Origin of the sequence: Citrobacter sp. T1.2D-1 (assembly GCF_950098555.1) — a bacterium.
GTDB classification, from domain to species: Bacteria; Pseudomonadota; Gammaproteobacteria; order Enterobacterales; family Enterobacteriaceae; genus Citrobacter_A; species Citrobacter_A telavivensis.
Map to the genome: position 1 here is coordinate 55,342 of NZ_CATNHH010000002.1, position 56,439 is coordinate 111,780.

A 56,439-nucleotide genomic window follows, 5' to 3' on the forward strand; every position below is an offset into this window, starting at 1 on the left:
AGATGGTTGTGCGACGCCGCGCGGATCTGGCGCACCAGTTCACGTAACTGCGCCGGGTCGTGGTAATTGCGCGCAAACAGAATCAAACCGCCCACCAGCGGATGAGCCAGGATCTCCCGCTCTTCCGCATCCAGCTCAAACCCTTCGACATCCAACATTACTGGACCCACACTGCTCTCCTTAATTCTTCGTTGCCAGCTGCCGCCAGGTTGCATCAGCCAGACTGATAAATTGTCGTTCGCCGGTCTGTTGCCAGCGGTATTCAAACCAACCGGCCTTCAGCATCAGTATCCACGGATACCAGCGTCTGACCTGTTGCCATAATTGTTGCCCGTCCATGCGCGCGCGAACGGCATAGGCCTGCACCAGTTGCCGGTGTTGCTGAACATCCTCCACCCACACCGCCGCCAGTTCAAGGGCGACATCACCGTCTCCGGCGTATTCCCAGTCGATCAGCCGCAGTCCTGCTGAGCCGTGAACGATGTTCGCGGCATGGACATCCATATGCAGCGGCGCGAGGCGCAGCGGACGCGGCTCGCCCTGCTTGCGCAGACGTTTCAGCGCTCTCAGCCAGTTCGGGGTTCGTCGTGCCGGATCGCTCCCCTGCCAGTATTGCTCCAGCAACGGTAGCAGATGGATACGCCAGCCGAAGCGAGGCTGCTGATGAAGATAATACAGTAAGCCCGCCAGTTCGTCGGCATCCGGCAGCCCCGATTTTATCTCGCCAGGGACGTAGTCCACCGCCATCCAGCCGGGTATATAAAAACGCGGCTTCGGTGCAAGGTGTTCAGGTAACCGCGATAAGGCGTGATATTGGCGTAAAAAATGCGCTTGCGGCGCATCGGGATCGTGATGACGGCGAAGAACCAGCCGCTGGGTTGAGTTTTCAATAATCACGCACCCGCCGCTAAGACCACGCTGGCCTTCGGCGACGGGACGATAGTGCGGAAAGTAGCGCAACAGCACTGCGTCGCGCCCTGGTATGTTATTGCTGCTGAACGGCACCTTTACCTGACCAGATTATCTCGCCAGTTTGTACCAGCATTAATTGCATTTGCAGCGATGGCGCGTTGACGTTACCCGAAGCACTGGAATACAACACATAGTGCGCGCCGACATTACGGGCAATACCAATCGCCTTGCTGCGCGTTCCCAGACTGTCCTGCGGCGACAGCCCTAACTGCTGTTTTGCCAGCGACAGCTGTTGCGCGGAGACCAGGGTAAATTTGCCATTGTTCGCCAGCGCATTACGCAGCGTTTCTGTGGCTTCGCCTGCGTTTAGCGAACCGTTAGTGCGGTTATTGACGCTATCGACCAGCAGTACGCTCCCCGCCGTGACGCCATCAGCCTGCAGCATTTTGCCTACCATCGGCTGCATCGCGCTATTCCAGTCGTAATGACGTATGCGCGGTGCCGGTGCCGCGGTCTGATCTTCATGTTCAATAGGACCCGGCTGTCCCGGGATCGTGGGAACCGAAGGTACCCCCGGAGCGGGTTCTTGCGGCTGCGCGGGCTGTTCCGGTGTGGGTTTCACCTCATCAACCGGTGCAGGTTCACGTTGCACCACACAACCGGACAGGAACATCGCCAGCGCGGCTATCAATGCGTAGCGACTCATTTTTGTCTTCAAGATTCACCCCTTACAAATAAAGATAAAGTCTGACTTTGTGCGCCCCCAGATAATTGGCGCTGCCATACAACGTGACCGACGAATGCGCTGGTATCGTCACGCTGCGTGGCGCTTCCAGAGGGTGCATCTCCAGCCCTCTGGCGTCATACCAGTAAAAGCGATAATGAACGGTAACGGGTTCTTGCCTTTCGTTATACAGCGTTGAGGATGCAGAGGGCTGAATATCAGACGTGGTCAACGTCGGCTCTTGCGCGGTGATCCCCGCCGCCAGTAGCGTCGACTCCATCACCAGCGACTGCTCATCGCTTACCGGGATCTCAGGATGAGAACGGCACCCGGCAAGTAAGAGCAGACCCAGCGAAAGCGCAATGCATCCTCTGATCATCATTACAGCCCTTTGTGCGCGAGCATAGGACCGAGCGCGCGACCGCCCAACAGATGCATATGGATGTGATACACCTCCTGGCCGCCATGACGATTGGTGTTCATGATCAAGCGGTAGCCATCTTCGGCAATGCCTTCCTGTTCGGCAATTTTTGCCGCAACGGTAATCATCCGTCCCAGCGCTTGCTCATGCTCAGCGGTAACATCATTAACCGTCGGGATCAGAACGTTGGGGATGATCAGAATGTGTGTAGGCGCCTGCGGTGAAATATCCCGGAATGCCGTCACCAGGTCATCCTGGTAAACGATATCGGAAGGGATTTCACGACGAATAATCTTGCTGAATATAGTCTCTTCTGCCACGACGTTTTCCTTTTCTAAAAATAGCCATGCGTGATGTCATGCTACGCTGAGCCACACTGCGAGTATAGAGTATTAGCGACTTAACCCCGCTCTTTCAACCTTAACCCACGATTTCTTAAGCAAAAAATCGCCTCAGTGATGCGCTTATCGCCATTTGTCCCCTCTCCTGCGCAAAAAAGTAGTGAAACAAGATTTCAGAAAGCAAGTTACATCTGTTTACAGAGATAATATGAATGCGTATATTTCGCATTTGCATTTTCATGCGCATTTAACGGTTAGAAAAATAAAAAGGGGCTCATCGCCACCTCTTACGGCCTGAGCCAGGACTCGTTCACGATTAAGGGCTTTCTGATGTCTTTCACAACACACAACAGGGATGAACAATGTCAGGCTGCTGCAACACCATCGTTGCTGGCAGCCTGTATCGCTATGGCACTGATGCCATCCATGAGTTTCGCGGCGGCCACGCCAGAAGAGACCGTCATTGTCGACGGTTCTGCGCCAGCGACCACCTCGGACAGTGACGAACGGGATTACAGCGTCAAATCCACTACCGCCGGAACCAAAATGATGATGACCCAACGCGATATTCCGCAGTCGGTCAGCATCATCAGCGAGCAACGCATGGATGACCAGCAGTTGCAAACGCTGGGCGACGTGATGGACAGCACGCTCGGGATCAGCAAAAGCCAGGCGGACTCTGACCGCGTCAGCTACTTCTCCCGTGGTTTCCAGATTGATAACTATATGGTCGATGGTATTCCGACCTATTTCGAATCCCGCTGGAATCTGGGTGATGCCCTCACCGATATGGCACTCTACGAGCGCGTGGAAGTGGTGCGCGGCTCAAACGGCCTGATGACCGGTACGGGCAACCCGTCGGCCTCCATCAATATGATCCGTAAACATGCGACCAGTCGTGAGTTCAAAGGCAACGTATCGGCGGAATATGGCAGCTGGAACAAACAGCGCTACGTGATGGATCTGCAAAGTCCGCTCACCGATGACGGTAATGTGCGCGCACGCGTTGTGGCGGGTTATCAGGACAACGACTCCTGGCTCGATCGCTATCACAGCGAGAAAAACTTCTTCTCGGGCATTATTGATGCTGACCTGGGTGAAACCACCAGCCTTGCCGCCGGCTATGAATATCAGAAAATCAAAGTGGACAGCCCTACCTGGGGTGGTCTGCCACGCTGGAATACCGACGGCAGCAAAAACAGCTACGACCGCGCCCGCAGCACCGCGCCAGACTGGGCGTATAACGATAAAGAGATCAACAAAGTCTTTGTCACACTCAAACAGCGTTTTGCCGACACCTGGCAGGCGACGATGAATGCGACCCACTCGGAAATCAAATTCGACAGTAAAACGATGTATGTCGATGCGTACGTGAATAAGGCAGATGGCATGCTGGTCGGTCCTTACGGCAGCTACGGACCGGGCTATGACTACGTTGGCGGCACGGGCTGGAACAGCGGCAAGCGTAAGGTTGATGCGCTGGATCTCTTTGCCGACGGCGGTTATGACCTGTTCGGTCGTCAGCACAACCTGATGTTTGGCGGCAGCTACAGCAAACAGAACAACCGCTATTTCAGCTCCTGGGCAAACGTCTTCCCGGCTGAGATTGGCAGTTTCAATAACTTCAATGGCAACTTCCCGCAAACCGACTGGGCACCCCAGTCGCTGGCCCAGGACGACACCACGCACATGAAGTCGCTGTACGCTGCGACGCGTATTTCGCTGGCTGACCCGCTGCACCTGATCCTCGGCGCGCGCTACACCAACTGGCGTGTCGATACCCTGAGCTACAGCATGGAGAAAAACCACACCACGCCATATGCCGGTCTGGTTTACGACATCAATGATAACTGGTCAACTTACGCCAGCTACACCTCCATCTTCCAGCCGCAGAACAAACGCGACAGCAGCGGGAAATACCTCACGCCGGTCACCGGCAACAACTATGAGGTAGGTCTGAAGTCCGACTGGATGAACAGCCGACTGACCACCACCCTCGCCGTGTTCCGCATTGAGCAAGATAACGTTGCCCAATCGACAGGTGCCCCAATTCCGGGTACCAATGGCGATATCGCGTATAAAACGGCGAACGGAACCGTCAGCAAAGGGGTTGAATTCGAAGTTAACGGGGCGATCACCGATAACTGGCAGATGACCTTTGGCGCAACGCGGTACGTTGCGGAAGATAATGAAGGCAACGCCGTCAATCCGAATCTGCCGCGTACCAGCGTCAAGCTGTTCACCAGCTACCGTCTGCCGGTAATGCCCGACCTGACCGTGGGCGGCGGCGTGAACTGGCAGAACCGCGTGTACACCGACACCGCGACGCCATACGGCACCTTCCGCGCAGAACAAGGCAGTTACGCACTGGTGGATCTGTTCACCCGCTACCAGGTGACCAAAAACTTCTCTGTGCAGGGTAACGTCAACAACCTGTTCGATAAAACCTACGACACCAACGTCGAAGGATCGATTGTTTATGGTGAGCCGCGCAACGTGAGCATCACCGCAAACTATCAGTTCTGATCGCCCTGTCGATGACGGCGTTGGCGCTTTACCCGGTTATCAGCGCGTCATCAGGTGTTCCAGAATGTAAAAAAGGCAGCCATTTGGCTGCCTTAGTTCTCCCCAACTTATTTGGTCTTAGCTGTTACGGATGTATTCATCCATCTCAGTTTTCAGGTTATCGGACTTCGTACCGAAAATAGCCTGAACACCGGAACCGGCAACCACCACACCTGCCGCACCCAGTTTCTTCAGGCCAGCCTGATCCACTTTCGCCACGTCAGCCACGCTGACGCGCAGACGGGTAATGCACGCATCCAGGTTAGTGATGTTTTCTTTACCACCAAACGCCGCAATCAGCGCCGGTGCCATTTCACTGGTCGCGCCCGCTTTCGCGTCGTCGGTATTATCTTCACGACCCGGAGTCTTCAGATCCAGCGCTTTAATCAGCACGCGGAAGATGGTGTAGTAAACAATCGCATAGCCCGCACCAACAATCGGGAACAACCACAGCTTGCTGCTGTTACCGGACAGCACGATAAAGTCGATCAGACCGTGTGAGAACGACGTACCGTCACGCATACCCAGCAGGATACAGATCGGGAACGCCAGCCCAGCCAGAATCGCATGGATAACGTACAGGATCGGCGCAACGAACATGAAGGAGAACTCGATCGGCTCGGTGATACCGGTCAGGAACGAGGTCAGCGCTGCGGAGATCATGATGCCGCCCACTTTGGCGCGGTTTTCTGGTTTAGCGGAGTGCCAGATAGCAATGGCAGCAGCCGGCAGACCATACATTTTGAACAGGAAGCCGCCAGACAACATACCCGCAGTCGGGTCGCCCGCCATGTAGCGAGGAATATCGCCGTGGAAGACCTGACCTGCCGCGTTGGTGTACTCGCCAATCTGCATCTGGAAAGGAACGTTCCAGATATGGTGCAGACCAAACGGTACCAGGCAGCGTTCAATGAAGCCGTAAATACCGAACGCCACGACCGGGTTCTGGTAAGCAGCCCACTGAGAGAACGTCTGGATAGCAGTACCGATCGGCGGCCAAATGAAGGACAGGACCACACCGGTAAAGATCGCCGCCAGACCAGAAATGATCGGCACGAAGCGCTTACCAGCAAAGAAGCCCAGATACTCAGGCAGCTTGATACGGTAGAAGCGGTTAAACATGTACGCTGCAATCGCACCGGAGATAATCCCCCCGAGTACACCCGTATCCGCAAGGTGTTTTGCTGCGATCTCTTCAGCAGGTAAATGCAGAACCAGCGGCGCGACCACAGCCATGGTTTTCACCATGATGCCATAAGCGACAACCGAAGCCAGAGCCGAAACGCCATCATTGTTGGTAAAGCCAAGCGCGACACCAATAGCGAAAATCAGCGGCATGTTTGCAAAAACAGAACCGCCGGCTTCTGCCATCACGTGCGATACAACGGCTGGCAGCCAGCTGAAGTTTGCGGAACCGACGCCCAGCAGGATACCTGCGATAGGCAATACGGATACCGGCAGCATCAGCGATTTACCGACCTTTTGCAGGTTAGCAAATGCATTCTTAAACATAATTGAGAGTGCTCCTGAGTATTTGTGCTTTCTACGTTCACACGCATTGGCGAGGGGGGAGAACCCCGCCGTGGACAGGGCATCTAAGTGCCCTTTATTTATTACACAGAGTAAAATAAATCGGCGAAATATAGTTTGACGGCTATCACGTTTCAACTCTGGAGAGCGCATCAAGTTGCACATTTTGCCAAAAAGGGTATCAGAATGTGTCAGATTGCTCATTCACCGCCCACTTTGTGGCGGTGAACTTTACTCGCTTTAATTATTAATTACGAGCTTTAAAAAAACTCAACTACGAGGCTGACTGCAGACGGGAAGCGTTGATATGGAACAGGCGGGCAAAGTTGTCGGTGGTTATCTGCGCCAGTTCTTCAACCGCCACACCTTTCAATACGGCCATGTATTCTGCCACGTCGCGAACCATCGCAGGCTGGTTCTCTTTCCCCCGATGCGGCACCGGCGCGAGATACGGGGAATCCGTCTCCACCAGCAGTCGATCCAGCGGCACATACCGCGCGGCGTCACGTAACTGTTCAGCATTACGGAAGGTCACAATGCCGGAAAAGGAGATATAAAAGCCCAGATCCAGTAGTTTACCCGCCGTTTCTCTGTCTTCTGTAAAACAGTGTAGTACGCCGCCACAATCCGTCACGTTTTCATGGCGAAGAATCGCCAGCGTATCAACGCGGGCATCGCGCGTGTGGACGATAACCGGCTTGTTCAGTTCACGACCGATCTGGATATGCTGAATGAACGACTCCTGCTGGCGCACTTTTGTCTCAGGGGTATAAAAATAGTCCAGCCCCGTCTCTCCCATCGCCACAACGCCCTCGTCAGCCGCCAGATGACGCAGTTCTTCCAGATCATAGGGTTCGTCCTGATTTAGCGGATGCACGCCGCAGGAGAAAACGACGTTATCGCGCTGACCAACCAGTTCCCGCATGCCGCGGTATCCCGGCAGCGTCGTTGCCACCGCCAGACAGAATTTCACATCGCGCGCGGCCGCCTTCGCCAGCACGTCATCCACATCCTTATGCAGAGATTGATAATCCAGGCCATCAAGATGGCAGTGCGAGTCGACTAAAAACATAATGTTTCTCTTACAGGTGGGGAACAGGCAACACGGTGCCTGGTTGCAGATAATGTTCGATTTGCAGAAGAAGATCGGTTAACACCAGTTCACGGTTTATTCCGGTCACGTTAAGCAGCTGTTCGCGACAGTGGCAAATGGCGTTAAGGATTGCCTGAATACGCATCTGAGACAACTGGCCGGCAATCGTGGCGATAAGTTGCCCGGCATCCGCGTTGGTCATCGCGGTGGCCCCGTGCTGACGTTTAAGCGCATCCATCATTAATGTCGCCTGCCAGTGTAGTCTGGCAGGCGCCTGTTCGTGATTCAGCACCGTCAATAATGAATACCAGTCACCCGCAGGGATGCTGCTTGCCAGCGCCTGACACAGCGCGTCGCGCTGGGACCAACTTTCGGCGTCCAGTAATGTCAGCGCCGCGCCCGGAGAACCGGCGCTCAGGCGCAACGCGGTCAATAACGCGTCTTGTGACGCTGTCACTTCTCGCGCAAGCCACGATACCGCGTACTGTTCCGCCGGTGGCGCGAGATGGTGTAAACGGCATCGGCTGCGCAGTGTCGCCAGTAATCGCGCGGGTTCACGACTGGCGAGAAAAAACCAGGTTTGCGCGGGCGGTTCTTCCAGCGTTTTAAGCAGCGCATTGGCAGCGGCATCCGTCATCAGTGCCGCATCCGGGATCCAGACCACTTTTGCTCCGCCCAGCCGCGCACGCTCATACAGTTTTTCACTCACTTCACGTACCGCATCAATGCCCAGCGTGTTTTTCCCTTTTTCAGGGAACAGAGAATAGTAATCCGGATGCGTGCCTGCCTGCATCAACTGGCAGCCACGGCAGTGACCACAGCTTTTGTGCCCTTCCGGTTGCTGGCAAAGCAGATAGCGGCTCAGCGCATAGATCAATGCGTCGTCGCCCATCCCCGGTAAAGCCTGAATCAGTAGCGCATGGTGACCCCTTCCCGCCTGATAGCTGGCTACCAGTTTTTCGAAATCAGGTCGTAACCATGGATACCATTTCATTCGCCCTGCTCCTTCACCCACTCGGTGATGGTGGTACGGATATCGTTCATCACGGTATCCAGCGGTTGCGTCGCATCAATTGTCCGGATGCTGGGGTCCTGGGCTGCGAGATCCAGATAGCGGGCGCGGGTACGATTGAAGAAATCAAACGATTCCTGTTCGATGCGGTCCAGTTCACCGCGGGCACGGGCGCGTTTCAGACCCACCTCTGGCGTGACGTCCAGGTAAAGCGTTAAATCCGGGCGAAAGTCCCCCAACACGGCATCGCGCAGCGTCGCCAGCATCTGCTGATCGACCCCACGCCCACCGCCCTGATACGCCTGTGTGGACAGGTCGTGACGGTCGCCAATCACCCATTTACCCTCTTCGAGCGCAGGTTTGATCACCGTTTCAACCAGTTGCACGCGCGCGGCGTAAAACATCAGCACTTCGGCCTTTACGGTAATGGTTTCGTCACCGACCGAACGGATATCCAGCACCAGGCTACGCAGTTTTTCTGCCAGCTGTGTACCGCCCGGCTCGCGGGTAAAAACCATGTCGCGAATACCGAGTTGTTCAAGCGTCTCAACCACAACATTTTTTGCGGTCGTTTTTCCGGCGCCTTCCAGCCCCTCGATGACGATATAATTACTGCGCATTTTTTTCCTTAAGCACTTTCAGGTAGTCCTGCACCGACCGGTTATGGCTGGCAAGATTAGTATTAAAAGTATGGCCGCCTTTACCGTCGGCCACAAAATAGAGATACGGTGTTTTAGCCGGGTGCGCCGCCGCTTTCAACGAGGCTTCACCTGGCATCGCAATGGGTCCTGGCGGGAGCCCGGTGATAGTGTAGGTATTATAGGCCGTTGGCGTCTCCAGGTCCGCGCGCGAGATCTTGCCATTATAACGCTCCCCCATCCCGTAGATCACGGTAGGATCGGTTTGCAGACGCATCCCGACGCGCAGGCGGTTAATAAAGACGGAGGCGACCCGATCGCGTTCACTGGCAATGGCCGTCTCTTTCTCAATGATCGAGGCCATCGTTACCAGTTGATTTTGATCTTTATAGGGCAACCCTTCCGCTCGCCCTTCCCAGATGTGCTCAACCGCCTTCACCATCTTTTGATGCGCGCGCTTGAGCAAGGCAATATCTGTGGTGTTGGCGGTATACATCCAGGTATCAGGCCAGAACCAACCTTCCAGCGCCTCTGTATTCTCCAGGCCCAGCGCTTTTGCGACGGTTTCGTAGTTATCATCACTCAGAGTGTGTTTGATGTACGGCGCGTCTCGCAGTTGCTTGAGATAATCACTTAACCGCATGCCTTCCACCAGTCGCAGCGGGAACTGTGCCTCTTTCCCGCTTTCCAGCAGTTGCAGCATCTCGCGCACGCTCATGCCCGGCATTAAACGATAGGTTCCCGCCTTAAAGTGGGAAAGATCCGGCTCGACCCGTAGCAGCCATTGAAACACGCGAGGACGATTAATGACCCGATCCGCATACAGTTGCTCGCCCAGGGCCAGACGACCGGTTCCCGGTTTGAGGGTAAAAATGGTCTCTTCTGTAATCAGGATTTTACTGTCCGCCAGATGGCGAACTTTCCACATTCCCGCGCCTGCGGCAATGCCCAATACAACAACCAGTAAAAGGACAACACGAAACAATTTTTTCATGACTAATTCGGATGCTCACACAATGGGGCCAGAAACTCAAATAATGCACGTGAAGACAACGTGTTAGCGCCATAAGCCCGAACGGGCACGATCGGCATCAGCGCATTACAGACCACCATTTCATCGGCATGTTGCAGCGCTTCTTCGCGGGCATTCGTTTCGACAACCTGAAAAGACGATTGTGCCAGTTTCCGGATACAGAATTGTCGCATAATACCGTTCACTCCCGCCTGATCGAGGCGCGGCGTGTAGACCACATTGTCTTTTCGCCAGAATAAATTAGCCGCACAGCATTCCGTAACCCAGCCCTCACTGTCAAGAACCAGCGCCTCATCGGCGTCCGTCTGCTCAAGATGAGAGCGGATCAGCACCTGTTCGAGACGGTTCAGGTGCTTAATACCGGCGAGCAGAGGGTTGCGACCCAGACGAACCGGGCTTAAGGCGAGCGTGATCCCTTGCTCGCGCCAGAGGTCATAATGTTGCGGATACGCAAAGACGGAGAGAATGCGGGTGCTGTCATGGCAATTCGCGCCGCTGTATCCTCGTCCCCCACTGCCACGACTGATGATCACCTTCAGAACCGCGCGCGAATGACCAGCGGCCAGCGTGGTCATTTCCCGTTCAAGCGCGTCCCAGTCATCAAAGGCGATCTGCAATGTCGAGCAGGCCACCTGCAAACGCCGCAGATGCGCCGCCAGCAGCGAAACCGCGCCGTCGAGAATACGCGCAGTAGTAAAACAACCATCGCCAAACTGGATAGCGCGATCGCTTGCGGGAAGAGATTCCTGTTCACGGCCATTGATCAAGAACATAGTGGCTCCTTATGAGTGGCACGTTAGTGTCGCAGGATGGATGGCGCAGGACAAGGGAAGTGCACGCAATAAAAAAGGCCCGACAAGCGGACCTCTTTTAGCCTGGAAGCAGAACGGCGGTCAGACCTTTTTAAAGATCAATGAACCGTTAGTTCCACCGAAACCGAAGGAGTTACACAGCGTGTACTCCATTCCGCTGACCTGACGCGCTTCGTGAGGAACGAAGTCCAGATCGCAACCTTCATCCGGGTTATCCAGGTTGATGGTCGGCGGAACAGCCTGATCGCGCAGCGCCAGGATAGAATAAATCGACTCTACCGCGCCCGCTGCACCCAGCAGGTGACCGGTCATGGACTTAGTGGAACTCACCATCACTCGGCTTGCCGCATCGCCAAAGACGGATTTAACAGCCTGCGCTTCCGCTTTATCGCCAGCCGGCGTGGATGTCCCGTGGGCGTTAACGTAACCAATCTGACCAGGTTCAATTGCCGCATCACGCAGCGCGTTGACCATCGCCAGGGCCGCACCAGCACCGTTTTCCGGCGGTGACGTCATGTGGTAAGCGTCACTGCTCATCCCGAAGCCAACGACTTCAGCATAAATTTTTGCACCGCGCGCTTTTGCATGTTCATACTCTTCCAGTACGACCATGCCCGCACCGTCACCCAGTACAAAGCCATCGCGCTCTTTGTCCCACGGGCGGCTGGCTGCTTGCGGGTTTTCATTACGGGTAGACAGCGCACGTGCTGCGCCAAAGCCGCCTACGCCCAGTGGCGTACTGGCTTTTTCAGCACCGCCCGCGACCATCGCGTCCGCATCGCCGTATGCAATGATACGCGCGGCTTGACCGATGTTATGTACGCCTGAGGTGCAGGCGGTCGCGATAGAGATGCTCGGCCCACGCAGGCCATACATGATGGTCAGGTGACCTGCCACCATGTTAACAATCGTCGACGGAACGAAGAATGGGCTGATTTTACGCGGTCCACCGTTCACCAGAGAACTATGGTTTTCTTCAATCAGTCCGAGACCGCCAATACCAGAGCCGATAGCGGCACCAATACGGGATGCGTTCTCTTCCGTTACTTCAAGGCCAGAATCCTGCATGGCCTGCCAGCCTGCAACAATTCCATATTGTATGAAGGCATCCATCTTGCGCTGTTCTTTGCGCGAGATAATGTCATCACAGTTAAAATCCTTTACTAAGCCAGCAAATTTCGTTGCATAGGCGCTAGTATCGAAATGGTCGATCAGGCTGATGCCACTCTGACCGGCAAGGAGAGCTTTCCAGGTAGACTCTACGGTATTGCCGACAGGAGACAACATGCCCAGTCCGGTCACAACTACACGACGCTTAGACACGGTTGTCCTCCAGGGAGGGATAATTGATTCAAGTGGGACAAAAAGATAAAACTCAGGCGGTCGAATGACCGCCTGGAGATGTTCACTTACGCCTGGTGGCCGTTGATGTAATCAATGGCAGCCTGAACGGTGGTGATTTTCTCAGCTTCTTCGTCCGGAATCTCAGTATCAAACTCTTCTTCCAGAGCCATTACCAGCTCAACGGTGTCAAGAGAATCTGCGCCCAGGTCTTCAACGAAAGAAGCATTGTTGGTAACTTCTTCCTGCTTAACGCCCAGCTGTTCGCCGATAATTTTCTTAACGCGTTCTTCGATAGTGCTCATACTCTTAAATTTCCTATCAAAACTCGCTTTCGCGATGGTTTTCGTAGTGTATAAAATGTTGAAAAATTTGCAACTAAATCCCGGCAGGTCTTACCACGATTTTACGTTATTTTGAGGCCAAGACCTATAATAACGCAAATATTTTTCTACGCGTCACCCTTCAAATTGTCTCTGTGTTGGCTGCGTCCTCAATGCCTGGTCACATAGTCATCTATGCTCGCAGGCTTTTCGGTCTTGCCGCCTTGATACAATTTGGATGATTTTGCGTATCTCGTGGTTAAACCATATACATCCCGCCGTTGACGTGCAAAGTCTCACCCGTGATGTAACCTGCTTCGTCAGAGGCTAAAAATGCAACCGCACTGGCGATCTCTTTCGGATCGCCAAGACGACCTGCAGGAACTGCCGCCAACGTACCCGCACGCTGCTCATCAGTCAGCGCACGCGTCATGTCCGTTTCAATAAAGCCCGGAGCAACAACGTTCACCGTAATACCGCGGGACGCAACTTCGCGCGCCAGCGATTTACTGAAGCCGATCAGACCCGCTTTCGCCGCAGCGTAGTTAGTCTGACCCGCATTTCCCATGGTACCAACCACAGAACCGACAGTGATAATCCGCCCATGACGTTTTTTCATCATAGCGCGCATTACCGCTTTTGACAGGCGGAAAACTGATGAAAGATTGGTTTCGAGAATATCGTTCCACTCATCATCTTTCATTCGCATCAGCAGGTTATCACGTGTGATACCGGCATTATTAACCAGGATATCCACTTCACCAAATTCTGCGCGAATTTTTTCCAGAACAGATTCGATAGATGCAGGATCAGTCACATTCAACATCAGACCTTTACCCTTCGCACCTAAGTAATCGCTAATGGCCTGAGCGCCACTTTCGCTGGTCGCGGTACCGATAACGGTCGCGCCACGGGCAACGAGCGTCTCTGCAATTGCGCGGCCAATACCGCGACTTGCACCGGTAACCAGCGCGATTTTTCCTTCAAAACTCATGGTGTTCCTCTTTTATTGCGCAAGTGCCGCCGACATCGCCGCCGGTTCGTTCAGAGCCGAGGCCGTCAGGGTATCAACAATACGTCTCGTCAGGCCCGTGAGGACTTTACCCGGTCCCACTTCATACAGGTGTTCGACACCTTGCGACGCCATTAATTCGACGCTCTTCGTCCACTGTACCGGACTGTACAACTGGCGCACCAGCGCATCGCGAATGGCGTTCGCGTCAGTTTCGCACTTCACATCCACGTTGTTAATAACCGGTACAGACGGCGCGTTAAAGGGTATTGTAGCTAATTCCGCCGCCAGTTTTTCCGCCGCCGGCTTCATCAGCGCACAGTGAGACGGTACGCTCACCGGTAACGGCAGCGCACGTTTCGCACCGGCAGCTTTACAGGCTGCACCAGCACGCTCAACGGCTTCTTTATGCCCGGCAATAACGACCTGACCCGGCGAGTTGTAGTTCACCGGTGAGACGACCTGGCCTTCTGCCGCGTCTTCACAGGCTTTCGCAATGGACGCATCATCAAGACCGATGATAGCAGACATGCCGCCGGTGCCTTCCGGAACCGCTTCCTGCATGAATTTACCACGCAGTTCAACCAGACGCACTGCATCAGCAAAATTAATGACACCGGCACAAACCAGCGCAGAGTATTCACCCAAGCTATGACCCGCCATCAGCAATGGTGCTTTACCGCCCTGTTGCTGCCAGACGCGATACAGCGCAACAGACGCGGCTAACAGCGCAGGCTGCGTCTGCCAGGTCTTGTTCAGTTCTTCAGCCGGCCCCTGCTGGGTCAACGCCCACAGGTCATAGCCCAGCGCCGCAGAAGCTTCAGCGAAAGTCTCTTCGACGATGGGGTAACTTGCCGCCATATCGGCTAACATTCCAACGGTCTGGGAACCCTGTCCAGGGAACACAAATGCGAATTGCGTCATGTTTAAATCCTTATACTAGAAACGAACCAGCGCGGAGCCCCAGGTGAATCCACCGCCAAAGGCTTCAAGCAACACAAGCTGACCTTCTTTGATACGGCCGTCACGCACAGCTTCATCCAACGCGCAAGGGACGGAGGCCGCAGACGTGTTGCCGTGCCTGTCCAGTGTCACCACCACATTGTCCATTGACATGCCCAGCTTTTTGGCCGTCGCGCTGATGATACGCAGGTTAGCCTGGTGCGGAACCAGCCAGTCGAGTTCGGAGCGGTCAAGGTTATTGGCCTCCAGCGTCTCGTCGACGATGTGTGCCAGTTCAGTAACCGCCACTTTGAACACTTCATTACCCGCCATCGTCAGATGAATCGAATTTTCCGGATTCACACGATCGGCATTCGGCAGCGTCAGCAGTTCGCCATAGCGACCGTCAGCATGCAGGTGGGTAGAGATGATGCCCGGCTTGTCGGAAGTGCTCAGCACCACGGCACCCGCACCATCGCCAAAAATAATGATGGTTCCACGATCGGTCGGATCGCAGGTGCGCGCCAGAACATCGGAACCGATCACCAGCGCGTGTTTAACCGCGCCGGATTTAACGTACATATCGGCGACGCTCAACGCGTAAGTAAAACCGGCACATGCTGCGGCGACGTCAAACGCCGGACAGCCTTTGATGCCCAGCATGTTCTGAATCTGGCATGCCGCGCTGGGGAAAGCATGTGTCGCTGAGGTGGTCGCCACCACAATCAAGCCAATCTGTTCTTTATCAATGCCCGCCATTTCCAGCGCACGTTGAGCCGCCTCAAACCCCATCGTTGAGACGGTTTCATTCGGCGCAGCAATATGGCGTTCACGGATACCTGTACGGGTGACAATCCACTCGTCAGACGTATCGACCATTTTTTCCAGATCGGCGTTAGTCCGCACCTGTTCAGGCAGATAGCTGCCAGTACCAATAATCTTTGTATACATGTACGCTCAGTCACTTTTTGGTTATATACCGCGCATCACAACGGCTAAGAGGCTGGGGCTCTCACGCCACACCGTAATCAGTGTGGCTGTGATGTGTCGCCATTGCCAGCGTCCAGCATTGTAAATCCAGCTGGGTATACAGATTCCAGGCGAGCGGCAATTCGCTGAGGAACTTGTCGCTGCACCGCCTGCACTGCCTGTTCAATCGCGACGGTAAACGCTCGCTGATTGGCTGCACCATGACTTTTTATCACCGTGCCGCGCAATCCTAACAGACAGGCGCCATTATACTGGTCGGGGTTGAGGTGACTGAATCGCCTCGCCAGGCTTTTTTGTAACCAACGTTTTAATATCAGCAGCCACCACGACCGTTTTTTACCCTCACCCTGAGATTTCAGCAGTGAAAGGAACATTCTGACAACACCTTCCATCGTCTTTAATGTGACATTGCCTGTAAAACCATCACATACCAGAACATCCGTTTTCCCCGTCAATAACTCATTGGCTTCAAGATAGCCGATGTAATTGATGGAAGGGATTGTTTTTAGCACCACAGAAGCATCCCGAATACTGTCGAGACCCTTGGTTTCTTCTTCACCGATGTTGAGCAGGGCCACGCGAGGGTTGTTGATACCGACCACTTCTTCCGCAAGCACCGAGCCCATAATGGCAAATTGCACCAGCATGTTGCTGTCGCAATCGACATTTGCCCCCAAATCGAGGACCACCGTCTTTCCTTTCTGCTGGTGAGGTAAAACCGTCACCAACGCAGGACGCTCAATACCGTCCAGTGGTTTGAGCAATAATTTTGCAAGTCCCATGAGCGCCCCGGTATTCCCGGCGCTGACACAGGCTTGTGCTCGCCCTTCTTTCACGAGTTCCAGCGCCACACGCATCGAACTACCGCGACTGGCGCGGATTGCCTGCGAAGGCCGGGCATCACTGGCGATAACTGACTGTGCAGGGATAATCTGCAGACGCGAACGTTGTTCAAAGTCAGCTTTAGCGAGTAATGGCGTGATTGTATCGGGATCCCCGACTAAAAGAAGTGTGAGTTGTGAATTAGAATTCAGTGCCTGCAATGCTGCAGGCACTGTCACGGAAGGGCCAAAATCGCCCCCCATGACATCTAACGCCAGGGTTAGACGTGTCAAAGTCGTTTCGCCGCCTGGTTTGGAACGTCCCCGTAGCAACGGGGAAGTTCCTCACTAAGCTTCATCACGCGGATGCGTGATTACTTAGCGATTACCTTGCGGCCACGGTAGTAACCGTCGGCAGTGATGTGGTGACGCAGGTGTTTTTCACCAGAAGTTTTGTCTACAGACAGGCTGGTGACTGCGGTCAGAGCGTCATGAGAACGACGCATGCCACGTTTGGAACGGGTTGGTTTATTCTGTTGTACGGCCATGGACCTTACTCCTCAATTACTTACGCTTTAAGCTGGCTAATACGGCAAATGGGTTTGGTTTTTGCGCTTCATCAGGCAGTTCACCAAAGACCATGTCCGCCTCGGACACTTCACAGTGTTCAGAATCATGCACCGGAACTACCGGCAAGGAGAGGATAATTTCATCTTCCACCATTGCAAGCAGATCGATTTCACCGAATTCGTTAACCTCAATCGGCTCATACGCTTCCGGGAGTGCTTCAGCCTGTTCGTCAGAACGAACCGGACTGAAACAATACGTTGTGTGAACATGATAAGGAAACGGCTTCCCGCAACGCTGACATTCGAGCGTTACCGAAACCTTTGCATCACCGGTAATAACGGCAAGACGTTGGTTATCGATAGCGAACGACATGGAGCATTCCACATCACTGTCCACACTGACTACAGAATCGGCGACGCGCTCTACCAGATCAGAAGTATAGATACCTTCATAATCGAGGCGTTTTTGAGCCGTACGAACCGGATCAAGAGTCAGGGGTAATTTTACCTTTTGCATAGGGCGCGCATATTAACTTTGTAACGTCATATAGTCAAAGAAAAAGGCAGCCTGCGGTTGCCTTTTGCCAATAATTCGCACACATTGCGGTTTACAGACTTATTTTCGCTCAGGTGACGCCAAAGTGGCATACCTGAAGGACGAAGAGCATAGTTTAAAATGGCTCTCATCAATACGCTATATCTGGTGGAAAAAATATGCCTAATCTCATTCTTGCCTCCACATCTCCCTGGCGCCGCGCCCTGCTGGAAAAACTGGCGATGCCCTTTGAATGCGCGGCCCCTGAGGTAGACGAAACGCCAATGCCCGCGGAGAGTCCTCACCACTTAGTCACTCGCCTTGCGCAGGAGAAAGCGCAGTCACTGGCTCACCGTTTCCCTGCACATCTTATTATTGGTTCCGATCAGGTGTGCGTGCTGGACGGCGAGATCACCGGTAAACCCTTAACGGAAGAGAAAGCCTGCCAGCAGCTAGCCAAAGCCAGCGGCAATATCATTACGTTCTATACTGGTCTGGCGCTGTATAACTCTGCGACGGGACATTTACAGACAGAAGTGGAGCCGTTTGACGTTCATTTCCGCCATCTCAGCGAGACGGAAATTGAAGACTACGTGCGCAAAGAGCGCCCGCTACACTGCGCAGGGAGTTTTAAAAGCGAAGGTCTGGGGATTGCGCTCTTTGAACGATTAGAAGGTCGCGACCCCAACACGCTGATTGGTTTGCCGCTGATCGCGCTGTGTCAGATGTTACGTCGGGAAGAGATGAACCCGCTCAAAGCATAACCGTGTCTTGCCTGATGGCGCTACGCTTATCAGGCCTACGCATGATTTGTAGGCCTGATAAGTTGCGTTCGCGGCAATCAGGCGGGTTTACGTAACGCCTGCAAGCAATGCTTCAACCGATCGTCCATCGGCGCTTCGATGCGCAATACCTCACCGGTACCTGGATGGGTGAACTTCAGCGCTGCCGCATGCAGGAACAGACGTGATAAGCCGGTTCCCGCCAGTTGTTTATCGAACTCGCGGTCACCGTAGCGGTCGTCAAAAGCAATTGGATGCCCCGCATACTGGGTGTGAACTCGGATCTGGTGCGTACGGCCGGTCACCGGGCTACAGCGAACAAGCGTAGCAAAGGCGTAGCGCTCTTCTACTTTAAAGCGCGTTTCCGACGGTTTGCCTTCCTGATTCACCCGCACAATGCGTTCGCCGCTTTGCAGAATGTTTTTCAATAAAGGTGCCTGAACCGTTTTGACATGCGACTGCCACTGCCCGCGTACCAGAGCGAGATAATCTTTCTGCATCCCCTTTTCACGCAGTTGCTCATGCAGCGAACGCAGTGCCGATCGTTTTTTCGCCACCAACAGCACACCGGACGTATCGCGGTCAAGGCGGTGTACCAGTTCGAGGAAACGGGCTTCCGGACGCAGGGCACGTAACCCTTCAATCACGCCAAAGCTTAACCCGCTCCCTCCATGCACAGCGGTTCCCGACGGTTTATTCAGCACCAGTATATGGTCGTCTTCATAAAGGATGACGTCAGCCAGCGCCGCCACTTTTTGCAGATGCGGTGAAACGGCCTCGTCTTCACGCTCAGCCACGCGCACTGGCGGAATACGCACTTCATCGCCCGCTTCCAGTTTATATTCGGGTTTGATGCGTTTTTTATTCACCCGCACTTCGCCTTTACGCAAAATGCGATAAATCATACTTTTCGGTACGCCTTTGAGCTGCGTGCGCAAAAAGTTATCAATGCGTTGCCCCGCTTCGTCAGCAGTAATAGCAACAATTCTTACGGATGGAGTCTCTGTTTTCATGGGGGCCGATTCTAAATAGCCATAAGGATTAGCGCCACTCATTTTTCTATGCTTATATTTATCTTTATCCTTCGTCACTCACGTGCTTCATGACTGATTTGGTGGTTATTAAACCAATCACCGCGCAGAAGTGAAAAAACTGTGAGTAAGCGGGTGATAAATGGTAAAAGTCATCTTGCTATAACAAGGTTAGCAGTGGAATAATGTCACCGCTTCCGTGCTGAATCTTGTTAAAACAAGGAATTTTACGGAAAGACCCATTTTGTCCGAACGATCATCCACGCAGCAATGGCGTAAGACGTATTGATCTTTCAGACAGTTAGCGGGCTGCGGGTTGCAGTCCTTACCGGTAGATCGGATCTTCTCTGGAGAGTAATACCCAGGCGGTTCCCCTGATAATTGCGCTGCGTTTCCGTATGAAACGCAGGCAACCGACACTCTGCGCCTCTTTGAGCTGACGATAACCGTGAGGTTGGCGACGCGAATAGACACGAGGCCATCGGTTCACACCCGGAAAGGCAATACTCTGCCCGCAGCTTAGTCGTCAATGTAAGAATAATGAGTAAGTTACGATGAAAAGAATGTTAATCAACGCAACTCAGCAGGAAGAGTTGCGTGTTGCCCTTGTAGATGGGCAGCGTCTGTACGACCTGGATATTGAAAGTCCTGGACATGAACAGAAAAAAGCGAACATCTATAAAGGCAAAATCACCCGTATCGAACCGAGTCTGGAAGCAGCTTTTGTTGATTACGGCGCTGAACGTCACGGTTTCCTCCCGTTAAAAGAAATTGCCCGCGAATATTTCCCCGCCAATTACAACGCTCATGGTCGTCCAAACATCAAAGATGTGCTGCGCGAAGGCCAGGAAGTTATCGTTCAGATTGATAAAGAAGAACGCGGCAATAAAGGCGCTGCGCTGACCACCTTTATCAGCCTGGCGGGCAGCTATCTGGTTCTGATGCCAAACAACCCGCGCGCGGGTGGCATCTCTCGCCGCATCGAAGGCGACGACCGTACGGAACTGAAAGAAGCGCTGGCAAGCCTTGAACTGCCTGATGGCATGGGTCTTATCGTGCGCACCGCGGGCGTCGGCAAATCTGCCGACGCGCTGCAGTGGGACTTAAGCTTCCGTCTGAAACACTGGGAAGCCATTCAGAAAGCGGCTGAAAGCCGCCCTGCTCCGTTCCTGATCCACCAGGAGAGCAACGTGATTGTTCGCGCCTTCCGCGACTATCTGCGTCAGGATATCGGTGAAATCCTCATCGATAACCCGAAAGTGCTCGAACTGGCGCGCCAGCATATTGCGGCGTTGGGTCGTCCCGATTTCAGCAGCAAAATTAAGCTCTACACCGGTGAAATCCCGCTGTTCAGCCACTATCAGATTGAGTCGCAGATTGAGTCCGCCTTCCAGCGTGAAGTGCGCCTGCCTTCCGGCGGCTCCATTGTTATCGACAGCACTGAAGCGTTAACCGCCATCGACATCAACTCCGCTCGCGCAACCCGCGGCGGCGATATCGAAGAAACCGCGTTTAACACTAACCTGGAAGCAGCCGATGAGATCGCTCGTCAGTTGCGTCTGCGCGACCTCGGCGGTCTGATTGTTATCGACTTCATCGACATGACCCCGGTACGCCATCAGCGTGCGGTGGAAAATCGTCTGCGTGAAGCCGTTCGTCAGGATCGTGCACGTATTCAGATAAGCCATATTTCTCGCTTCGGCCTGCTGGAGATGTCCCGTCAGCGCCTGAGCCCGTCGCTGGGCGAGTCCAGCCATCACGTTTGCCCGCGCTGTAGCGGCACCGGCACCGTGCGTGATAACGAGTCGCTGTCCCTGTCTATTCTGCGTCTGATTGAAGAAGAAGCGCTGAAAGAGAATACCCAGGAAGTCCACGCGATTGTGCCTGTACCGATTGCCTCTTATCTGCTCAATGAAAAGCGTACAGCCGTTAATGCGATTGAAACCCGTCAGGATGGCGTGCGCTGTGTGATCGTGCCAAACGATCAGATGGAAACGCCACATTACTCCGTGCTGCGCGTGCGTAAAGGCGAAGAGACGCCGACCCTGAGCTACATGCTGCCGAAGCTGCATGAAGAAGCGATGGCGTTACCGTCTGAAGAAGAGTTCGCTGAACGTAAACGTCCGGAACAACCCGCCCTCGCCACTTTTGCGATGCCGGAAGTTCCGCCTGAACCAACGCCTGCCGAACCGGTAGTGAAAGCCGCTGCGCCGAAGGCCGTCGTTGCGCCAGCAGCGCCTGCTGAACCGGGACTGTTGAGCCGTTTCTTTGGTGCGCTGAAATCGCTGTTCAGCGGTAGCGAAGAAGCGAAACCCGCCGAGCAGCCTGCACCGACCGTCGCAGAGAAGCCGGAACGTCAGCAGGATCGCCGTAAGCGTCAGAACAACCGCCGCGACCGCAACGATCGCAGTGAACGTCGTGACAGCCGTGATAACCGCGATAATCGTGGCGAACGTTCAGAGAGCGGTGAAAACCGCGACGAAAACCGCCGCAATCGCCGCAACGCGCAGCAGAATACCGAGACCCGCGATAACCGTCAGCCGTCTACCGACGCCGCGGATAAAGTGAAGTCCGGTGATGAGCAGCAGCAACCGCGTCGCGAACGCAACCGCCGTCGCAGCGAAGACAAACGTCAGGCTCAGCAAGAAGTGAAAGCGCTGAATCTTGACGAACAGCAGACCCCGGAGACAGAACAGGAAGAGCGCGTTCGTCAGCCTCAGACGCGCCGTAAACAGCGTCAACTGAGCCAGAAAGTGCGTTACACCAGCAATGCATCTGAAGCTGAAGTGGTGGAAACCGCCGCAGAAGAGAACGTTACCGCACCGGTCGTAGAACAAACTGCGCCGACGCAAAGCACTGAACTGGTGAAAGTACCATTGCCTGTTGTGACAGAAGTTGCCTCTGAGCAGGATGACAACGGTGAAGCACGTGATAACGCCGGTATGCCGCGTCGTTCCCGTCGTTCCCCACGCCATCTGCGCGTGAGCGGTCAGCGTCGTCGTCGTTACCGTGATGAGCGTTACCCGCTGCAGTCACCGATGCCGTTGACGGTTGCTTGCGCTTCTCCGGAAATGGCGTCCGGCAAAGTGTGGATCCGCTATCCGGTAGCACGTCCTCAGGACGCGCAGCCAGAAGCACAGGAAATCGAACAGGTGCAGGCACAACCCGTTGTGTCCGAACCGCAAGCGGTAGCTGCTGTCGTTGAAACCGTTGCCGCGGTCGAACCGACTGTTGAAACGGTGGTTGAAACGATAGCAACAGAAGCACCGGTTCAGGCTGAAGCGGTGGTTGAGACCTCGCATCCGGAAGTGATTGCCGCCCCGGTTGTTGAGCAACCGCAGGTGATTACCGACGCCGATGTCCCGGTCGCCGAAGAGGTTGCCGCTCAGGCAGAACCGGTCGCTGAAGCTCAGGAGACCGCTTCGGAGGTTGAAGAGACGTCTGAAATCGTCGCGGTAGAACCCGAAACGGTGGTGGAAGAAACTGACGTTGTGGCGGTTGAACCTGTCGCCGTTGAACCTGTTGCCGTTGAACCTGAAGTAGTTACAGAGCCTGAAGTGGTCGCCGAACCGATTGAAGCACCTGTGGTCGTTGAAGCGCCAACAATGCCTGCACCGGTCGCCGAAACCGTTGACGTTACACCGGTCACTGAAATCGCGACACCAATAGCAGCAGAAACTGTTGCTGAACATAGCCATGCAACCGCACCGATGACCCGCGCACCTGCGCCGGAATACGTGCCGGAAGCGTCGCGCCACAGTGACTGGCAGCGCCCTGCTTTCGCCTTTGATGGCAAAGGTGCCGCAGGCGGTCACAGCGCAACGCATCATGCGTCCGCCGGACCGACCCGTCCTCAACCTGTCGAGTAAAATCGATAGCGTAAAAAGCCGACCTCCGGGTCGGCTTTTTTATTCCACTTCCGGTCGCCGCATTCCTGCCAGTTCCGGCATCACCTTTTTCATCAATTCCAGAAACTTACGCAGACGAGTGGGATAATAACGCGCCCACGGATAGACCAGATGCACCGGCAAAGGTGCGGCCTGCCAGTCAGGCACTAATTCGACGAGTCGCCCTTGCGCGATATCTTCTGTCACCGTCCAGCTTGACACCACTACCACGCCTAACCCCGCCAGCGCGGCATTGCGCGCTACGTAGATACTGTCGGTACTCAGTCGCGGCGTAATCGGAAAGGTCACCGGTTCCCGGCGGTATTGATGGGTGAGCGAAACATTGTGCTGGTAGAACGTATTGACGGCAATCCAGGGCAGTGACGATAGCTGTTCCGGCACAGCAATGGTATCAAACTGCGCCAGCAGCGCAGGTGCTGCGACCACGCTACGCGGTACTTCCGCTAACAGCACAGAAACGGTCGCCGGATCGACCTCCGCACCGACGCGGACCGCACAGTCGATATTGTCACTGAGAAAATCGACCGTCTTGTCATTGAGCATCCACTCCACCGACAGATTGGGATAGCGCGCTAAAAAACGCAGTAACGGCGTGAGGAGCTGTTGCTGACCAAAGGCATGCGGTGCCCGTACCCGCAGCATCCCGACGGGTTCGTCTTCCGTCACGTTGAGACCGTCTTCCAGCGCCAGCCAGGCATCAATAATATGTTTGGCATGCTGATACCCGCGCTCACCGTCGTCAGTCAGTTTCATGGCGTGTGTAGTGCGTAATACCAGCTTTACCCCCAGCATCGCCTCCAGCGACTGTAACCGTCGGCTGATCGTCGCCTGGGTGGTGTTTAGCTGTCGGGCAGCCGCTGACAGCGAACCGGCCTCCACAATGCGCACAAACGTCCGCATCAGTTCCACCCTGTCTATACGTTCATTCTTTATCATTATCTGAATGCTCATACACTTTACGTATAACGGTTTTACCACTTCGCTGGCTACCAGGCCACCGCTGTTCAGAGAAAAATAGCCCCACACCTGTGATTGAGGATTTTGAAATGAACACACCGTCTCGTTGGCTCATCTTTGTTCTGGCGCTGGGCGCGGGTTTTAGCGTTGCCGCCATCTACTATGCGCAACCGTTATTGCCGTTAATGGGGGCCGATTTGGCACTCAGCATCACCGGTATGGGTCTGGTACCCACGTTAACGCAGGCTGGCTATGCGTTGGGGATCCTGTTTTTGTTGCCGCTTGGCGACCGCTACGATCGACGGACGCTTATCCTGGCGAAAAGTGCGGCACTCGCCCTGCTCTTGCTGGCCTGTAGCGTCACCGGGCAGTTGCATTCCCTGCTGACGGTAAGCCTTTTGCTGGGGATGGCCGCCACGATGGCGCAGGATATCGTCCCGGCAGCGGCCATTCTGGCCCCCGAAGGTAAGCAGGGAAAAACGGTAGGAACGGTGATGACCGGCCTGCTGCTGGGTATTTTGTTGTCACGTACCGTGAGCGGTCTGGTCGGGGAAGCCTTTGGCTGGCGAGAAATGTATCAACTCGCGGCGCTGAGTATTGCGCTGGTGGGCGTGCTGCTATGGAAAGTCCTGCCCCCGTTCGCCGCCCACTCCACGCTGCGCTACCCCGCGCTGATGGTGAGCCTGGCGCAACTATGGCGTCGCTATCCGGCACTGCGTCGTGCCGCCCTGGCTCAGGGTTTTCTGTCCGTTGCGTTCAGCGCGTTCTGGTCAACGTTGGCCGTAATGCTCGCCGAACATTATCGGATGGGCAGCGCCGCCGCAGGCGCATTTGGTATCGCCGGGGCCACCGGGGCGCTGGCTGCACCGCTGGCAGGCCATCTGGCGGATAACGTCGGGGCAGAAAAAGTAACACAACTGGGAGCATTACTAGTGACCGTCTCTTTTGCGCTGATGTTCCTGCTACCCACTTTACCCGTGCACGGTCAGTGGTTGCTCATTGCGCTCTCCGCCGTCGGGTTTGACCTGGGACTGCAATCGAGCCTAGTGGCACACCAGAACCTGGTGTATAGCCTGGAGCCACAGGCCCGGGGCCGCCTGAACGCGTTGCTGTTCAGCATTGTGTTTATCGGTATGGCGTTAGGTTCCGTGCTCGGCAGTCAGGTGTATGCGCTGGCGAACTGGCAAGGTGTCGTCACCCTGGCCACGCTCAGTGGCGCCATTGCGCTGGTCATCAGACTGGCGGGGAAGCGGTCATCTGCCCATCTGCGCGTTAGCGTATAACCGGCAAAAAAATGCCCGCTCCGGGGTGAGTTGGAGCGGGCAGACAAAACATACCCAGTTTCATGATATGTTTCAAATCGGTATTAACGGTTGAGCTGGAACAGCGACATCCCCTGCATATCGGTAAAGGCTTTATAAGATGCCTGAAGCGCCGCCTGCTGCATGACATACGACGAAATCGCCGCGTTCCAGTCCACATCCACCAGATTACTCATCTGCTGCGTTTGCCCTAATGCGCGATCGGTACCCAGCGAGTCCAGTGAACTCAACTCACTCAGTTGGGTACCCAGTTCCGCACGCACGCTCAGTACGTTGTTGAGTGAGTTCTTCAGGCCACGGTTGGTTTTATCAATCACCGCTTTCGCCTGCTCTTTCAGCGTTGCATCATCACCCACCGGCGATTTCAGTGACTCAATCGCCGAATCCAGCATTTTAAACAGGCTAGTTTCGGACGTCCCGTTGTTGGGTTCCGGAACCGCATTACTGGTGATGGTGTCGAAAATTTTATTGCCGGTGTGGCCGATGATCATCGTGCGGGAAGCATCGACCTGTTGAGTGATGCTATCTGTACCGCCGCTGTAGGTGCCGTCAGCCTGAGCAAACGGCGCCGTTTCCGTTTTATAACCGGCAAAAATATAGCGCCCGTTACCGTCGGTGCTGTTTGCCAGGTTCATCAACTGATCGCGGATCCCCTGCAAGTCAGTTGCCAGCGAGGCGCGGTCATCGTCGCTTAACGTCCCGTTACCGGCACTGACGATTTTTTCCTGCGCGCTCTGTATCGCCGTCGTCACCTGGCTCAGTACGTTCTCTTCCAGCGAAACCTTCTGCGTGGCGAAGGTTCGCGCCAGGGCGAACTGGCTGTTCTCCGCCTGCGCCTGTGACAGCACCACGGCCTGCGAGGCGGCGATAGGATCGTCAGACGGATTGATCACCCGCTTCCCCGTCGACATCTGCTCACCGTACTTCATCCATTCTGCCTGGGAATTGGTAATACCGCGCATGTTCTGCTGATACATCATTTGGGTACTGATACGCATCGTTTCCTGCTCCCTTAGCGAATATTCAGCAGTGCATCAAACAGAGAGTTAGCGGTTTGCAACACCTGAGCGTTGGCCAGGTAATACTGTTGGAAACGTTGCAGGTTGCCGTACTCTTCGTCAAGGTTGACGCCGGAAATAGACTGTTGCTGATTGCTCAACTGCGTCACCACGTTGTTCTGAGTGGTGCTGCTGGTTTTCAGCGTCGCGGTTTTGCTACCCACATTACTTACCAGCGTGGCATAGGCGTCGTTAAACGATTTTGAGCCGCCCACGGTGGTGTCGTTCTTTTGCAGATCCAGCAGCGCCTGGCCGTTGCGGTTGTCGCTCTCGCCTGCCGTTGCGTTCTGAGCCATCGCAATTTGCGACTCGTTGGTCACCTTAACACCCATGTTGATGATGGCGTCGCTGACCGGCTTGACGATGAAGCTGTCATTTTCAGCGGCCGTAGCATCAACAGTGATCTCCAGACCATCAAAGGTCAGTTTGCCCGCGTCATCGGTGGCTTCAAAACTGGTGCCATCAGCAAGACGTGTGACCTGCCATTTGGCCCCGTCGTAGACCATCTTATAATCGGTCGCCTGGACTTCTGAAGCAGTCTTCACTGTCGCGGAGATGCTGCCCGTATTCTTTTTATTTCCATACACTGCCGGGTCGCCGATACTGAAGAAATCGACATCGGTATTGCCGTTCGCATCGTAACCCTCCCGGTGCTGCTGGTTAAATGCGTCAGCGAACGCCAGCGCCAGTTGCCCCAGCGTATTGCGCGTCTGGTCCAGATCCTGAGAACGGAAGGTCAGCAATCCGCCGAGCGAACCGGTCGTCATCAATTTTTCCGGAATTTCGATATTGCCCGCGATGGAATCCACATAGGCAACGGTGGTACGCGAAGGATCAGCCTGCGACTGAACTGCCGCTAACTGGCGCGCATTGCTGCCCTGTACCAGTGAGTAACCGTTCGCCATGGTGATGTTATAGGTGCCGCCATCCTGCACGCTCACCTCGACACCGACGATTTTGTTCAGCTCGCTGACCAACTGGTCGCGCTGATCAAGCAGGTCATTCGGCGACGCCCCTGCCCCCACGCCGGTCAGACGCGAGATCTGGTCGTTCAGGCTGGCAATCTGCTTACTGTAGTTGTTGATCTGATCGACGCTGGAACCGATCGCGATATTGACCTGTTTGTCCTGATCGCGCAGATACTGGTCGGTCGTTTTAAACTGGTTAACCAGCCCGTTGGCTTTACCAATCAGCGTCTGACGCGCCGCCGGATCTTCGGCGTTACTCACCAGCGTTTGCAGGCTGGTGAAAAAATCCTGCATTGACACGGAGACAGAACTGGTTTTGCTGGCCAGCAGATTATCGACTTTGGACATCTGCTCATAACGGGTCGTCAGACCGCTGCTCTGATTCTGCGCCGCACGCAGCTGATTGGTAATGAACGAATCGTATTCGCGCTGTACACCCGAAACATAGACACCATTGCCCACCCAACCACCGGCACCCAGCGTGCTATTGGCTTGCGCCATAATGGTCGTCTGACGGGTATAACCCGCAACGTTATAGCTGGAGATGTTGTTACTGGCAGTATTCAGCGCCGCCTGAGCCGCGCTCAGCCCGCTCATGGCGTTATTAATCAAGCTGGACATGGAAGTTCCTTTTAATCCTTCAGTTACAAATTATTATCGGCAGCAGGTCGTGGGACTTGAGCCCTTTAGAAGAGATTGTCGAGATTCGTGCTGTAGGCGTTGCTCACCTTCTCGCTCATCGACTTCAGCTGTTGGATCATGCTGGTCAATTTACGCGCATAGTTCGGATCGGTGGCATAGCCCGCGCTCTGCAATGCCTGTGCGCCCTGCTCCGCCGTGACCGCCGTGGTCACGGCAGCGTAGCGCGGATTACGGGTCAGCAGACCAACGTAATCCGACAGCGCTTCGAGATACGAGCTGTACACGCGGAACTTGGCCTTCACCTTTTTCGCTTCGCCGTTTTCATATTCAGTGGTAGTGATTTCCGTCACTGGCCCTTTCCAGTTGCCGGAGGCCTTCACGCCAAACAGGTTGAAGCTCGGCTCGCCGTTTTCCCGGCGAATCTGCCGCTGGCCCCAGCCCGATTCCAGCGCCGCCTGCGCCAGAATCAGGTGATGCGGTACGCCGCTCTGTTCACTGGCCAGACGAGCCGGAAGGGACAACTGGGCGAGGAAGTCTTTGCTGTCGCCGGAGAGCGGTTCATCATTGCTCTCCAGCGTTCTCGGCATCGCTTTACGCACCAGTTGCGTCAGCGCCTGATTCTGATAACTGGTCACCGTTTCCAGCGGGAACTTCATCGGCACCTGCGGGGTATCTTCCGCTGGCTGCGTCTGCCCCTGCGTCATCTGCTTAACCATCATTTCCGCCAGCCCCAGTCCTTTCCCGGCGGTCATCTGCTGCGCAATCTGCTGGTCATACATGCTGGTATACAGGCGCGTCTGATCGCTGCTGAAGACGCCGTCTTTCGGCAGCGCTTCGCGCATGCTTTTCAGCATCATCTGGACGAACATCCCTTCCACCTGTCGGGCCACCGGACGGATGTTCGCCGCCGGATCCTGACCCGCTTTCGCCTTCAGTTCGTTCAGCGATTGTGCATCCCAGGCGGCGCTGGCCATCAGTTTGCTGTCGCTAATCATCAGATGATTTCCAGTTTCGCGCGTAAGCAACCGGCGCTCTGCATGGACTGCAGAATTGACATCAGATCCATCGGCGTTGCCCCCAGCGCATTCAGCGCACGGACCACGTTGTTCAGATTGGCACTGGAGCGGACGCTTTGCAGCGAACCGCCGCTCTGGCGCAGATCGATCTGCGTTTGCGGCGTAACCACCGTCTGACCGCCGCCAAACGGCGTATCCGGCTGGCTTACGTTAGCCTGACGGTTAACGGTGACGGAGAGATTCCCCTGCGCAACGGCACAGCTATCCAGCATCACTTCGCGGTTCATCACCACTGAACCGGTACGTGAGTTGATCACCACTTTCGCATCCTGCGGCGTCATGCTCACCTCCATGTTCTGGATATCCGCCAGGAAGCGAACCTGAGAACTGTTGCCGCTCGGCACGCGAACCTGAATCGTACGCGCATCCAGCGCGGTGGCGCTGCCAAAGCCGCGCGACCGGTTGATGGTGTCAGCAATTTGCTGCGCCATGGTGAAATCTTCATTATTCAGTTGCAGGTTCAGCGTGTTACCCGCGCCGAACTGGCTGGGCAACTCACGTTCAATCGTGGCCCCGTTGGTGATTCGACCGCCGTTAAGCTGGTTCACCTGCACGCTGCTGCCCCCCGCAGACGCCCCGGCGCCGCCGACTAAAATATTCCCCTGCGCCAGCGCATATACCTGGCTGTCGACCCCTTTCAACGGCGTCATCAGCAGCGTACCGCCGCGCAGACTTTTGGCGTTCCCCAGCGAAGACACCACCACGTCGATGGTTTGTCCCTGGCGGCCAAAAGCCGGGAAGGAGGCGGTAACCATCACCGCCGCGACGTTTTTCAACTGCATGTTCGTCCCGGTCGGCACAGTGATCCCGAGCTGCGAGAGCATGTTGTTCAGGGTTTGTGTGGTAAATGGCGTCTGGGTGGTCTGGTCACCGGTCCCGTCCAGCCCCACCACCAGCCCATAGCCAATTAACGAGTTTTCACGCACGCCCTGCACGCTGGTCAAATCGCGGATACGATCGGCGTGCGCCAGCGTGGCGACGAGGACCAGAACCAGTCCAACAACAGATTTCAACATGGGAGACCTCGCTTACATCGGCGACAGGTTAAGGAAGAAACGCTGGAGCCAGCCCATATTTTGCGCTTCGTTGATGTAGCCGTTACCGACATATTCAATACGTGCATCCGCAACCTGCGTTGACGGAACGGAGTTGCTGCCGCTGATGGTGCGCGGATTCACAACCCCGGAGAAGCGGATGAACTCAGTGCCCTGGTTAATGGCAATCTGTTTTTCACCCACGACATGTAAATTGCCGTTAACCAGCACCTGATCGACGGTCACGGTCAGCGTGCCGCTAAAGGTATTGCTGGCGTTGGCCCCGCCCTTACCGTTAAAGGTGTTACCGCCGGAAGCCTCGACGTCCGCTCGCGCGTTGCCGAATAACCCTTGCAGATAGCGCGGAACGGTATCAAAGCCAAAGTTAGTTTTGCCATCGCGACTGGCGTTGGCGGAAGAGCTCTTACTGGCACTGACGTTTTCCTGCAGTACGATGGTCAGCGTATCGCCGATGTTGCGCGGACGACGGTCTTCAAACAGTGGCTGATAGCCATAGTTGATGGGCTGCGCGGACTGAAAAATCGAACCATTTGCCACCGGCGTCGGGCCAGGAATAGGCTGCGCCGTGGTCGCGCCCTGGACGAGCGGAGTGGAAGGTATCCAGGCACATCCTGACAGTGAAACCACCAGCAGGGCCATGATCGGGTAAGCGTGCGCAGCGTTTTTTTGCATTGCCTTTATCTTCTGAATCAGGGTGCCGGTGAAGCGAAAGCCTCACCGGACAACGCCTTAAAGTTGCGTCAGTTTTTGCAGCATCTGGTCGGTCGTTGAGACCGCTTTGCTGTTGATTTCGTAAGCGCGTTGAACCTGAATCATGTTGACCAGTTCTTCCGCGACGTTGACGTTGGACGTCTCAACGTAGCCCTGGTACAACAGACCGGCCCCGTTCAGACCTGGCGTGCTCTCATTCGGCGCGCCGGAAGACTGGGTTTCGGTGTACAGGTTTTCGCCGATACTCTCCAGACCGGTATCGTTCATAAAGGTCGTCAGGTTAAGCTGACCCACCTGAACGGGTGCCGCCTGTCCCTGCTGGGTCACGCTCACCACACCGTCACGACCGATGGTGATGCTCAGAGCGTTAGCCGGAATGGTAATCGCCGGCTGAACCTGAAAGCCGCCAGCGGTCACCAGTTGACCGTTCTGATCGACCTGGAATGATCCATCGCGGGTATACGCTGAAGTGCCATCCGGCAGCAGGACCTGGAAGAACCCCTGACCTTTAATCGCAACGTCTTTACTGTTGTTGGTTTGCGACAGATTGCCCTGGCTGTGCAGACGCTCGGTCGCCACCGGACGCACGCCGGTACCGATTTGCAGACCGGACGGCAGCGTGGTTTGCTCAGAAGACTGCGCGCCAGGCTGACGAATGGTCTGGTAAAGCAGATCTTCAAACACCGCGCGCTGGCGCTTAAAACCATTGGTGCTGACGTTTGCCAGGTTGTTGGCAATCACATCCATGTTGGTTTGCTGCGCGTCCAGGCCGGTTTTGGCGATCCATAATGAACTGATCATAAAATGTCCTGTATTAAGTCATCGACAGCAGTTGGTTAGCGCGACCAGCGTTGTCATCCACGCTGCTGATAACCTTCATCTGCATTTCAAAACGGCGGGCGCTGGCGATCATGTCGCTCATGGCGGACACCGCGTTGACGTTGCTGCCCTCCAGTACGCCCGACATCACGCGAATGGTCGGATCGGCCTGCAACACCGGGCCACGGGTGGCCTGTGCGGCAGCGGTCAGACGGAACATCCCGTCATCGCCGCGCTGCACTTCGTTACCCTCGGCCTTCACCAGCTTCAGACGGCCCACCGGCGCGATAGTATTCGCCGGATCGCCTGGATTAAGCGCGGAGATGGTGCCGTCCGCCGCGATGGTGATTTCCGAACCTTCCGGAACCGCAATTGGCCCGGCTTCGCCAATCACCGGGTGCCCCTGAATGGTCAACTGTCCGGTCGGATCAACCTGAATGCTGCCGTTACGGGTATACCCTTCGCTGCCGTTCGCGGTCTGCACCGCCAGCCAACCGTCCTGCTGTAACGCCACGTCCAGCGGACGTGAGGTGTAATCCATCTGGCCCGGCGTCATATCGGCACCCGGCGTGGACGCCGTGACCAGCGTACGCGTCGGCAACGACAGCCCTTCGACGGGCACGGCGCGCAGCGCATTGAGCTGCGCACGAAATCCCGGCGTTGAGGCGTTCGCCAGGTTGCTGGCCGTCACCGCCTGTTGGTTCAGCGTCTGACTGGCCGCCCCCATCGCGGTATAGATTGCGTGATCCATTACGTTATCCCGTCAGGCGCTTAGCGCAGGTTAACCAGCGTGTTGAGGATCTGGTCCTGGGTTTTGATGGTCTGCGCGTTCGACTGATAGTTACGCTGGGCGACGATCATGTTCACCAGTTCTTTACTCAGATCCACGTTCGAAGCCTCCAGCGCACCGTTGGTCAGCTTACCGAAGTTACCGGTCCCCGCCGTCCCCAGCAGCTCCACGCCGGACGCCTGCGTGGCGGCCCAGACGTTATCCCCCTGGGAAGCCAGACCTTCGTTGTTGGCGAAGTTCGCCAGCACTATCTGCCCTAACACCTGTTTCTGTTCGTTGGAGTAGTTGCCGACCACGGTGCCATCGTCGTTAATCTGATAGCTGACCAGATCGCCCGGCTTGTAGCCGTTCTGATTAGTGGCGACGATATTGTTCGCACCGGTGTTCTGCTGCATGGAGTTCAGGAAGCTGAGGGAGAAATTCGCCGGCACTGCGCCATTGATCGTGCCTGTTGTAATCTGGATTTGCGGCTGCGCGTTAGCAGGACCTTCAACAAGCTCAGTACCGGCCGCAGGATCGGCTGGATCAATCGGCTGCTCAACGTAGTTATTGACGGAGACCAACGAACCGTTGGTGCTAAAATTCATCACCGCGTTTTTGGTGGCGGTACTTCCTGCCACGCTGGCATCCTGAGTGTAGACATCCCATTTGTTATCCCCAATTTTGACATAATAGATATTCATGTCATGGGCGTTACCCTGCGTGTCGTAAACGGTCACAGACCCTTTTTTGTTATAGGAGTCAGAGTCCGTCGGACTGAATGGCGTCTTGGTCGGCAGTTTATCGGTGGAGTTCAGGTTGATCTGCATGGACGCGGTGGTGGTCGCTTTGGCGGCCATCAGCGTATTCGGGATAGTGATCGGTGCCGGATTCGCCCCTTGCTGAATAGTCGGCGGCGTGCCGGTTGCCGGATAGCCGGTCAGTTGCATGCCCTGCATGTTGACCAGGTTACGGTTTTCATCGAGCTTAAACTGACCATTACGGCTGTAGAAAACAGAACCGTTGCTGTCGACCAGACGGAAGAAGCCGTTCTGGCTGATGGCGACATCCAGACCGCGACCGGTGTTGGTGGTCGTGCCGTCGGTAAAGTCCTGAGTGATGCCTGCGACTTTTACCCCCAGACCGACTTTCGAACCGGCAAACATATCCGCAAAGGATGCCGCACCGGATTTAAAACCATAGGTTGCGGAGTTGGCGATGTTGTTACCAATGACATCGAGGTTGGTGGCTGCGGCATTCAGGCCGCTAACCGCTTGAGAAAAGGCCATGATTACTCCTGGTTAGTGTGAAGGCTTAGATTATCTGCCGTACTTCGTCGAGGGTGGTGGTTCCGTAAGTGCCCAGATCCAGGGTGTTACCGCTGCTGCTGCGAATCACCCCTTGCACCAGCGCAAATTGCAGTGGTTGCGCCACCAACTGCGTCGTATCTTTGCTGGCGGTTATCGCCACGTTATACGAGCCGTTTGCCGCCGTCGTGCCATCGGTCAGGGTGCCATCCCAGGTAAAGGTATGGACACCGGCCTTCAGCGCGCCAATATCAATGGTGCGCACCACTTTGCCGTCTTTGTCGGTAATGGTAGCGGTGACTTTGTCAGCCGGCTGTTGCAACTCAACGCCAAACGGCGTGGTCGTGGTGGTGGCCCCCTCTTCGGTGCCTTTCCCCGCCAGAATGGTGGTGCCGGGGATCATCACACCATGACCAATCAGCGTGCTGGCCTGTAATGACTGGCTGTTGTCGATCTGCCCGGAAATCGACCCGAGGGTGGTATTGAGTTTCTCAATACCACTGACGGTGCTGATCTGCGCGAGCTGCGTGGTCAGCTCGTTATTCTGCATCGGGTTGGTCGGATCCTGGTTTTTCAGTTGTGCCACCAGCAGCGTCAGAAAGCTGCTTTGCAGATCGGCAGCATTGCTGCCTGACAGGGAACTCCCGCTGCCCGTGTTTTTCACACCGGTGTTAGTCGGATCGTTAACGTTTACCGCAATAGACATGGCTGCCTCCTTTACTGGCCCAGTGTCAGCGTTTTAAGCATCATGCTTTTAACGGTGTTGAGGACTTCGACGTTCGCCTGATAGCTGCGGGAGGCCGACATGGTATTAACCATTTCGCCCACCACATCGACGTTAGGCATCTTCACGTAGCCATTGGCATCGGCCAGCGGATTGCCTGGCTCATAGACCAGCTTGTCCGGTGCCTGGCTCTCAATGACGTCCGACACTTTCACGCCGCCCGTTGCCGCACCAGGCGCCGCATCCACCTGGAAGACCACCTGCTTTGCGCGATACGGTTGACCATCCGGTCCCGTAACGCTGTCGGCGTTGGCCAGGTTACTGGCTGCCACGTTCAGGCGCTTGGACTGCGCCGTTAATGCCGAACCGGCAATATCAAAAATATTCAGCAGCGCCACGGATTAGTTCCCCCCCTGTAGCACGTTCATCATGCCTTTAATCTGTCCGCTCAGTGCGGTCAGACTCATCTGGTACTTCAGGCTGTTATCCGCAAACTGCGTGCGCTCCCGGTCCATATCAACGGTATTGCCATCGAGCGAAGGCTGGTCGGGAATGCGATAGAGCAGATCCGTAGACGGTGCCGTGATGGCCTGGGCGGGAATATGCTGTGCGGAGGTTAATGCCAGCGACACACCGCTGGTTTCTTGCCGTCCACGCACCATGACTTTTTTTAACTCACTGGCAAAATCCATGTCGCGCGCCTGATACCCCGGCGTATCGGCGTTAGCAATGTTGGCGGCCAACACCTCTTGCCGTTGGGCGCGCAGATTCAGCGCTTCCTGTTGAAAACGTAAAGCGGCATCGAGCTTATCGAGCATATCTCCTCCGCAGATGACAAAATTCAGCCGACAGCTTAAATCCCATTACGCGCGCGTTATCGCTGGAATAAACGCAAAATGGGTCGCTATTTATTGCGTTGATGGTTGCGTCACACGGGTAGAATCCTGTCATTGCGAAAACGGTGGGAGGTGAAAATGCAAACGTTAAAACGTGGATTAGCCATGCTGGCGCTGCTGTTCAGCCCCCTGACGCTGGCACAGGATTTGAATACGCAGTTGACTGACTGGTTCGTCCAGCGCCTGGCGGGATTCAGCGACGACGTGGTCGTTACCGTCCGTACCCCGCCCAATCTGCTGCCGCATTGTGAAACGCCGGCGTTCAGCATGACCGGGGCAAAACTGTGGGGGAACGTGAATGTGCTGGCACGTTGCGCCAATGAAAAACGTTACCTGCAGGTCAACGTGCAGGCGACGGGAAACTATGTGGTCGCCGCCGCGCCCGTTACCCGTGGAGGGACGCTTGGCCCAACCAGCGTTACGCTAAAACGCGGGCGCCTTGACCAACTTCCCCCCCGCACCGTGCTGGATATCAGCCAGGTTCAGGACGCGGTAAGTCTGCGCGATCTTGCGCCAGGACAGCCTATCCAGCTCAATATGTTGCGTCAGGCGTGGCGTATTAAGGCCGGGCAGCGCGTGCAGGTGGTTGCCAACGGCGATGGGTTTAGCGTCAATGCGGAAGGTAAGGCACTGAACAATGCGGCGGTCGCGCAGAACGCACGTGTGAGAATGTTATCGGGTCAGGTCGTCAGCGGTATCGTCGATCCTGATGGGAATATTCTTATTAACCTATAATGAGTTAAAGATTCTGTCGCGGCTGCCGATAGTGATTACACATTAGATGATAGCTGGCCGCTACAGCATAACCCCTCGATGAGGATGATAAAAATGAGCATTGACCGTACCTCACCTTTAAAACCCGTTAGCACCGTCCAGGCGCGTGAAGCCACGGATGCGCCGGTCCTCAAAGCACGTCAGGAAAAAACCTCGACGGCAACCAGTACCAGCGTGACGTTAAGCGATGCTCAGGCAAAACTGATGCAGCCTGGCGCGGGTGATATCAACATGGAACGCGTTGAAGCACTGAAAACCGCTATTCGTAACGGTGAGCTGAAGATGGACACGGGAAAAATTGCCGACTCGCTGATTCGCGAGACGCAGAGCTATCTCCAGAGTGAGTAACTGACCGTATGACTCGCTTGTCAGAAATACTCGATCAGATGACGGCTGTCCTGAATGACCTGAAGACGGTAATGGACGCCGAACAGCAACAACTTTCCGTGGGCCACATTAACGGTAGCCAGCTGCAGCGTATTACAGAAGAAAAAAGTTCTCTGCTGGCGACCCTGGACTATCTGGAACAACAGCGACGTCTGGAACAAGACCCACCGCGTAGCGCGAATGATGACGTGGCCGAACGCTGGAAAGCGATTACCGATAAGACGCAGTACTTACGCGACCTGAACCAGCATAACGGCTGGCTGCTGGAAGATCAGATTCAGCGCAATCAACAAGCGCTTGAGGTTTTGAAGCCGTATCAGGAACCGTCACTGTACGGCGCGAACGGTCAACCCTCTTCTGCCTCTCGCGGCGGGAAAAAATTCTCTATTTGATGGTTTCCGGATGGCGGCATTTCGCCATCCGGAACGGTTTCGGTTACGCCGTCCGGCGCGCAAACTCTTTCACTTTAAAGCCCATCACCGCCAGCGTGGCAAAGTAGGCGGCGATACCGGCAACTACCACCGCCATCAGGCGAAGCAGACGCCACGGCATCGTCCCCTGCGACCACTCCGGCATAATGTGCAATATGCCAACCAGCACGGCTGCCATCACCAGCACGGCTATAATCAGACGGACTAAAAAACGCATCCAGCCGGGTTGCGGGGTGAAAATATTCTGCTTGCGCAGTTGCCAGTACAGCAGCCCCGCGTTCAGACAGGCGGCGAGACCAATCGACAGCGACAGCCCGGCGTGCTTCAGCGGCCCAATGAACGCGAGGTTCATCAACTGGGTCATGATAAGCGTCACAATGGCAATTTTAACCGGCGTTTTGATGTCCTGACGCGAATAGAAGCCCGGTGCCAGCACCTTCACCACAATCAGCCCCATCAGCCCCACGGAATAGGCAATCAGCGCCCGCTGCGTCATCAGTGCATCAAAGGCGGTGAATTTACCGTACTGAAACAATGAGGTAATCAATGGTCCTGACAGGATCCCAATCGCCACCGCGCTTGGCAGCGCCAACAGGAAGCACAGTCGCAGTCCCCAGTCCATCAGACGACAGTATTCATCATGGTTACCGCTGGCGAAGCTTTTCGACAGCGAAGGCAGCAGGATTGTCCCCAGCGCCACCCCCAGTACACCCGACGGGAATTCCATCAGGCGATCCGCGTAGTACATCCACGAAACGGAACCGGACGCGAGGAAGGAGGCGAAAATGGTGTTGATGATCAGTGAGATCTGACTGACGGAGACGCCGAGGATCGCCGGGCCCATTTGCTTCACGACGCGCATCGCGCCCGCATCGCGGAAGTTAACCCGCGGCAGCACCAGCATGCCGATTTTTTTCAGATGCGGAAGCTGATAAACCAGCTGTAGTACGCCACCGACGGTGACTGCCCATGCCAGCGCCAGTACCGGCGGATTGAAATACGGCGCGGCAAATAGCGCGAAACCAATCATGCTGATGTTCAAAAACGTAGGGGCAAACGCCGGAATGGAGAAGCGGTTCCAGGTATTGAGAATCGCCCCAACCAGCGATGCCAGCGAAATCAGCAGAATGTACGGAAAGGTGATTTGCAGCAGTTTGGTGGTCAGCGCGAATTTATCGGCGGTGTCGGCAAAACCCGGTGCCGTCACCATGATCACCCACGGCGCCGCCAGCATCCCGGCGACGGTGACCACGGCAAGCGCCAGCGTCAGCAGTCCCGAGACATAAGAGACAAACACGCGGGTGGCATCTTCGCCCTGCTTGCTTTTGTATTCAGCCAGAATCGGAACAAAGGCCTGAGAAAAGGCCCCTTCCGCAAAAATGCGGCGTAACAGGTTGGGTAATTTGAATGCCACAAAAAAGGCATCGGTTGCCATTCCGGCACCAAAGATTCTGGCGACAATCGCGTCACGTGCAAAACCCAGCACACGTGAAAACATCGTCATTGAGCTGACGGCGGCCAGCGATTTTAATAGGTTCATTGCTTTTTTATTCCAGACCCTACGGCAAAACGCCTGCAGTGCAGGCGTTGGAAGAGGCGCTTAGTCTACCTGGATTATGGTGAATTACTACCGCCAGATGTTACAGGGGGTTATTCGCTCATCGCCTCGCGCCAGAGCTTTTCCACCACGCGCTGTGCAAGGATCGCCTGCTCACCGGCGGTTTCCGGAACCGTCTGATTTTGTAAGCATTCCACAAAATGGCGCGCGCAACCGGCGAATCCGCGCTGTTCAAGCGTGGTTTGCCAGCCGGGTACCGGTTTGTGCACCACGCCCTGCCCACGCTCTTCACGCCACTCGCGCATATCCGTCACGTCAATCAGCCCGCCATCGGTCACCGCCTGTACGCTCTCGCGCTGACTTCCCGCCCGACGATGCATGCTGGTCGTCAATTGCAACTGACCGGCAGTGAAATGGTGCTCGGCATACAGCATCTCGCCAGCGTCGTTGGTGAGTAGCGTCCCGTTGTTGAGCTGCGCGTGCCCCCCCGCCAGCCACAGCGCGGTGTCCACGACATGCAGATAGTCATCCAGCAGCGTAAACCGCAGGTCGTGGGGCCCCACGCTGTCGGTACGATGCTTATCCATTCGCACAGAGGCAGCAGCGCCCAGTCCGGCCTTTAGCTCGCGATACAGCGGGGCAAAGCGGCGATTAAACCCGACCATCAATGTCAGCTTTTTCTTCGCCGCCAGCGCCACCAGCCGTTCGGCATCCGCTAAATTTTCCGCCAACGGCTTATCAACGCAGACATGCACGCCCGCATTGAGCAATTCACTAACGACGGCATAATGGGTCGCCGTACTGGAGTGGACAAACACCGCGTCGCAGTCAGCGGCGAGGTCGGTCAGCGACCCCGCATACGGGATGCGCCAGGCTGCACAGATTTTCTCTGCTTTTTCGCGCGACGGCGACCAGGCGGCCTGTAACGTCCAGTCGCTGGCGTTGCCGAGCACGGGTAGCCAGGCTTTCTGGGCAATGCCCCCCAGACCGACCACCCCGATACGTAATTTTGTCACGTTACTCTCCCAGATGTTCCAGCAGCGACTCGAGCCGTTGTTTCAGCGCAGCGACTTCGCTTTCCAGCGCCTCGACGCGAGCCTGTAAATCCCCGGTCGCCGCGTGTGGCTCATCGGCCTGGGCAATCGGCTCATGCACTTCGCCGCAGAACAGATGCATATAACGACTTTCACGCTTACCCGGCTCCCGGGCCAGACGCACGACGTAAGGACCATCCTCACGCGTCGCCAGGCGCTCCAGCGTCGTTTCCACTTCCGCCATGTCGCTGAATTCGTACATCCGCGACGCGCGGCTGCGCAATTCACCCGGCGTTTGCGCGCCACGCAACAGCAGCGTCGTGACCAGCGCCACTTCCGCCGGACTCAGTTTCAGTTGACCAAATTCCGAGTTACAGAAGCGCTGCTCGTACTTGGTGACTCGACTTCCAAAGCCGCTGACCGTACGCAGAAAATGGCGTTTTACCAGATTGTCGAGCAGTTCTTGTACCTCGCGATCCGCCATATTCATCACCGGTTCACGGTTGGTTTTCTGATTGCAGGCGGTGACCACGCTATTAACGGAGAGTGGATATTGCTCTGGCGTGGTGACCTGTTTTTCAAGCAAACAGCCAATTACGCGAGCTTCAGCGGCAGTTAATTCATATTTCATAAGGTGTCCTCACCGACCTGCGGTCCATTCTGATGTCGTTAACGCCGTCAGCACGTGATCGCGCCATTGTCCGTCAATCAACAGATAATTTTTCGCGTAGCCTTCTTTTTCAAAGCCGAGTCGCGCCAGTAAATCGCCGCTGCGTTTATTGTGCGGCATGTAGTTCGCCATAATGCGATGAATATGTTGCGTACGCTGCATATAACGGATAGCGGCGGTCAGCGCTTCAAACATCAGCCCCTGTCCCTGCCATTTCTGCGCAATGGAATAGCCCAGATAGCAGGCATGGAAAGACCCGCGCACCACGTTAGAAAAGTTTGCTACCCCGATTATCTCCTTTTCATCAGGATCCAGCAGCGCAAAGTAATACGCGGAACCTTGCTTGTGAAATTCGGCAATCATGCCGAGCCGCGCCTGCCAGCCGGAGGGATAGCAGTGGCTTTCATCACGAATCGGTTCCCAGGGTTTCAAGAAATGACGATTTTCTGCGTAATAATCCGCCAGACGCCAGGCATCACGCTCATGCACTAAACGCACGACCAGGCGGTCGGTGGTTAAGCGCACTTTTGGCACGTTACTGCGATAGCCAAACATAGTTATTCCAACTCCTTCCCGAATCGCCGTCGTTATACCCTGATTGATTTACTATACCTGTGCAAAACCACCCTGTGAAAAGTGCAATTTGCCATTTTTTGAATTATTCCTCCATTTTGATGAAAACTCTCTATCAAGATGGACTTTTGATAAAAAAATATTGTCCCGGCGAGGGTGGGCAAAAAGGCAGCAAAGCCGCAGAATAGGAGGTACTTCGCTTTATATACTCTCAATCATCCGAATGCCGCAAATACGGTTGCAATTCGAAGAATGACGAGTGTTTCCCGGGAGGGGAAATGTCGCGTGTCTCGCAGGCCAGGAACCTGGGTAAAACTTTCCTGCTCATCGATAATATGCTGGTCGTGTTGGGCTTCTTCGTCGTGTTCCCGCTGATCTCAATTCGTTTCGTCGATCAAATGGGCTGGGCTGCCGTGATGGTCGGTATTGCGCTTGGCCTGCGCCAGCTTATTCAACAGGGGCTGGGAATTTTTGGCGGCGCGGTTGCCGACCGCTTTGGCGCGAAACCGATGATCGTCACGGGTATGCTGATGCGCGCCGCCGGGTTTGCCACAATGGGAATCGCCCATGAACCCTGGCTTTTATGGTTCTCCTGTTTCCTCTCCGGTCTCGGCGGCACGTTGTTCGATCCGCCGCGCTCTGCGTTGGTGGTAAAACTGATTCGCCCGCATCAGCGGGGTCGCTTCTTCTCAATATTGATGATGCAGGACAGCGCAGGGGCCGTTATCGGCGCGCTATTAGGCAGTTGGCTGTTGCAGTATGACTTCCGTCTGGTCTGCGCCACCGGGGCTCTGTTGTTCGTGCTTTGCGCCGCCTTTAACGCCTGGCTGCTGCCCGCGTGGAAACTCTCTACCGTGCGTATTCCGGTACGGGAAGGGATGGGTCGGGTGCTCAGTGACAAACGCTTTGTCACCTATGTGCTGACGCTGGCGGGCTATTACATGCTGGCGGTACAGGTCATGCTGATGCTGCCGATTATGGTCAATGACATCGCCGGTTCGCCTTCAGCCGTGAAATGGATGTATGCCATTGAGGCCTGCCTCTCGCTGACGCTGCTCTACCCTATTGCGCGCTGGAGCGAAAAACGGTTTCGTCTTGAGCATCGTCTGATGGCCGGTCTGCTGTTGATGTCACTGAGTATGTTACCCGTAGGACTGGTGAGTGACTTGCAACAGTTGTTTACGCTGATTTGCACCTTCTATATTGGTTCGATCATTGCCGAACCTGCCCGTGAAACGCTCAGCGCCTCGCTGTCAGATGCGCGGGCGCGCGGCAGTTATATGGGTTTTAGCCGACTGGGGTTAGCCATAGGAGGTGCTATCGGGTATATCGGCGGCGGTTGGCTGTTTGATATGGGGAAACTGCTCCAGCAACCGGAGCTGCCGTGGATGATGCTGGGGATTATTGGCGTCATCACGTTCCTGGCGCTGGGCTGGCAGTTCAGCCACAAGCGCACGCCGCGCGGCATGCTGGAACCCGGAGCCTGATTTGATACCTGCGCGTGTCTCCTCCATACTGAAAGGGAACTGACAGTCAAATGGAGGAGAAACGTGAAGCTTTATATTTACGATCACTGCCCTTTCTGCATCAAAGCCCGCATGATTTTCGGCCTCAAGAATATCCCCGTCGAACTGAATGTCTTAGCCAATGACGATGACGAAACCCCAACCCGCATGATTGGCCAGAAAATGGTGCCCATTCTGCAAAAGGACGACAGCCGCTATCTGCCTGAAAGCATGGACATCGTCCATTACGTCGATAAACTGGATGGCAAACCGCTGCTCACCGGCAAGAAAAACCCAGCCATTGACGAGTGGTTGCGCAAAGTGAACAGCTACGCCAATCACCTGCTGCTACCCCGCTTTGCAAAATCCGCGTTTGATGAATTTTCCACTCCATCAGCACGTAGATACTTTACTGAAAAGAAAGAGGCGATGATTGGCAGTTTTGCCGACCATCTTGCCCATTCCGCTGGCCTGACAAAAAAGATCAGTGACGATTTACGCGCACTGGATAAGCTCATCGTGCAGCCAAATGGCGTGAACGGTGAACTTTCCGAAGACGATATCCAGTTATTTCCCCTACTGCGTAATCTGACGCTGGTGGCCGGTATCAACTGGCCGACACGTGTCGCAGACTATCGCGACAATATGGCGAAACAGACGCAGATCAATCTGTTATCATCAATGGCGATTTAACGCTCACCGGCGGTGGCCAGGTCACACAGGCTACCGCTATTTTCAGTTTTTTCTACTGGCGGAGTTCGCGCTGGTGACACATGCTGCGTTATGTCAGGATTATGACGACCGCATCATGTAGAGGAACCCCATGAAGAAGATTTTTTTTGCCGCCGCATTGATCGTTGGCGGCCTGTTGACCGGCTGTAATCAGCTCACACAGTACACCGTAAGCGAACAAGAAATTAATCAGGCGCTTGAAAAGCGCAACAACTTTGCCAAAGATATCGGACTTCCGGGCGTTGCCGATGCGCATATCGTACTGAACAACCTTTCCAGCCAGATCGGACGTGAAGAGCCGAACAAAGTGACGCTGACCGGCGACGCAAACCTGGATATGAATTCACTGTTTGGCAGCCAGAAAGCGACCATCAAGCTGAAACTGAAAGCGCTGCCGGTCTTTAATAAAGAAAAAGGGGCCATCTTCCTGCAGGAAATGGAGGTGGTGGATGCCACCGTGACGCCGGAAAAAATGCAGTCGGTGCTGCAAACCCTGATGCCCTATCTGAACCAGTCGCTGCGTAATTACTTTAATCAGCAACCGGCCTATGTCCTGCGTGAAGACAGCAGCAAAGGCGAAGCGCTGGCGAAAAAATATGCCAAAGGCATTGAGGTGAAACCGGGGGAAATCATCATCCCGTTCACGGATTAACCGACAAAGGCGCTGCGGCGCCTTTTTTTACGTGCAAACGAAAACGTTTCCGCATATCCTTTGTTTCCGGCAAAAATGACATCCCCCAGCCGGAGCATATTGATGACTGCACCCTCCCAGGTTTTAAAGATCCGCCGCCCAGACGACTGGCATCTTCACCTTCGCGATGGCGAAATGTTGAAGACGGTCGTGCCGTACACCAGCGACATTTATGCACGTGCGATAGTGATGCCCAACCTGGCGCCACCAATCACCACGGTGGATGCGGCTATCGCCTACCGCCAGCGCATTCTTGATGCGGTCCCTGCCGGACACACCTTCACGCCGCTGATGACCTGCTATTTAACGGACACACTGGATCCCGCTGAACTGGAGCGAGGTTTTCGCGAAGGCGTATTCACCGCAGCCAAACTCTATCCGGCCAATGCCACCACCAACTCCAGCCACGGCGTCACCTCCATTGACGCCATCATGCCGGTCCTTGAGCGTATGGAAAAACTCGGTATGCCGCTGCTGGTGCATGGCGAAGTCACCCACGCTGATATCGACATTTTTGACCGCGAAGCGCGCTTTATTGAAACGGTGATGGAACCTCTGCGCCAGCGCCTGCCCGCGCTGAAAGTCGTCTTTGAGCACATCACCACCAAAGATGCGGCGGAGTATGTCCGTGACGGTAACGAGTTACTGGCTGCGACGATCACGCCACAGCACCTGATGTTTAACCGTAATCACATGCTGGTTGGAGGGATTCGCCCACACCTCTATTGCCTGCCGATCCTCAAGCGCAATGTGCACCAACAGGCATTGCGAGAACTGGTTGCCAGCGGTTTTGAACGCGCCTTCCTCGGCACCGACTCCGCCCCGCATGCCCGTCATCGTAAGGAATCGAGCTGTGGCTGCGCCGGATGCTTTAACGCGCTAACGGCGCTGGCGAGTTACGCGAGCGTATTTGAAGAGATGAATGCCCTGGCGCACTTTGAAGCCTTCTGTTCACTGAACGGTCCGCGATTCTACGGCCTGCCGGTGAATGAGACCTTCATTGAACTGGTACGTGAGGAGCAGCAGGTGCCGGAGAGCATCGCGCTGGCCGACGATACGCTGGTACCGTTCCTCGGGGGCGAAACGGTACGCTGGACGATTAAAAAGTAAAAAAAAATCAGCGCCGCCTGTTGTAACCTGGTCAGGTTAACTGTATAAATAACCAGTATATTCAACAGGGGGCCATTATGCGTATTGAAGTCACCATTGCTAAAACTTCACCTTTGCCTGCCGGTGCGATTGACGCCCTGGCAGGTGAACTCTCCCGCCGTATTACTCACCACTTTCCCGATAATGACGGTAACGTAACCGTTCGTTACGCCGCGGCGAATAATTTGTCCGTGATTGGCGCGACGAAAGAGGATAAAGAACGGATCAGCGAAATTCTCCAGGAAACCTGGGAAAGCGCCGACGACTGGTTCATTAAAGAATAAAAATGCTATGCCGTAGTCTCTTTTGCCGGGTCGCCCCGGCTTTTTTATCCTGTCATTTTTTATCCTGTTATCCTTCAGACAACCTCTTTACTGGCATCATTTAAAAATCCCCCGCGCCCCTGATAATTGATTATATTTTCACCTGTTGCTCAAAAACATTGCACAACATACTTAAAAAGCGTGAACAAGATGGTGATTAATTACTCACAAATTCTTAATTTGCAGAAATTTATGCTCCCCCCTCTTTAAAATCTCAGTGAATACCCTTATTTATTGATATACTGAAGTTGCTTCAGATAAAAACGCATTGAACCTCGAAAACCGTTGTCTTGTAACACGAATTAGGGGGCATGATGGAAAAGAATAATGAAGTCATTCAGACTCATCCGCTTGTGGGATGGGACATCAGCACCGTAGATAGCTATGACGCGCTGATGCTGCGTTTGCACTACCAGACTCCGAATCGTCCTGAACCCGATGGTACGGAAGTCGGCCAAACGCTCTGGTTAACCACCGATGTTGCCAGACAATTTATTTCGATATTAGAAGCCGGCATTGCCAAAATCGAATCCGGCGATTACCAGGTCAATGAGTACCGTCGGCATTAACGAGACGGACATTATCACTTAAAAAGGCACCTTCGTGGTGCCTTTGCTATTTCTGGGTTGTATTACGCATTTCACTTATTTACTCTGCATCAAACGCGACAGCAAAGAGAAACCGATGAAATACGACTTAATCATTATAGGCAGCGGGTCCGTTGGGGCAGCCGCAGGTTATTATGCCACTCGCGCCGGGTTAAACGTTCTGATGACCGACGCACATATGCCGCCGCATCAGCAGGGCAGCCATCACGGCGATACGCGGCTGATACGCCACGCGTACGGTGAAGGTGAAAAATACGTTCCACTGGTGCTACGTGCGCAGGCGCTGTGGGACGAACTCTCCACCCATAATGAAGAACCAATATTTGTACGCTCCGGCGTCATCAATCTCGGCCCAACCGATTCGCCCTTCCTGGCGAACGTCGCGCACAGCGCAAAACAGTGGCAACTGAACGTTGAGCAACTGGATGCTACCGCCATTATGGCGCGCTGGCCTGAAATTCGCGTCCCCGCAGACTACACCGGTCTGTTCGAAGCGGATTCCGGTTTTTTACGCAGCGAGCTGGCGATAAAAACCTGGATCCGTCTGGCAGAAGAAGCCGGATGCGCACAACTCTTCAACTGCCCGGTGACGGCCATTCATCATGATGATGACGGCGGGGTCACCGTTGAAACGGCTGATGGCGAGTACAGTGCAAAGAAAGCGCTGGTGAGCGCCGGTACCTGGGTTCAGACCTTAATCCCCGATCTGCCAATCCAGCCGGTACGAAAAGTGTTTGCCTGGTATCAGGCCGATGGTCGCTATAGCATCAAGAATAAATTCCCGGCCTTCACCGGTGAACTACCCAATGGCGATCAGTACTACGGTTTCCCGGCGGAAAATGACGAGCTGAAAATCGGTAAGCACAACGGCGGGCAACTTATTCATTCAGAGGCGGAACGCAAACCGTTTGCCAGTATCGCCAGCGATGGGTCCGAAGCGTTCCCGTTTCTGCGCAATGTCCTTCCAGGGGTCGGCTGTTGTCTGCACGGTGCGGCCTGCACCTATGACAACTCGCCGGATGAAGACTTTATCATCGACACGCTACCTGACCACGACAACACGCTGATTGTGACCGGGTTAAGTGGTCACGGTTTTAAATTTGCCTCGGTATTGGGTGAAATTGCCGCTGACTTTGCCCAGGGAAAACCATCGGCCTTTGACCTGACGCCATTCAGGCTCTCCCGATTTAAGGCATAATCGCTAACTGGCCTCGTAGTGAGGCCTTTTTTATGGTGATTTAAATATGCGTCGTCTGTTTCTTTATCTGGTCAACAATATTCGCGAGCATTTCATGCTCTACGTTATTTTGTGGTCGCTGCTGGCCATTCTTGATGTTATTTACATCCTGTTTTACTGAGCCTGCTTTATTGACAAATATTGACAAAAGCTGAAAGTTATCTAATTTTCTTTTTGATTTTTTGAATAATATATTCACTTCAACAACCCCGCCAATTGTCACAATACTGTCGTTTATGCCGAATGAATTGAACGGAATCTAAAAGTTCATGCAAAATTATTGAAATAACTTCAAATATCACTCTCATTGTTATTTTTTAGTTGCATTTATGTCTCTGACACGCCATTTTCATTCAATCCTGAGATATGAAATGGAATTTTTATGCAGTTTTCAAATACTCCTCAACGGTATGGTTTTATTTCCGCCCTGCTTCACTGGCTGACCGCTTTAGTGGTCTACGGTATGTTTGCCCTCGGCCTCTGGATGGTGACGCTGAGCTATTACGACGGCTGGTATCACCAGGGGCCGGAACTGCATAAGAGCATTGGGATCCTGCTGATGATGGGGCTGGTCGTTCGGGTTATCTGGCGTCTGCTCTCCCCACCGCCAAAGGCGCTGAAAAGCTATTCGGCCCTGACCCGAGCGGGTGCGACGCTGGGACACCTCGCGTTGTACCTCCTGTTGTTTAGCATTGTCATCAGCGGTTACCTGATCTCGACGGCGGACGGCAAACCGATTAGCGTTTTCGGCTGGTTTGACGTCCCGGCGACCTTCGCAGATGCCGCTGTTCAGGCCGATCTCGCCGGAAGCGTACACCTGTGGCTGGCCTGGACCGTGGTTATTCTTTCCATTCTGCATGGCCTGATGGCCTTTAAACACCACTTTATCGATAAAGACGACACCCTGAATCGCATGTTGGGTAAGTCGTCATCTGACTATGGAGCTCAAAAATGAAAAAAAGCCTGCTGGGTTTAACTCTCGCCTCTCTGCTGTTTGCCACCGGCTCCGCCGTCGCGGCGGATTATAAAATCGACAAAGAGGGACAACATGCCTTTGTTAATTTCCGCATTCAGCACCTGGGGTATAGCTGGTTATACGGAACGTTCAAAGACTTCGACGGAACCTTTACCTTTGATGAAAAGGATCCCGCGGCAGATAAAGTGAACGTGACCATCAACACCAGCAGCGTCGATACCAACCACGCCGAGCGTGATAAGCACCTGCGCAGCGCTGACTTCCTGAATGCGGCGAAATTCCCGCAGGCGACCTTTACCTCTACCAGCGTGAAGAAAGACGGTGATGAACTGGATATCACCGGGAACCTGACGCTTAACGGCGTGACGAAACCGGTAACGCTGGAAGCGAAGATGATCGGTCAGGGGGACGATCCGTGGGGCGGCAAACGTGCGGGTTTTGAAGCCGAAGGGAAAATTAAGCTGAAGGATTTCAACATCACCACCGATCTCGGCCCTGCCTCGCAGGAAGTGGATTTGATCATCTCGGTGGAAGGCGTTCAGCAAAAGTAAAAGAGACATGATGCCCGATAGCGCGTTGCTATCGGGCCTGACATTGCTGGCCGGATACGTATTGTCACCGCCATCCGGCAACACGATTATTCGGCGGGATCCGGAATCCCCAGTTTCGTATTCAGCCGTCCACGCGACTTATTAAAGATCTTATTGCCGTTCTCGCGCCCCGCACGAAGGCGACGCTGTTCTTCTTCCGGCAACACGCTCTCTTCGCAGCAGATCTCGCTACAGCAGCCGTTGTACTTCTGCGCACACGCCGGACACTGAATAAACAGCAGATGGCAACCGTCATTTTTACAGTTCGTGTGGCTGTCGCACGGCGCGCCGCACTGATGACAATGGGCAATCACCTCATCCGAAATGCGCTCACCCATGCGCTCATCAAACACAAAGTTTTTGCCGATGAAACGCACCGGTAACCCCTGCTCACGGGCTTTGCGCGCATACTCAATGATACCGCCTTCAATGTGCCACACTTTGCTGAAGCCGTTGTGCTTCATCCAGGCGCTGGCTTTTTCGCAGCGAATGCCGCCGGTGCAGTACATCACTATCTTTTTATCTTTGTGTTCCTGCATCATCTCGACCGCTTTTGGCAACTGCTCACGGAAGGTGTCGGCCGGAATTTCCAGCGCATTCTCAAAATGGCCCACTTCATATTCATAGTGGTTACGCATATCGATGAACAGCGCATCCGGGTCGTCGAGCATCGCGTTCACTTCAGCGGCCTTCAGATAATCGCCGACATCACTGGCGTCAAAGCTCGGATCCTCAATGCCATCCGCCACTATCCGCTCACGCACTTTCATCCGCAGCACCCAGAAGGATTTCCCGTCGTCCTCCAGCGCAATATTCAGACGCACGCCGTCGAGTGCGGGATCAAAGGCATACAACTGCTGGCGAAACGCCGCAACCTGGCTTTGCGGTACGCTGATTTGGGCGTTAATTCCTTCATGCGCCAGATAGATGCGACCAAAAACATTCAGCGCTGTTAACTTTTGATACAACGCATCGCGTGTGGCCTGCGGGTCTGCGATGGTAAAATATTTATAGAATGAAATGGTTGTGCGCGGCTCAGTTTCAGCCAACATCTGGGCTCTGAGGGCGTCATTGGAAATGCGGTTATGTAACACTGGCATGGTGTACGAGTCCTGCAATAAGTGAAAATCAGAATCGGCGGCATCATATAGCAATCAGTGCCAATTTACATCCATACATTTTGCGCTACATTTCTTTCTTCAAACTAAAAAATTAACAACATTTGCTGCATTTATCGCCATCCTGGAGCCACAAATTTTTTCTGAAAGCGAAAAAATGCAACAATACAGATAATTGCCCGTTTTAAGGTATACAACAGGAAAGACATGACGAATTTACCTAAGTTCTCCGCAGCATTACTGCATCCACGGTATTGGTTAACCTGGCTCGGTATTGGCTCACTTTGGTTGGTCGTGCAGTTGCCCTATCCGATTCTCTATCGTCTTGGCCATACGATCGGCCACCTGGCGTTTCGTCTGATGAAGCGTCGGACGAAAATTGCATATCGTAATCTCGAACTCTGTTTTCCCGAGATGAGCGAGCGTGAACGCCATGCGATGGTGGTCAAAAATTTTGAATCCGTCGGTATGGGCCTGCTGGAAACCGGAATGGCCTGGTTCTGGTCCGATCGTCGCATCGCCCGCTGGACCGAAGTGATCGGCATGGAGCATATTCGTGACGTTCAGGCCCAGCAGCGAGGCATTTTGTTGGTGGGGCTGCACTTTTTAACTCTGGAACTGGGCGCGCGCCAGTTTGGCTTGCAGGAACCCGGCATCGGCGTCTATCGGCCGAATGATAATCCACTGCTCGACTGGCTCCAGACCTGGGGACGTATGCGCTCCAACAAATCCATGCTCGATCGCAAAGACCTGAAAGGGATGATTAGGGCGCTGAAAAAAGGCGAAGTGGTCTGGTATGCGCCAGACCACGACTATGGCCCGCGCTCCAGCGTATTCGTCCCGCTTTTTGCCGTCGAGCAGGCCGCCACCACCTCCGGCACCTGGATGCTCGCGCGAATGTCCAGCGCCTGCCTGGTGCCGTTTGTGCCGCGTCGCAAGCCCGATGGCAAAGGCTACCAGTTGATTATGTTGCCGCCAGAGTGCTCACCGCCGCTGGATGACGCAGAGACCACCGCCGCCTGGATGAACAAGGTTGTCGAGAAGTGCATCATGATGGCGCCGGAACAGTACATGTGGCTGCACCGCCGCTTCAAAACGCGTCCTGCCGGCGTACCTTCCCGCTATTAAATCCTGCAAAGCAGTCCTTTCGGGCTGCTTTTTCACCACTTTTAGCGATAAAAGCTCCCCACATTGCGACCCCCCGCCTACAGGCGCATAATGAATATGCTTAATTTATATTCGTTTTTTTGCCCGATCGCGCTAACAGCGCATCACACGCGGATCGCTATGTCACCCTCTGATACCCCCATCAACTGGAAACGTAATCTCACCGTCGCCTGGCTCGGCTGTTTCTTAACCGGCGCCGCATTTAGCCTGGTGATGCCGTTTTTACCGTTATACGTCGAACAACTCGGCGTGACGGGCCACAGTGCGCTCAATATGTGGTCCGGGCTGGTTTTCAGTATTACGTTTCTTTTCTCCGCTATCGCCTCTCCCTTCTGGGGCGGACTCGCTGACCGTAAAGGCAGAAAGATAATGCTGCTGCGCTCTGCGCTGGGGATGGCGATAGTGATGTTGCTGATGGGCGTTGCGCAGAATATCTGGCAGTTTCTGGTACTGCGCGCGCTGCTTGGACTGCTGGGCGGATTCGTCCCCAACGCCAACGCGCTGATCGCCACCCAGGTCCCGCGTAATAAAAGCGGCTGGGCGCTGGGAACGCTCTCTACTGGCGGCGTCAGCGGTGCGCTGCTCAGCCCGCTGGCGGGCGGCCTGCTCGCCGACCAGTATGGCCTGCGCCCGGTTTTCTTCATCACCGCAACGGTACTGCTGATCTGTTTTTTACTGACGCTGTTTTTTATTCGCGAGAACTATAAACCGATCAGCAAGAAAGAGATGCTGCGCGTCCGGGAAGTGGTCGCCACGCTTAAAAACCCGAAACTGGTACTGAGTCTGTTTGTCACAACACTGATTATCCAGGTGGCGACCGGGTCCATTGCGCCAATTCTGACGCTTTACGTGCGGGAACTGGCAGGTAACGTCAGTAATATTGCGTTTATCAGCGGGATGATCGCCTCCGTGCCCGGCGTCGCCGCGTTACTCAGCGCGCCACGGTTAGGCAAGCTGGGGGACCGCATCGGACCGGAGAAAATCCTCATCGTCGCGCTGATTCTTTCTGTTTTACTGCTGATCCCGATGTCCTTTGTTCAGACCCCGTGGCAACTGGCGGTACTGCGTTTTTTACTGGGAGCTGCCGACGGCGCGCTGCTACCGGCGGTGCAGACGCTGCTGGTCTACAACTCTACAAACCAAATTGCCGGGCGCATCTTCAGTTATAACCAGTCGTTTCGCGATATTGGCAACGTGACCGGCCCATTAATGGGCGCAGCGATTTCCGCTAACTATGGCTTTCGCGCGGTCTTTCTGGTCACCGCCGGGGTGGTGCTGTTTAACGCCATTTATTCCTGGAACAGCCTGCGCCGTCGCGCGCTCTCGCGAACCGTGGGATGATTTTTCAGCATTCATACTTGCATAACCGGAGAATCAGCTATTCTTTCCCTGAATACCTCGTCAAATCAAAGGGAGACTCTGATGACCATGTATGCAACGCTGGAAGAAGCCATTGACTCAGCCCGTGAAGAATTTATGGCGGACCATCCTGAGCTTGAGCAGGACGAAGCCAATGTACAGCAGCTTAACGTGCAAAAGTACGTGCTACAGGATGGCGACATCATGTGGCAGGTCGAGTTTTTTGCCGACGAAGGAGAGGAAGGCGAATGCCTGCCGATGCTCAGTGGCGAAGCTGCCCAAAGCGTCTTTGACGGCGATTATGATGAGATAGAGATCCGCCAGGAATGGCTGGAAGAGAATACGCTGCACGAATGGGATGAAGGTGAATTTCAGCTTGAGCCCCCGCTGGACACCGAAGAGGGTCAAACCGCAGCCGATGAGTGGGATGAACGGTAATTACTCGTAAGGGCCGTGATGCATATCGAGCGGCAACAGCAGCGTATCAAACACCAGCGAGAAGGGCAGATCGAGGATGGTGACATAGCGCCATGCTGAGTCCCGGACGTCCCACTGCACTCCCGGATAGTACTGGTTGCCATGCCCCTGCCCGGGGATTGTCCGACTGATAATGCTGCCGCACCCGCTTAATAGCATTACCATGATACCCACCGCTATGAGTCGCACGTGATACCTCATCATTCGTTTTCTTCAGTATAAAAAAATACCGGCGCAGGCCGGTATTTTTCAGATGATTCAGCCGGATGGCGCCTACTGATTTTTCAGCGCCTGCGGGTTCAGGGTAATGTCCTGATAGTAACTCACCCACGATGAATACTTCTCTGGCGAGTTCCAGACACGATAGTGTAAACGTGCCATCGTCACCGGATCGCTCAGCAGTACCAGACGGCGGTCGCGATTCAGTTTTTCCGGCGTTTCGTTCAGGGCTTGTTCGACGTGACGATCGCGGGCAATTTCCAGCACATGGCTTGCCCGATGACGTGCCGTCGCCATCGCCGTTGCCAGCGCATTAAACGACGGGTTGAACACCGCATGCATAAAGCCATCGTCGAGCGCGCGTTTACGGTTCATCACCAGATACTTATCGGTATCCACCAGTACCTGCGGCGGCGAATACTCTTCCGGGATCAGGAACAGCTTCCAGCGTTTGGTACGCAAACCGACCGTTGAACGGCTGGAGATCACCGAGACAAACGGCGACAGGATCAGCGAGACGACAATCGGTGCCAGCCAGAACAGGAAGCGCAGATCCAACCACGCCATTCCGACCGCCCACACCAGCCCCAGCAGCAACTGCGAACCGTGACGCATAAACGCTTCGCCCCACGGAGTCGAGTCATCGTCGCGCTGCGGCGAATTCCAGACCACTTCCCAACCGAGGAAGGCGCTCACCACGAAGACGGTGTGGAACAGCATGCGCACCGGCGCCAGCAGCACGGAGAACAGCACCTCCAGCAGCAGCGACAGGGTGACGCGAATGAATCCACCGAACTCTTTGGTGCCTTTACACCAGATGAGCAGAATACTCAGCAGTTTAGGCAGGAACAGCAGCACCATCGTTGAAGCAAACAGCGCAATCGCCAGTTCAGGACGCCACTGCGGCCAGACCGGGAACAGCTGGCGCGGTTGCAGGAAGTATTGCGGCTCGGTGAGCGCGTGTACCACCTGCAGCGCGGTCGACAGCGCGAGGAACATAAACCACAATGGCGCGGAGAGATAAGACATCACCCCGGTCAGGAACACGGCGCGGTGAACCGGGTGCATCCCTTTCACAAGGAACAGACGGAAGTTCATCAGGTTGCCGTGACACCAGCGGCGGTCACGCTTCAGTTCGTCCAGCAGGTTTGGCGGCAGCTCTTCATAGGAGCCGGGCAGATCGTAAGCAATCCACACGCCCCACCCTGCACGACGCATCAGCGCCGCTTCCACGAAGTCGTGCGACAGGATAGAACCGGCGAAAGAGCCTTCACCCGGCAGCGGCGCCAGCGCACAGTGTTCAATGAACGGCTTCACGCGGATGATGGCGTTGTGGCCCCAGTAGTGGGATTCACCCAACTGCCAGAAGTGCAAACCGGCGGTGAACAAAGGTCCATATACGCGCGTCGCAAACTGCTGACAGCGAGCATACAGGGTGTCCATGCCGGACGCCTTCGGCGATGACTGAATGATCCCGGCATTCGGGTTCGCTTCCATCAAACGCACCAGACCGCTCAGGCATTCACCGGTCATGACGGAGTCAGCGTCCAGTACCACCATGTAGCTGTACTGGCTGCCCCAGCGACGGCAGAAGTCATCAATGTTACCGCTTTTACGCTTCACACGACGGCGACGACGGCGATAGAAAATCTGCCCTTCGCCCTGCACTTCAGCAATCAGTTCCATCCACGCCTTTTGCTCTGCGACGCAGATATCGGGGTTGTAGCTGTCACTGAGAATGTAGACATCAAAATGCTCGCCGTTGCCGGTCGCTTTTACCGATTCCCATGTGGCGCGCAGGCCCGCAAAAACGCGATCAACGTCTTCGTTACAGATCGGCATAATCAGCGCGGTACGGTGCTGCGGATTCAGCGGTTCATCCCCAACCGTTGACGCCGAAATACTGTACTTATCACGCCCAATCAGCAATTGCAGGAAGCCCATCAGCGCGGTCCAGAACCCGGCAGAAACCCAGCAGAACAGCACTGCAAAGAGGATCAAAATACCGGTTTGCAGCATATACGGCAGCAACTGCATGAAGGAGACCCACAGGTCCTGCCCGACCATATCCGCCGGATTGATCAGCGCCCAGCCCTGATACGGCAGAATCGTCTTCATGTACCAGGTCGCGACGACCGTCTGCGCCAACGTCAGCAACAGCAGCGTGTAACGGCGAATGGTGCCGACGGTACGCCACTTCTGCTCACTTTCCTGCTCTTCTTTGGTCAGCCGCGCCAGATAGCGCGGCGTGACGTCACGCCCACGCAGGCGGTCCCAGAAACGCCCAACCGGGTTGGTACGCCAGGGATCGGGAAACATTGATGACCGTTTGGCTTTCGGCATCGCCTGAAGCTGGTCGCGCCCTTCGTCATCTTTGATCAGTTGCCCTTCGCCCAGCGAGTCTGGCCAGGCTTGTTGCAGACGGGCTTTGACAGAACCCTGCGGTGAATCGTCTTCTCGCGAGTAACGGCGATGCTCGGCATCCAGCGCTTCATGCACCGCGCGAATGTCAGTTTTCGGCAATGCCGCTTTCTCGATGTCCGAGAGCGGCAAGGCGTCAATGTACTCAGTTGTCTTATTCATTGGCAGGTAACTGGTAGCTCCAGGTTTCACTCAACGTCTGATCGGCATTGACCAATGCAGCACGCATTTCAGTGGTTTTCTTCGCATCTTTCACTTTCACGCGCATCGTCATACGCCAACCTTTAGTGACCGGGTTGTAACGCACCGTTGTTTCCACGATCTCGCCGTTATCACCGATGCTGGTTTGCGCGGTGACCGGAGTATCCTGCGGTAGTTTTTTCATGTCCGTGCCGGTGAAGTCCACCACGAAGGCTATCGTGCCGTCAGGCTGGCGAATGAGATTCGACTGTTTGACATCGCCGGTGGAACGACGTGTCTGCTGCACCCAGGCGTTATCTGGCGCATGAAGTTTGTCTTCATCGCGGCTAAACGTCAGGGTGTATTTGAAGTTCATCTCTTTGCCCGGTTCAGGCAGTTGATCCGGCGTCCAGTAAGCCACGATGTTATCGTTGGTTTCATCATTGGTTGGAATTTCAACCAGTTCAATCTTACCTTTGCCCCACTCGCCTTTTGGCGTGATCCAGGCGCTTGGGCGCAGATCGTAACGGTCTTCGAGATCTTCAAAGCGTGAGAACTGACGGCCACGCTGCAGCAGGCCAAACCCCTGCGGGTTTTCCATTGCAAAACTGCTCACCGCAA

60 protein-coding genes (2 of these 60 cut by a window edge) are annotated in these 56,439 nt (G+C 54.8%); 20 read left to right on the plus strand and 40 right to left on the minus strand.

Annotation, left to right across the window (positions count from 1 at the left end):
- The 5 genes in view from nagZ to hinT are tightly spaced (at most 22 nt apart) and all read right to left on the minus strand, a layout consistent with a single transcriptional unit that may run on beyond the window.
- A protein-coding gene (gene nagZ, locus QQZ17_RS03760) for a beta-N-acetylhexosaminidase (protein WP_152405064.1) crosses the window boundary here: on the minus strand, positions 1-170 show its beginning. The gene continues 856 nt to the left of window position 1, outside the view; the window shows 170 of its 1,026 coding nt (coding positions 1-170); the start codon lies at positions 168-170; the stop codon falls past the left edge of the window.
- A 10-nt stretch (positions 171-180) separates the two neighbouring features.
- On the minus strand, positions 181-1,005 hold the full coding sequence (gene thiK, locus QQZ17_RS03765; protein ID WP_152405065.1) for a thiamine kinase: 825 nt from the start codon (positions 1,003-1,005) through the stop codon (positions 181-183).
- On the minus strand, positions 986-1,618 hold the full coding sequence (lpoB, locus tag QQZ17_RS03770; RefSeq protein ID WP_042319606.1) for a penicillin-binding protein activator LpoB: 633 nt from the start codon (positions 1,616-1,618) through the stop codon (positions 986-988). The genes thiK and lpoB overlap by 20 nt, the downstream gene beginning before the upstream one ends.
- A gap of 22 nt (positions 1,619-1,640) precedes the next feature.
- Positions 1,641-2,015 carry a YcfL family protein gene (locus tag QQZ17_RS03775; RefSeq protein WP_152406350.1) on the minus strand — a complete coding sequence of 125 codons (375 nt, stop codon included), beginning with the start codon at positions 2,013-2,015 and terminating at the stop codon, positions 1,641-1,643.
- A 2-nt stretch (positions 2,016-2,017) separates the two neighbouring features.
- Positions 2,018-2,377, minus strand: coding sequence for a purine nucleoside phosphoramidase (gene hinT, locus QQZ17_RS03780; RefSeq protein WP_046479571.1), 360 nt, complete (start codon positions 2,375-2,377; stop codon positions 2,018-2,020).
- A 351-nt stretch (positions 2,378-2,728) separates the two neighbouring features.
- On the opposite strand from hinT, the gene fhuE reads away from it, so the two are divergent.
- A complete protein-coding gene (gene fhuE / locus QQZ17_RS03785) occupies positions 2,729-4,924 on the plus strand; it encodes a ferric-rhodotorulic acid/ferric-coprogen receptor FhuE (protein WP_152405066.1) in 2,196 nt (731 codons plus the stop codon).
- A gap of 117 nt (positions 4,925-5,041) precedes the next feature.
- On the opposite strand, the gene ptsG is transcribed toward fhuE, so the two are convergent.
- The 14 genes from ptsG to yceD form a co-directional block, all read right to left on the minus strand.
- Positions 5,042-6,475: a PTS glucose transporter subunit IIBC gene (ptsG, locus tag QQZ17_RS03790; protein WP_042319612.1), complete on the minus strand. Its 1,434-nt coding sequence runs from the start codon at positions 6,473-6,475 to the stop codon at positions 5,042-5,044.
- A 292-nt stretch (positions 6,476-6,767) separates the two neighbouring features.
- Positions 6,768-7,565, minus strand: a complete 798-nt coding sequence (locus QQZ17_RS03795; RefSeq protein ID WP_152405067.1) for a metal-dependent hydrolase — start codon at positions 7,563-7,565, stop codon at positions 6,768-6,770.
- Positions 7,566-7,575: 10 nt separating this feature from the next.
- Positions 7,576-8,580: a DNA polymerase III subunit delta' gene (holB, locus tag QQZ17_RS03800; protein ID WP_152405068.1), complete on the minus strand. Its 1,005-nt coding sequence runs from the start codon at positions 8,578-8,580 to the stop codon at positions 7,576-7,578.
- Positions 8,577-9,218 (minus strand): dTMP kinase, encoded by a 642-nt coding sequence (gene tmk / locus QQZ17_RS03805; RefSeq protein WP_152405069.1) that lies wholly within the window; start codon positions 9,216-9,218, stop codon positions 8,577-8,579. The genes holB and tmk overlap by 4 nt, the downstream gene beginning before the upstream one ends.
- Positions 9,208-10,230, minus strand: coding sequence for a cell division protein YceG (yceG, locus tag QQZ17_RS03810; protein WP_152405070.1), 1,023 nt, complete (start codon positions 10,228-10,230; stop codon positions 9,208-9,210). Before yceG ends, tmk begins: the two co-directional genes overlap by 11 nt.
- A 2-nt stretch (positions 10,231-10,232) precedes the next feature.
- Complete coding sequence (gene pabC, locus QQZ17_RS03815; RefSeq protein WP_152405071.1) at positions 10,233-11,042, minus strand: aminodeoxychorismate lyase; 810 nt, start codon at positions 11,040-11,042, stop codon at positions 10,233-10,235.
- 120 nt (positions 11,043-11,162) lie between these two features.
- A complete protein-coding gene (gene fabF / locus QQZ17_RS03820; protein WP_152405072.1) occupies positions 11,163-12,404 on the minus strand; it encodes a beta-ketoacyl-ACP synthase II in 1,242 nt (413 codons plus the stop codon).
- A gap of 86 nt (positions 12,405-12,490) precedes the next feature.
- On the minus strand, positions 12,491-12,727 hold the full coding sequence (gene acpP / locus QQZ17_RS03825) for an acyl carrier protein (RefSeq protein WP_000103754.1): 237 nt from the start codon (positions 12,725-12,727) through the stop codon (positions 12,491-12,493).
- 277 nt (positions 12,728-13,004) lie between these two features.
- A complete protein-coding gene (fabG, locus tag QQZ17_RS03830) occupies positions 13,005-13,739 on the minus strand; it encodes a 3-oxoacyl-ACP reductase FabG (RefSeq protein WP_042319622.1) in 735 nt (244 codons plus the stop codon).
- A gap of 12 nt (positions 13,740-13,751) precedes the next feature.
- On the minus strand, positions 13,752-14,681 hold the full coding sequence (fabD, locus tag QQZ17_RS03835; RefSeq protein WP_152405073.1) for an ACP S-malonyltransferase: 930 nt from the start codon (positions 14,679-14,681) through the stop codon (positions 13,752-13,754).
- A 15-nt stretch (positions 14,682-14,696) separates the two neighbouring features.
- Positions 14,697-15,650 carry a beta-ketoacyl-ACP synthase III gene (gene fabH, locus QQZ17_RS03840; RefSeq protein ID WP_046479400.1) on the minus strand — a complete coding sequence of 318 codons (954 nt, stop codon included), beginning with the start codon at positions 15,648-15,650 and terminating at the stop codon, positions 14,697-14,699.
- A gap of 77 nt (positions 15,651-15,727) precedes the next feature.
- Positions 15,728-16,804, minus strand: coding sequence for a phosphate acyltransferase PlsX (gene plsX / locus QQZ17_RS03845; protein ID WP_072015706.1), 1,077 nt, complete (start codon positions 16,802-16,804; stop codon positions 15,728-15,730).
- Positions 16,805-16,884: 80 nt separating this feature from the next.
- On the minus strand, positions 16,885-17,058 hold the full coding sequence (gene rpmF / locus QQZ17_RS03850) for a 50S ribosomal protein L32 (protein WP_000290727.1): 174 nt from the start codon (positions 17,056-17,058) through the stop codon (positions 16,885-16,887).
- Between the two features lie 16 nt (positions 17,059-17,074).
- On the minus strand, positions 17,075-17,596 hold the full coding sequence (gene yceD, locus QQZ17_RS03855) for a 23S rRNA accumulation protein YceD (protein ID WP_152405074.1): 522 nt from the start codon (positions 17,594-17,596) through the stop codon (positions 17,075-17,077).
- A 197-nt stretch (positions 17,597-17,793) separates the two neighbouring features.
- On the opposite strand from yceD, the gene QQZ17_RS03860 reads away from it, so the two are divergent.
- Positions 17,794-18,378 (plus strand): Maf family protein, encoded by a 585-nt coding sequence (locus QQZ17_RS03860; RefSeq protein ID WP_152405075.1) that lies wholly within the window; start codon positions 17,794-17,796, stop codon positions 18,376-18,378.
- Positions 18,379-18,455: 77 nt separating this feature from the next.
- Here QQZ17_RS03860 and rluC read toward each other — a convergent pair whose 3' ends face one another.
- Positions 18,456-19,409 carry a 23S rRNA pseudouridine(955/2504/2580) synthase RluC gene (gene rluC, locus QQZ17_RS03865; protein ID WP_152405076.1) on the minus strand — a complete coding sequence of 318 codons (954 nt, stop codon included), beginning with the start codon at positions 19,407-19,409 and terminating at the stop codon, positions 18,456-18,458.
- A gap of 572 nt (positions 19,410-19,981) precedes the next feature.
- Between rluC and rne the strand changes: the two genes are divergently transcribed.
- A complete protein-coding gene (gene rne / locus QQZ17_RS03870; protein WP_152405077.1) occupies positions 19,982-23,296 on the plus strand; it encodes a ribonuclease E in 3,315 nt (1,104 codons plus the stop codon).
- Between the two features lie 39 nt (positions 23,297-23,335).
- Here rne and QQZ17_RS03875 read toward each other — a convergent pair whose 3' ends face one another.
- A complete protein-coding gene (locus tag QQZ17_RS03875; protein WP_152754397.1) occupies positions 23,336-24,271 on the minus strand; it encodes a LysR family transcriptional regulator in 936 nt (311 codons plus the stop codon).
- Between the two features lie 110 nt (positions 24,272-24,381).
- On the opposite strand from QQZ17_RS03875, the gene QQZ17_RS03880 reads away from it, so the two are divergent.
- Complete coding sequence (locus tag QQZ17_RS03880) at positions 24,382-25,575, plus strand: MFS transporter (RefSeq protein ID WP_152405078.1); 1,194 nt, start codon at positions 24,382-24,384, stop codon at positions 25,573-25,575.
- Positions 25,576-25,658: 83 nt separating this feature from the next.
- Here QQZ17_RS03880 and flgL read toward each other — a convergent pair whose 3' ends face one another.
- The 11 genes from flgL to flgB form a co-directional block, all read right to left on the minus strand.
- The gene (gene flgL / locus QQZ17_RS03885) at positions 25,659-26,612 is read right to left on the minus strand and encodes a flagellar hook-associated protein FlgL (RefSeq protein ID WP_152405079.1); all 954 of its coding nucleotides are present in this window, start codon (positions 26,610-26,612) and stop codon (positions 25,659-25,661) included.
- A 14-nt stretch (positions 26,613-26,626) separates the two neighbouring features.
- Positions 26,627-28,261 (minus strand): flagellar hook-associated protein FlgK, encoded by a 1,635-nt coding sequence (gene flgK, locus QQZ17_RS03890; protein WP_152405080.1) that lies wholly within the window; start codon positions 28,259-28,261, stop codon positions 26,627-26,629.
- Positions 28,262-28,326: 65 nt separating this feature from the next.
- Positions 28,327-29,277: a flagellar assembly peptidoglycan hydrolase FlgJ gene (flgJ, locus tag QQZ17_RS03895; RefSeq protein ID WP_152405081.1), complete on the minus strand. Its 951-nt coding sequence runs from the start codon at positions 29,275-29,277 to the stop codon at positions 28,327-28,329.
- Positions 29,277-30,374: a flagellar basal body P-ring protein FlgI gene (locus QQZ17_RS03900; RefSeq protein ID WP_152405082.1), complete on the minus strand. Its 1,098-nt coding sequence runs from the start codon at positions 30,372-30,374 to the stop codon at positions 29,277-29,279. The genes flgJ and QQZ17_RS03900 overlap by 1 nt, the downstream gene beginning before the upstream one ends.
- Positions 30,375-30,386: 12 nt before the next feature.
- Positions 30,387-31,085: a flagellar basal body L-ring protein FlgH gene (flgH, locus tag QQZ17_RS03905; RefSeq protein ID WP_152405083.1), complete on the minus strand. Its 699-nt coding sequence runs from the start codon at positions 31,083-31,085 to the stop codon at positions 30,387-30,389.
- A 57-nt stretch (positions 31,086-31,142) separates the two neighbouring features.
- The gene (gene flgG / locus QQZ17_RS03910) at positions 31,143-31,925 is read right to left on the minus strand and encodes a flagellar basal-body rod protein FlgG (RefSeq protein WP_042319653.1); all 783 of its coding nucleotides are present in this window, start codon (positions 31,923-31,925) and stop codon (positions 31,143-31,145) included.
- Positions 31,926-31,938: 13 nt separating this feature from the next.
- Complete coding sequence (flgF, locus tag QQZ17_RS03915; RefSeq protein WP_044258017.1) at positions 31,939-32,694, minus strand: flagellar basal-body rod protein FlgF; 756 nt, start codon at positions 32,692-32,694, stop codon at positions 31,939-31,941.
- A gap of 20 nt (positions 32,695-32,714) precedes the next feature.
- Positions 32,715-34,001: a flagellar hook protein FlgE gene (gene flgE, locus QQZ17_RS03920; protein ID WP_152405084.1), complete on the minus strand. Its 1,287-nt coding sequence runs from the start codon at positions 33,999-34,001 to the stop codon at positions 32,715-32,717.
- A gap of 25 nt (positions 34,002-34,026) precedes the next feature.
- Positions 34,027-34,725, minus strand: coding sequence for a flagellar hook assembly protein FlgD (gene flgD, locus QQZ17_RS03925; RefSeq protein ID WP_152405085.1), 699 nt, complete (start codon positions 34,723-34,725; stop codon positions 34,027-34,029).
- An 11-nt stretch (positions 34,726-34,736) separates the two neighbouring features.
- Entirely contained in the window at positions 34,737-35,141 is a 405-nt protein-coding gene (gene flgC / locus QQZ17_RS03930; RefSeq protein ID WP_042319667.1) for a flagellar basal body rod protein FlgC, read from the minus strand.
- A gap of 3 nt (positions 35,142-35,144) precedes the next feature.
- Positions 35,145-35,561, minus strand: a complete 417-nt coding sequence (flgB, locus tag QQZ17_RS03935) for a flagellar basal body rod protein FlgB (RefSeq protein WP_042319669.1) — start codon at positions 35,559-35,561, stop codon at positions 35,145-35,147.
- Positions 35,562-35,717: 156 nt separating this feature from the next.
- Here flgB and flgA point away from each other — a divergent pair, with 156 nt between their 5' ends.
- From flgA to flgN, 3 genes are all read left to right on the plus strand, one after another.
- Positions 35,718-36,374, plus strand: coding sequence for a flagellar basal body P-ring formation chaperone FlgA (flgA, locus tag QQZ17_RS03940; protein ID WP_152405086.1), 657 nt, complete (start codon positions 35,718-35,720; stop codon positions 36,372-36,374).
- Positions 36,375-36,467: 93 nt separating this feature from the next.
- Positions 36,468-36,761: a flagellar biosynthesis anti-sigma factor FlgM gene (gene flgM / locus QQZ17_RS03945; RefSeq protein ID WP_152405087.1), complete on the plus strand. Its 294-nt coding sequence runs from the start codon at positions 36,468-36,470 to the stop codon at positions 36,759-36,761.
- 8 nt (positions 36,762-36,769) lie between these two features.
- A complete protein-coding gene (gene flgN / locus QQZ17_RS03950; protein ID WP_152405088.1) occupies positions 36,770-37,192 on the plus strand; it encodes a flagella biosynthesis chaperone FlgN in 423 nt (140 codons plus the stop codon).
- Between the two features lie 43 nt (positions 37,193-37,235).
- Here the strand turns inward: flgN and murJ are convergent, their stop codons facing one another.
- From murJ to rimJ, 4 genes are all read right to left on the minus strand, one after another.
- Positions 37,236-38,771 carry a murein biosynthesis integral membrane protein MurJ gene (gene murJ / locus QQZ17_RS03955; RefSeq protein WP_152405089.1) on the minus strand — a complete coding sequence of 512 codons (1,536 nt, stop codon included), beginning with the start codon at positions 38,769-38,771 and terminating at the stop codon, positions 37,236-37,238.
- 110 nt (positions 38,772-38,881) lie between these two features.
- On the minus strand, positions 38,882-39,805 hold the full coding sequence (locus QQZ17_RS03960; RefSeq protein WP_152405090.1) for a Gfo/Idh/MocA family protein: 924 nt from the start codon (positions 39,803-39,805) through the stop codon (positions 38,882-38,884).
- A 1-nt stretch (position 39,806) separates the two neighbouring features.
- Positions 39,807-40,454 carry a YceH family protein gene (locus tag QQZ17_RS03965; protein ID WP_152405091.1) on the minus strand — a complete coding sequence of 216 codons (648 nt, stop codon included), beginning with the start codon at positions 40,452-40,454 and terminating at the stop codon, positions 39,807-39,809.
- 9 nt (positions 40,455-40,463) lie between these two features.
- The gene (gene rimJ, locus QQZ17_RS03970) at positions 40,464-41,048 is read right to left on the minus strand and encodes a ribosomal protein S5-alanine N-acetyltransferase (protein WP_152405092.1); all 585 of its coding nucleotides are present in this window, start codon (positions 41,046-41,048) and stop codon (positions 40,464-40,466) included.
- A gap of 296 nt (positions 41,049-41,344) precedes the next feature.
- Between rimJ and mdtH the strand changes: the two genes are divergently transcribed.
- From mdtH to QQZ17_RS04020, 10 genes are all read left to right on the plus strand, one after another.
- Positions 41,345-42,553: a multidrug efflux MFS transporter MdtH gene (gene mdtH / locus QQZ17_RS03975; RefSeq protein WP_152405093.1), complete on the plus strand. Its 1,209-nt coding sequence runs from the start codon at positions 41,345-41,347 to the stop codon at positions 42,551-42,553.
- Positions 42,554-42,616: 63 nt separating this feature from the next.
- Positions 42,617-43,264: a glutaredoxin 2 gene (grxB, locus tag QQZ17_RS03980; protein ID WP_152405094.1), complete on the plus strand. Its 648-nt coding sequence runs from the start codon at positions 42,617-42,619 to the stop codon at positions 43,262-43,264.
- Positions 43,265-43,394: 130 nt separating this feature from the next.
- On the plus strand, positions 43,395-43,955 hold the full coding sequence (locus QQZ17_RS03985) for a lipoprotein (RefSeq protein WP_152405095.1): 561 nt from the start codon (positions 43,395-43,397) through the stop codon (positions 43,953-43,955).
- A 102-nt stretch (positions 43,956-44,057) separates the two neighbouring features.
- Positions 44,058-45,104, plus strand: a complete 1,047-nt coding sequence (gene pyrC / locus QQZ17_RS03990) for a dihydroorotase (RefSeq protein WP_152405096.1) — start codon at positions 44,058-44,060, stop codon at positions 45,102-45,104.
- A gap of 77 nt (positions 45,105-45,181) precedes the next feature.
- The gene (gene dinI, locus QQZ17_RS03995; protein WP_042319691.1) at positions 45,182-45,427 is read left to right on the plus strand and encodes a DNA damage-inducible protein I; all 246 of its coding nucleotides are present in this window, start codon (positions 45,182-45,184) and stop codon (positions 45,425-45,427) included.
- A gap of 353 nt (positions 45,428-45,780) precedes the next feature.
- The gene (gene bssS, locus QQZ17_RS04000; protein WP_042320092.1) at positions 45,781-46,035 is read left to right on the plus strand and encodes a biofilm formation regulator BssS; all 255 of its coding nucleotides are present in this window, start codon (positions 45,781-45,783) and stop codon (positions 46,033-46,035) included.
- A gap of 115 nt (positions 46,036-46,150) precedes the next feature.
- Positions 46,151-47,272, plus strand: coding sequence for an N-methyl-L-tryptophan oxidase (gene solA, locus QQZ17_RS04005; RefSeq protein WP_152405097.1), 1,122 nt, complete (start codon positions 46,151-46,153; stop codon positions 47,270-47,272).
- Between the two features lie 46 nt (positions 47,273-47,318).
- On the plus strand, positions 47,319-47,432 hold the full coding sequence (locus tag QQZ17_RS04010) for a YceO family protein (protein WP_043001014.1): 114 nt from the start codon (positions 47,319-47,321) through the stop codon (positions 47,430-47,432).
- Between the two features lie 261 nt (positions 47,433-47,693).
- On the plus strand, positions 47,694-48,266 hold the full coding sequence (locus tag QQZ17_RS04015) for a cytochrome b (RefSeq protein WP_152405098.1): 573 nt from the start codon (positions 47,694-47,696) through the stop codon (positions 48,264-48,266).
- Positions 48,263-48,838, plus strand: coding sequence for a YceI family protein (locus QQZ17_RS04020; RefSeq protein WP_152405099.1), 576 nt, complete (start codon positions 48,263-48,265; stop codon positions 48,836-48,838). Before QQZ17_RS04015 ends, QQZ17_RS04020 begins: the two co-directional genes overlap by 4 nt.
- A gap of 86 nt (positions 48,839-48,924) precedes the next feature.
- On the opposite strand, the gene trhO is transcribed toward QQZ17_RS04020, so the two are convergent.
- Positions 48,925-49,977, minus strand: coding sequence for an oxygen-dependent tRNA uridine(34) hydroxylase TrhO (gene trhO, locus QQZ17_RS04025; protein WP_152405100.1), 1,053 nt, complete (start codon positions 49,975-49,977; stop codon positions 48,925-48,927).
- Positions 49,978-50,202: 225 nt separating this feature from the next.
- On the opposite strand from trhO, the gene QQZ17_RS04030 reads away from it, so the two are divergent.
- From QQZ17_RS04030 to QQZ17_RS04040, 3 genes are all read left to right on the plus strand, one after another.
- The gene (locus QQZ17_RS04030; protein ID WP_152405101.1) at positions 50,203-51,123 is read left to right on the plus strand and encodes a Kdo(2)-lipid IV(A) acyltransferase; all 921 of its coding nucleotides are present in this window, start codon (positions 50,203-50,205) and stop codon (positions 51,121-51,123) included.
- 159 nt (positions 51,124-51,282) lie between these two features.
- Positions 51,283-52,503, plus strand: coding sequence for a multidrug efflux MFS transporter MdtG (gene mdtG, locus QQZ17_RS04035; protein ID WP_152405102.1), 1,221 nt, complete (start codon positions 51,283-51,285; stop codon positions 52,501-52,503).
- 81 nt (positions 52,504-52,584) lie between these two features.
- Positions 52,585-52,959: a MysB family protein gene (locus QQZ17_RS04040; RefSeq protein ID WP_042319704.1), complete on the plus strand. Its 375-nt coding sequence runs from the start codon at positions 52,585-52,587 to the stop codon at positions 52,957-52,959.
- On the opposite strand, the gene QQZ17_RS04045 is transcribed toward QQZ17_RS04040, so the two are convergent.
- The 3 genes from QQZ17_RS04045 to mdoG all read right to left on the minus strand — a co-directional run.
- Positions 52,960-53,187, minus strand: coding sequence for a YceK/YidQ family lipoprotein (locus QQZ17_RS04045; protein ID WP_152406352.1), 228 nt, complete (start codon positions 53,185-53,187; stop codon positions 52,960-52,962).
- Positions 53,188-53,271: 84 nt separating this feature from the next.
- Positions 53,272-55,800, minus strand: coding sequence for a glucans biosynthesis glucosyltransferase MdoH (mdoH, locus tag QQZ17_RS04050; protein WP_152405103.1), 2,529 nt, complete (start codon positions 55,798-55,800; stop codon positions 53,272-53,274).
- On the minus strand, positions 55,793-56,439 hold the end of the coding sequence (gene mdoG, locus QQZ17_RS04055; protein WP_152405104.1) for a glucans biosynthesis protein MdoG. Its footprint extends 889 nt past the window's final position; only the last 647 of its 1,536 coding nucleotides appear in the window; the start codon falls outside the window, past its right edge — the gene reads right to left on this strand; the stop codon is at positions 55,793-55,795. The genes mdoH and mdoG overlap by 8 nt, the downstream gene beginning before the upstream one ends.

What these genes read in the sequence shown, in the direction of transcription:
- flgH (WP_152405083.1), bottom strand. Translation starts at nt 31,085, where the DNA reads ATGCAAAAAAACGCTGCGCACGCTTACCCGATCATGGCCCTGCTGGTG.
- pyrC (WP_152405096.1), top strand. Translation starts at nt 44,058, where the DNA reads ATGACTGCACCCTCCCAGGTTTTAAAGATCCGCCGCCCAGACGACTGG.
- flgE (WP_152405084.1), bottom strand. Translation starts at nt 34,001, where the DNA reads ATGGCCTTTTCTCAAGCGGTTAGCGGCCTGAATGCCGCAGCCACCAAC.
- flgM (WP_152405087.1), top strand. Translation starts at nt 36,468, where the DNA reads ATGAGCATTGACCGTACCTCACCTTTAAAACCCGTTAGCACCGTCCAG.
- QQZ17_RS03795 (WP_152405067.1), bottom strand. Translation starts at nt 7,565, where the DNA reads ATGTTTTTAGTCGACTCGCACTGCCATCTTGATGGCCTGGATTATCAA.
- flgB (WP_042319669.1), bottom strand. Translation starts at nt 35,561, where the DNA reads ATGCTCGATAAGCTCGATGCCGCTTTACGTTTTCAACAGGAAGCGCTG.
- fabG (WP_042319622.1), bottom strand. Translation starts at nt 13,739, where the DNA reads ATGAGTTTTGAAGGAAAAATCGCGCTGGTTACCGGTGCAAGTCGCGGT.
- QQZ17_RS03860 (WP_152405075.1), top strand. Translation starts at nt 17,794, where the DNA reads ATGCCTAATCTCATTCTTGCCTCCACATCTCCCTGGCGCCGCGCCCTG.
- tmk (WP_152405069.1), bottom strand. Translation starts at nt 9,218, where the DNA reads ATGCGCAGTAATTATATCGTCATCGAGGGGCTGGAAGGCGCCGGAAAA.
- rpmF (WP_000290727.1), bottom strand. Translation starts at nt 17,058, where the DNA reads ATGGCCGTACAACAGAATAAACCAACCCGTTCCAAACGTGGCATGCGT.
- QQZ17_RS03985 (WP_152405095.1), top strand. Translation starts at nt 43,395, where the DNA reads ATGAAGAAGATTTTTTTTGCCGCCGCATTGATCGTTGGCGGCCTGTTG.
- flgA (WP_152405086.1), top strand. Translation starts at nt 35,718, where the DNA reads ATGCAAACGTTAAAACGTGGATTAGCCATGCTGGCGCTGCTGTTCAGC.
- pabC (WP_152405071.1), bottom strand. Translation starts at nt 11,042, where the DNA reads ATGTTCTTGATCAATGGCCGTGAACAGGAATCTCTTCCCGCAAGCGAT.
- flgF (WP_044258017.1), bottom strand. Translation starts at nt 32,694, where the DNA reads ATGGATCACGCAATCTATACCGCGATGGGGGCGGCCAGTCAGACGCTG.
- murJ (WP_152405089.1), bottom strand. Translation starts at nt 38,771, where the DNA reads ATGAACCTATTAAAATCGCTGGCCGCCGTCAGCTCAATGACGATGTTT.
- fabD (WP_152405073.1), bottom strand. Translation starts at nt 14,681, where the DNA reads ATGACGCAATTCGCATTTGTGTTCCCTGGACAGGGTTCCCAGACCGTT.
- dinI (WP_042319691.1), top strand. Translation starts at nt 45,182, where the DNA reads ATGCGTATTGAAGTCACCATTGCTAAAACTTCACCTTTGCCTGCCGGT.
- trhO (WP_152405100.1), bottom strand. Translation starts at nt 49,977, where the DNA reads ATGCCAGTGTTACATAACCGCATTTCCAATGACGCCCTCAGAGCCCAG.
- yceD (WP_152405074.1), bottom strand. Translation starts at nt 17,596, where the DNA reads ATGCAAAAGGTAAAATTACCCCTGACTCTTGATCCGGTTCGTACGGCT.
- QQZ17_RS04030 (WP_152405101.1), top strand. Translation starts at nt 50,203, where the DNA reads ATGACGAATTTACCTAAGTTCTCCGCAGCATTACTGCATCCACGGTAT.
- flgJ (WP_152405081.1), bottom strand. Translation starts at nt 29,277, where the DNA reads ATGATTAGCGACAGCAAACTGATGGCCAGCGCCGCCTGGGATGCACAA.
- rne (WP_152405077.1), top strand. Translation starts at nt 19,982, where the DNA reads ATGAAAAGAATGTTAATCAACGCAACTCAGCAGGAAGAGTTGCGTGTT.
- lpoB (WP_042319606.1), bottom strand. Translation starts at nt 1,618, where the DNA reads ATGAGTCGCTACGCATTGATAGCCGCGCTGGCGATGTTCCTGTCCGGT.
- QQZ17_RS03775 (WP_152406350.1), bottom strand. Translation starts at nt 2,015, where the DNA reads ATGATCAGAGGATGCATTGCGCTTTCGCTGGGTCTGCTCTTACTTGCC.
- mdtG (WP_152405102.1), top strand. Translation starts at nt 51,283, where the DNA reads ATGTCACCCTCTGATACCCCCATCAACTGGAAACGTAATCTCACCGTC.
- QQZ17_RS03965 (WP_152405091.1), bottom strand. Translation starts at nt 40,454, where the DNA reads ATGAAATATGAATTAACTGCCGCTGAAGCTCGCGTAATTGGCTGTTTG.
- QQZ17_RS04040 (WP_042319704.1), top strand. Translation starts at nt 52,585, where the DNA reads ATGACCATGTATGCAACGCTGGAAGAAGCCATTGACTCAGCCCGTGAA.
- QQZ17_RS04020 (WP_152405099.1), top strand. Translation starts at nt 48,263, where the DNA reads ATGAAAAAAAGCCTGCTGGGTTTAACTCTCGCCTCTCTGCTGTTTGCC.
- QQZ17_RS03880 (WP_152405078.1), top strand. Translation starts at nt 24,382, where the DNA reads ATGAACACACCGTCTCGTTGGCTCATCTTTGTTCTGGCGCTGGGCGCG.
- fhuE (WP_152405066.1), top strand. Translation starts at nt 2,729, where the DNA reads ATGTCTTTCACAACACACAACAGGGATGAACAATGTCAGGCTGCTGCA.
- flgG (WP_042319653.1), bottom strand. Translation starts at nt 31,925, where the DNA reads ATGATCAGTTCATTATGGATCGCCAAAACCGGCCTGGACGCGCAGCAA.
- mdoH (WP_152405103.1), bottom strand. Translation starts at nt 55,800, where the DNA reads ATGAATAAGACAACTGAGTACATTGACGCCTTGCCGCTCTCGGACATC.
- acpP (WP_000103754.1), bottom strand. Translation starts at nt 12,727, where the DNA reads ATGAGCACTATCGAAGAACGCGTTAAGAAAATTATCGGCGAACAGCTG.
- rluC (WP_152405076.1), bottom strand. Translation starts at nt 19,409, where the DNA reads ATGAAAACAGAGACTCCATCCGTAAGAATTGTTGCTATTACTGCTGAC.
- ptsG (WP_042319612.1), bottom strand. Translation starts at nt 6,475, where the DNA reads ATGTTTAAGAATGCATTTGCTAACCTGCAAAAGGTCGGTAAATCGCTG.
- QQZ17_RS03900 (WP_152405082.1), bottom strand. Translation starts at nt 30,374, where the DNA reads ATGTTGAAATCTGTTGTTGGACTGGTTCTGGTCCTCGTCGCCACGCTG.
- holB (WP_152405068.1), bottom strand. Translation starts at nt 8,580, where the DNA reads ATGAAATGGTATCCATGGTTACGACCTGATTTCGAAAAACTGGTAGCC.
- flgD (WP_152405085.1), bottom strand. Translation starts at nt 34,725, where the DNA reads ATGTCTATTGCGGTAAACGTTAACGATCCGACTAACACCGGTGTGAAA.
- solA (WP_152405097.1), top strand. Translation starts at nt 46,151, where the DNA reads ATGAAATACGACTTAATCATTATAGGCAGCGGGTCCGTTGGGGCAGCC.
- QQZ17_RS04015 (WP_152405098.1), top strand. Translation starts at nt 47,694, where the DNA reads ATGCAGTTTTCAAATACTCCTCAACGGTATGGTTTTATTTCCGCCCTG.
- bssS (WP_042320092.1), top strand. Translation starts at nt 45,781, where the DNA reads ATGGAAAAGAATAATGAAGTCATTCAGACTCATCCGCTTGTGGGATGG.
- flgK (WP_152405080.1), bottom strand. Translation starts at nt 28,261, where the DNA reads ATGTCCAGCTTGATTAATAACGCCATGAGCGGGCTGAGCGCGGCTCAG.
- QQZ17_RS03875 (WP_152754397.1), bottom strand. Translation starts at nt 24,271, where the DNA reads ATGATAAAGAATGAACGTATAGACAGGGTGGAACTGATGCGGACGTTT.
- yceG (WP_152405070.1), bottom strand. Translation starts at nt 10,230, where the DNA reads ATGAAAAAATTGTTTCGTGTTGTCCTTTTACTGGTTGTTGTATTGGGC.
- flgN (WP_152405088.1), top strand. Translation starts at nt 36,770, where the DNA reads ATGACTCGCTTGTCAGAAATACTCGATCAGATGACGGCTGTCCTGAAT.
- rimJ (WP_152405092.1), bottom strand. Translation starts at nt 41,048, where the DNA reads ATGTTTGGCTATCGCAGTAACGTGCCAAAAGTGCGCTTAACCACCGAC.
- mdtH (WP_152405093.1), top strand. Translation starts at nt 41,345, where the DNA reads ATGTCGCGTGTCTCGCAGGCCAGGAACCTGGGTAAAACTTTCCTGCTC.
- flgL (WP_152405079.1), bottom strand. Translation starts at nt 26,612, where the DNA reads ATGCGTATCAGTACCCAAATGATGTATCAGCAGAACATGCGCGGTATT.
- fabH (WP_046479400.1), bottom strand. Translation starts at nt 15,650, where the DNA reads ATGTATACAAAGATTATTGGTACTGGCAGCTATCTGCCTGAACAGGTG.
- QQZ17_RS04010 (WP_043001014.1), top strand. Translation starts at nt 47,319, where the DNA reads ATGCGTCGTCTGTTTCTTTATCTGGTCAACAATATTCGCGAGCATTTC.